Raw genomic sequence first — 57,671 nt, forward strand, 5'->3', positions numbered from 1 at the left:
GTGCTCGATGCTCATGGCGTCAGTCTGCTGGCTCGACCCCGCCGCGCGCCGCCGGACCACCCGCCGGAATGTGGCCTTGGTCAACCCGAACCCTCTCCCCTTCGCCCCTTGACGACGCGGACACTTGCGGCCTGACCTGCAGGCACCGACCTAGGGAGTTCCTGATGGGCGAGTTCGTTCCCGGCCTGGAGGGCGTCGTCGCCTTCGAGACCGCCATCGCCGAGCCCGACCGGGACGGCGGAGCGCTGCGGTATCGCGGGGTCGACCTGGTGGACCTGGCCGGGCGGGTGGACTTCGGCAAGGTCTGGGGCCTGCTGGTGGACAACTCGTTCGCCCCCGGCCTGCCTCCGGCCGAGCCCTTCCCGCTGCCGGTGCACACCGGAGACGTCCGGGTCGACGTGCAGAGTGCCCTGGCCCTGCTGGCGCCCCTGTGGGGTTTTCGGCCGTTGCTCGACATCGACGTCGCCCAGGCTCGCGACGACCTGGCCCGGGCCTCGGTGATGGCGCTGTCGTTCGTGGCGCAGTCGGCCCGGGGTCAGAACACGCCGATGGTGCCGCAGAAGCTGGTCGACGAGGGTAAGAGCATCACCGAGCGGTTCATGATCCGGTGGCGGGGCGAGCCGGACCCCCGGCACGTGGAGGCGGTGGACGCGTACTGGGTCTCGGCCGCCGAGCACGGTATGAACGCCTCCACCTTCACCGCGCGGGTGATCGCCTCGACCGGGGCCGACGTGGCCGCGGCGCTCTCCGGGGCGGTCGGCGCGATGTCCGGACCGCTGCACGGTGGGGCGCCGTCGCGGGTGCTGCACATGCTGGAGGGGGTGGAAAAGCGCGGCGACGCTGCCGCCTACGTGAAGGACGTGCTGGACCGGGGTGAGCGGCTGATGGGCTTCGGCCACCGGGTCTACCGGGCCGAGGATCCGCGGGCCCAGGTGCTGCGGGCTACGGCGGAACGCCTGCAGGCGCCCCGGTTCGAGGTGGCCCGGGCGCTGGAGCAGGCGGCGCTGGCCGAACTGCAGGCCCGGCGGCCGGACCGGGTGCTGGCCACCAACGTCGAGTTCTGGGCGGCGGTGATGCTGGACTTCGCCGAGGTCCCGGCCCGAATGTTCACGCCGATGTTCAGCTGCGCCCGAACCGCCGGGTGGTCCGCGCACATCGTCGAGCAGAAGGCCACCGGGCGGCTGATCCGGCCCTCCGCCCGTTATGTCGGCGAGGGTCCGCGGCCGGTGACGGCGGTCCAGGGGTATTGACGGGCACAGCGGCGGCCTGGCCTGCGACACTGGCCCGCGTGAGTACGCCGACCGCCGCCGAGTCCATCGTCATCCCAGCGGATCTGCTGCCCGCCGACGGCCGTTTCGGCTCCGGCCCCAGCAAGATCCGCCCCGAGCAGATCGCCCACCTGGCCTCGATCGAGCGCACGGTGCTGGGCACCTCGCACCGTCAGGCCCCGGTGAAGAATCTGGTCGGCCAGGTCCGCTCCGGCCTGGCCCAGCTGTTCTCGCTCCCCGAGGGCTACGAGGTCGTCCTGGGCAACGGCGGGTCCAACGCGTTCTGGGACATCGCCGCCTTCAACCTGGTCCGCCACCGGGCCCAGCACGTCACCTTCGGCGAGTTCTCGGCCAAGTTCGCCGCGGTCACCGAGAAGGCCCCCTTCCTGGGCGCCGGCACGGTGATCGAGGCGCCGGCCGGTGACCTGGCCCAGCCGCGCGCCGAGGAGGGCATCGATGCCTACGCCTGGCCGCAGAACGAGACGTCTACCGGCGTGATGGCCCCCGTGCTGCGTGTTCCTGGCGCCTCCGACGATTCCCTGATGCTGATCGACGCCACCTCGGCCGCCGGTGGTCTGCCCGTAGACGTGGCCGAGAGCGACGTGTACTACTTCGCCCCGCAGAAGAGCTTCGCCTCCGACGGCGGGTTGTGGTTCGCCTTCCTGTCGCCCGCCGCGCTGGAGCGCAGCTCCCGGATCGCCGCGTCCGGCCGCTACATCCCGGACTTCCTCGACCTCGAGGCGGCAATCGCCAACTCCCGTAAGGACCAGACCGTCAACACCCCGGCGGTAGCCACGCTGGCGCTGATGGGCTCGCAGATCGACTGGATGCTGGACAACGGTGGGCTGGACTGGGTGACCGCCCGCACCGCCGACTCCAGCGAGCGCGTGTACACCTGGGCCGAGAAGATGCCCTACGCAACGCCGTTCGTGGCTACCCCCAGCGCGCGTAGCCAGGTGGTGTGCACGGTCGACTTCGACGGTGTGGATGCGGCCCAGGTGGCCAAGGTGCTGCGGGCCAACGGAATCGTGGACGTAGAGCCGTACCGCAAGCTCGGCCGCAACCAGCTGCGCATCGCGGTCTACCCCGCGGTCGAGCCGGACGACGTCAGCGCCCTGCTGAGCAGCATCGAGTACGTGGTGGAGCAGCTGGGGTAAGGCCCGGTTTCCAGTACCGACAACCACGGACGCCCTCCTCGCCAGTGCGGGAGGGCGTCCGTTGGTTTGTGGTGGATCCAGACCAACGGACGCTCTCCTCACCCGGTGCGGGAGGGCGTCTGTTCGTTCTGAAGGTTGTTCGGCAGGGCGCTGACCATCCGAGACGCCGGTTTGTAACGGCACGTTGACAGAACCTGCCGAAGCCTTGACCACAAACCCGGCCTTTCCTCTATTCTCTAGTGGCGCGATAGAGTTAATGTATGGTTACCGCGGTCCAGTCACAGAGTTGGAGTTCCCCGAGATGAACGTTCTGCGTGGTCGGCGCCCGAGCCGCCGCACCGTCTCCGTGCTCGCCCTACTGAGCGCCTCGGCGGTCGGGCTGAGCGCCTGCGGCTCGAACACCGGCACCAGCTCGAGCTCCGGGGGCGGGGGCGCGGCCGACGAGGTCAACATCGTCGGCTTCTCGGTGATCAAGTCCGCCTACGACGACCTCGGTGAGCAGTTCGCGAAGACTCCGGACGGCGAGGGCGTCACCTTCAAGAGCTCCTACGGGGCCAGCGGCGCCCAGGCCCGGGCCGTGGTCGCCGGGCAGAAGGCCGATCTGGTCGCCTTCTCGCTCGAGCCGGACATGAGCAACGTGGTCGAGGCCGGCAAGGTGGCCGAGGGCTGGAAGGACGCGGGCAGCACCAAGGGGATCGCCTCCAGTTCGGTCGTGGTCATCGTGACCCGCAAGGACAACCCCAAGAAGATCACCGGCTGGGAGGACATCGCCAAGCCGGGCGTCGGCATCGTCACCGCCGACCCGGGCACCTCCGGCGCGGCCAAGTGGAACCTGCTCGGCGCGTACGCCCAGGCGCTCGGCGAGAACAACGACGAGGCGGCCGCCGAGACCTACCTCAAGAGCTTCATCGGCAACGTGGTGAGCTGGAACGACAGCGGCCGCAACGCCACTGACACGTTCATCAAGGGCACCGGCGACGTGCTGATCTCCTACGAGAACGAGGCGATTGCGGCCCGGGCGGCCGGCGAGGAACTGGACTACATCGTCCCCGACTCCACGCTGCTGATCGAGAACCCGGCCGCGGTCACCACCGCCGCCTCCGAGCCGACCGCCAAGTTCCTGGAGTACGTGGAGAGCACCGAGGGGCAGACCGTGCTGGCCAAGCACGGCTACCGGCCGGTGATCGACGGGGTCGAGGCCACCGATGTGGAAGGCGCCAACGACCCGGCCGCACCGTTCCCGACCGTCTCCAAGCTCACCACGATCGACGAACTGGGTGGCTGGTCCGACGTCAACGAGAAGTTCTTCGGCGACGCCGGCATCGTCACCAAGCTTCGGGGCTGACCTGCGATGACCACCACGCGAACCCCGGCCCCGCCCCGGCGGCGACCCCGGCCGGTGTCCTCGGGCCGGCTCACCTCGGCCTCCGGGCTGGGCCTGGGCGTCGGAGTGCTCTGGCTCTCACTGATCGTGCTGCTGCCGATCGCCTCGATCGTGGTGGTCGCCTTCCAGAGCGGTTTCGGCGAGTTCTGGGACTCCATCACGCATCCCGGCGCGCTGGCCGCGATCCGGCTCAGCGTCGGCGCGGCGCTGCTGGTCACCGTGATCAACGCGGTGATGGGCACGCTGGTGGCCTGGGTGCTGGTGCGGGACTCGTTCTGGGGCAAGCGGATCGTCGAGGTGATCATCGACATCCCTTTCGCCCTGCCGACGATCGTGGCCGGCCTGGTGCTGATCTCGCTGTACGGGCCGCAGAGCCCGTTCGGGATCAACCTGGTCGGCACCCGGACCGGCATCTTCGTGGCGCTGCTGTTCGTCACCCTGCCGTTCGTGGTGCGCTCGGTGCAGCCGGTGCTGATCGAGATGGAACGTGACGTGGAGGAGGCGGCGGCCTCGCTCGGGGCCTCCGGCTTCACCATCTTCCGGCGGATCGTCCTGCCCACCCTCGCCCCGGCGATCCTGGCCGGTTCCGCGCTCGCCTTCGCCCGGGCGCTGGGCGAATTCGGTTCGGTGATCCTGATCTCGGCCAACCTGGCAGGCAAGACCGAGGTCTCCAGTGCGTACATCCTCAAGCTGATCGAGCAGAACGACACCACCGGGGCGGCGGCGGTGGCCACCATCCTGCTGCTGGTCGCGGTGATCGTGCTGGTGCTGCTGGACTCACTGCAGAGATTGGCGGCCCGTCGTGACTGATACTTCGGTCAAATTGGAGACGTCCGCGGGCGGCGACGATTCCCGGCCGCCGGTTCTCGTCCGGTCGCCTCGGCGAAAGCCGCCTTCGGGCAGCCCGGTCACCCGGTGGATCCTGCGGATCCTGGCGGTGGGGTACGTGCTGGGTCTGGTCGCCCTGCCGGTGGGCACGGTGATCGAGCACACCTTCGAGAACGGCCTGGAGCCGGTCCTGGAGTCGCTGCGCAATCCCGACCTGCAGTCGGCGGCCCGCCTCGGGGTGTTCGTCGCGGTGATCAGCGTGGTGATCAACACCGTCTTCGGGGTCGGCATCTCGATCCTGATCGTGCGCTACCGGTTCCCCGGCCGGCGCCTGCTGAACGCGATCATCGACCTGCCGGTCTCGATCTCGCCGATCGTGGTCGGTATCGCGCTGATCTTCGTCTACGGCTCCGGCGGCTGGTTCGGCCCGGCCCTGACCAGCATGGGCATCCAGATCATCTTCGCCACCCCGGCGCTGATCCTGGCCACCGTGATCGTCGCCTTGCCGCTGGTGGTGCGCGAGGTGATCCCGGTGCTCGAGGAGGCCGGCACCGAGCAGGACCAGGCCGCACAGTCGCTGGGCGCCAACGCCTTCCAGCGCTTCGTCCGGATCACCCTGCCGACCATCAAGTGGGCCCTGGCCTACGGCGTGGTGCTCAGCCTGGCCCGCTCGCTCGGCGAGTTCGGCGCCGTCCGCGTGGTCAGCGGCAGCGTGGCCGGGGAGTCGCAGACCCTCACGCTCTTCGTCAACGACAGCTACCAGGAGTTCGGGGCGCAGGCCGAGCAGGACGCGTTCACCGCGGCCTTCCTGCTGATGTGTGTCGCGGTCCTCTTCATCGTCATCATCGCCCTGCTGCGGCCGAAGGAGCAGACCAAGTGAGCATCGCGGTTACCGGCATCAACAAGCGCTTCGGCGACTTCGTCGCCCTGTCCGACGTCGACCTCGAGGTCCCGACCGGTCGCCTGACCGCGCTGCTGGGTCCCTCCGGCGGGGGCAAGTCCACCCTGCTGCGGATCATCGCCGGCCTGGAGTTCCCGGACACCGGCACGGTCGAGATCGAGGGTGTGCACGCCACCTGGCTGCCCCCGCAGAAGCGCAGCGTGGGCTTCGTGTTCCAGCACTACGCCGCGTTCAAGCACCTGTCGGTGTACCGGAACGTGGCCTTCGGCCTGGAGATCCGGAAGAAGCCGAAGGCCGAGATCCGCAAGCGGGTGATGGAACTGCTCGAGCTGGTGCACCTGGAGCAGTTCGCCGACCGCCTGCCCTCGCAGCTGTCCGGTGGGCAGCGCCAGCGGATGGCCCTGGCCCGGGCCCTGGCCGTGCAGCCGGAGGTGCTGCTGCTGGACGAGCCGTTCGGGGCGCTGGACGCCCAGGTCCGCAAGGAGCTGCGGGACTGGCTGCGCAACCTGCACGACGAGATGCACGTGACCACCATCTTCGTCACCCACGACCAGGAGGAGGCCCTGGAGGTCTCCGACGAGATCGTGGTGATCAACGGCGGGAAGATCGAGCAGACCGGATCGCCGGACGACCTGTACGACAAGCCGGCCAACGACTTCGTGATGAAGTTCCTCGGCCCGGTCACCACCCTCGACGGCCGGCTGGTCCGGCCGCACGACATCGAGGTGCTGCGCGCGGCCGAGTCCGACGCGGTCGGGGCCACGGTGACCAAGCTGACCCGGGTCGGCTTCGAGGTGCGGGCCGAGCTGCGCACCGCCGGGGGCCGTTCGGGTGAGGTCAGCGAACCCTGGGTGCAGCTCACCCGCAGCCAGGCCGAGGCCCTCGCGCTGGAGCCCGGCCGCGAGGTCTGGCTGCGCACCAGCAGTGCCCCCCAGACCCTCGCCGTTTCCTAGATTCGCAGGCCCGGCAGGCCCCTCGCGGGCGTGTCGGGCTGGGCCGGGCAGCGCGCGGCCCCCGGTATTGGGACAATGGGGCCGTGCAGATCTCCGCCAAGACCGATTACGCCGTCCGGGCGTTGCTGATGCTCGCCTCGAAATCGCCCGAGCTCGTCAAGGTGGACGTGCTGATCGCTCAGCAGGATCTGCCCCGCAAGTTCGTCGAGGCCATCCTCTCCGAGCTGCGTCGGGCCGGCCTGGTCCGCAGCCAGCGCGGCGCCGACGGCGGCTACGCCCTGGCCCGGCCCGCCGACCAGATCACCATCGGCTCGGTGATCCGGGTGGTCGACGGCCCGCTGGCCGAGGTCCGGGGCCTGCGACCGCACGAGACCGCGTACACCGGAGTGGCCGAACACCTGCCCACGGTGTGGGTGGCCATGCGGCACTCGCTCCGGATGGTGCTGGACGAGACCACCCTGCAGGACGTGCTGACGGGTGAACTTCCGGCCGGGGTCCGCGCCATGGCCGAAGCCCCCGACGCCTGGCTCGCCCGCTAAGGCTTCCTCGCCGGGGCGCTACTTGTGCCGCTACAGCTTGAGCGCCTGCCTTTTGCCTGGCTCGAGCACCTCAACAGCCTGGCCGAGCTTCGGCCTCGGGCGGAGCGCCCTCTCCTCTGCCTCGGCTCAGGGGAGCAGTCCGCAATGTGTGCAACTGGCCCACCCGGTACCAGGTGTACACATTTTCGATGGCTGGGGTACTTTCGCCCCAGCCACAGGCCTCGCTCCCAAGAAATCTTTTCACCATATTCCGCCCATCGCCTGGCCCTTACACCCCCATGCCTTGGTCCAGTAGGCATGCTGCCGTTGAGCAGGTCGCCGGCCTGGTCGCCGCCGCAGTAGCTGCAAACCCGCGATAGCTGCGAACCCGCGGTATCCGCCGACATGCAAGCGCGGGTCTGATGGCCGCTGGTGTTGGAGCCGCCGACCCGCAGGCCACGGGTGAAGTGGTCGCCGGTGTCGTGGTCGCCGGTGTCGTGGTCGCCGGTGTCGTGGTCGCCGGTGTCGTGGTCGCCGGTGTCGCGGTCGCCGGTGTCGTGGCGGCTACTTCTGTAGCGCTCCTTCGGGGGTTGGCGGGTTGAGGGGGCGCAGGATGGTTCGGGGTGGTTCCGTCGCGCCGTCTTGGGTGGCTCGGCTTGCGCCGGGGATGGCTGCTACGCCGAGGCCGGCGTGGACGGTGTAGTCGATGGGGACTCGTTCGACGACGCTGGACGGGGGTAGGGCCTGTTTGCTCAGCTGACTGACCTCTTCGGGGATGGGGGCGGTTCGGTAAGCGGCGCCGATCTCCTCGGACAACTGGGCAGCGCGTTCGGGGGTGGTGCCTGGGCGGCGGAACTCCTCGTAGGCGCGGTGGGTTTCCCGGGTGATCTGCCAGGTGGCCGGGGTGTGGAACTGCACCTCGAAGGCGATGCCGGTGGACGGGTCGGCCCAGGTGGTGTTGATGCCGCGGTAGCGCTTGGAATGCCAGGCGTTGTGGACGCTGAGGTTGGCGTAGCCGCGGCTCTCCAGCAGGGCGGCTACCTGGGCGACGCCGGAGACGTAGGAGCGGTCGGCCAGGACCACGGTGTAGCGGACCGCATCTTGTGCGCGGTCGAGCAGGACCGGGAGCGAACTGCCGGTGTTGGCCTGCTGGGTGGCGACCTTGCGCTTCAGCGATTCCCCGTCTTTCAGGCGGTGGGCCAGGCCGGCGAGTTCGGCTCGGGCGGAGCGGGACACCTCGTGCATGGCGGCGGTGAGGGTGGGCTCGCCGGCCGCGGCAAAGGCGGAGAAGTTGTCTACGGCGGCGCTCGCCTGGGGGCTGAGGCCCAGGCCGTCTTCTCCGTGCCAGGCCGGGGTGGGGCCGTCAGCGTCGGGGGTGGTGCTGCGGCCGATCAGGTTGGAGCGGGCGCTGCGGGCGGCCTCGGCGGTGGCCGCGCGGCGGGCGGCCTCTTCGGCCCGGGCGAGCTGGGCGGCCCGGAGGGCCCGCTGGAGCTGGCCGGGCCGGGCGGCGGCGACCTGGCCGGAGGTGAGACCGCCGCCGGCCAGGCCGGGAATCAGGTGACCGGTGGCCCGGGCCGGATTGGTGCGCCAGGTGTCCAAGTCGACCATCGCCTTGGCCGCCTCGTCGGGCTGCTGCACAACGGCTTTCACGCCCTGGACGGACTCGGCGGCGGTACGGGGCGAGGGCAGCAGAACGTAGCCGGAGACCAGGTGGGCGACTGAGTACAGGGCGTCCTGGGTGGTCTCCTGCATGCCGAGCACGACCTCGGCCCGGACCTCCTCGGCGTTGGCCAGCCAGCGCCGCCAGCGGGCGGGCCGTTGCGGCGCCGTGGCGGCGAGCCCGGCCAGGGTGGAAGCGGTGAGCCGGGCGGCCTCGGCCGCCCGCTGCGCAGCATCACGGGCGAGCACCTCAGCGAGGTCGGGTGGGGCCGAAACAGCGCGCTGCAGGCTGACGATCGCCGGCCGCAGCAGATCGGCGTGCCGGGTGTAGGCGTGCGCGGCCTGGCGGCAGGCGGAACCTACCCGGCGCAGCTCGTCCGGCTCGACCGCGAGCAGCTCGCCGAGGGCAGCCGCGGCCGGAGCCCGCAGCACCTGGGGTGTGGGGAAGCCCCGAGCCGCAACGTCCAGCCCGTCGGCGATGACCAGCAGATGCCGGCTCAGCGACTCGGCGGCCCCCGCGGCCGCCGTGAGCCGGGCCAGCTCTCCCGGAGTGATCGGACCGCCCGAAGCGCTCTCGTGGGCGGCGTAGTACGCCCCGCTCACGACAGAAAGCTCCGGGAGGCCAGGGATTCGGCGTTCTCGCAGGTCTTGGCCACCAGGCTGATCTGGTGGGCCAGCCGCTCGGCATCGGTGACCACCTCACCGAGGGCGTACGACCAGCGCTCCAGGAAGGTGTGGGAGGCAGCGACCAGGCCCGGCTCGCCCAGGGCAGCCATGGTGGCGCGGATGGCCGCCGGATTGGCATGCGTGTTGGACGCCTCGGTGGCCGCGGCCTGGATCCGCGCGGCCAGACCGTGCAGCTCGTCGGTGTCGACGTTCAGCAGTGGGCTCATACCGAGGAACCGTAGACCGGACCACCGACAGTCTTGGAAAGTTATCCACAGCCCGGTTTTCCACAGGCGAGGGCACTCAGTACTTGACGTCGTTCAGATGATGGACGGGGTCGTGGAGGAAGTAGCGGGCGAAGCTGTCAACCGTGAACTTGGCCCCGTCGCTACGCCGGCCCGGCCGTTCCCACTCGGCGTCGGTGACGGCGGCGAAGCGGTGGGCGATCGCGTCCCCGGCGGCCAGTAGCTCGCGGGAGACCAGCACCGGGTCCTGCTCCCAGTAGCGGTCCTGCACGGCCGTGTCGTCCTGGTCCCAGTTCGGGAAGAGCGGGTCGTTCTCGGTCAGCATCATCTGCAGCCGCTGGTCGAAGATCTGGAAGACGTCGCGCACGTGGCAGGCGTACTCCAGCGGGGACCAGGTCCCCTCCTGCGGCCGGCGCCGCACATCGGGCGTGACCAGCACCTCCAGCCAGGAGGCAACGTTGGCCCGGATCAACGACGGCAGGCGCCACATCGACACCGACCCGGCCTCGTAACCACACTCCGGGCAGGTGCGATCGAGTACCCACGTCCAGTCCTTGGTGTCCTTCTCGATCGCCATGCGGACCAAGATAGTGCGCCCCTATCGGATGATTCTTCCCCTACGTGCGCTCCGGGTGCAGATATTTGCTCACGCCCCGGCAGAACCTAGGATCACCGGATGATCGTGGAACCGGCCCGCACCGAGGACACCGCGGACATCTCCCGCCTGCTGGCCGCCTACCTGAGCACCACCGAGCAGGAGAAGGCCGAACACGGTCTGGCCACCGGCGGTCCGCTGCCGCAGCGCTACCAGGACGAGATCGATCATCCGCAAGAGCTTCTCGCCCAAACCCTCGTCGCCCGCAAGGCGAGCGGCGAGCGTCCGTCGGGTGTGGTGGTTCTGAAGACCGACGCCGACCAGGTCGAGATCAAGCGACTCTGGGTGGACCCGGCCGAGCGCGGCACCGGCGCCGGCCGGGCCCTGCTCCAGGCGGCTCAGCAGCAGGCCGGCCCGCGCCGGATCGTCCTGACGGTGTGGGACTGGCGGGCCGCCCCGATCGCCCTCTACCGCTCGCTGGGCTTCGTCGAAACTCCGTCCTGGGACGATCGGGAGCGCCTGCTCTGCCTGACCTTTCAGTCGAGCAGATAGTTCCGCAGGGCAGCCGGAACCGCCGTCAGGCTACTGCGGGACGAGCGCAGGGAATCCGCCTCGGCGGAGGACAGCTCGGGCACGGCCAGCAGCAACTCCTCCAGGTGCCCGCCCGGCAGCCGGGACAGGTACTCCAGCGTGCGCAACTCCAGCGCAGCGGGCGTCAGTTCACCGAGCAACCGCACGCGAGACATCCCGCCGTCTGGATACACATCCATCCGGACCTGATCGACCACGTCCCGGGCCACCCGCAGCCGGTGCACCGAATCGGGCCGGACGGGCTGTCGTGGCAGGAGCTCCAGCCAGTCCTGCGAGCCCGGCACCGACCCGAGGAGCCGCAGCTCACCCGGGGCGTTACCGAGGAAATGGCTGGTGTCGATCACGGCCCGGCGCAGGGAGGCCGCCCCGGCCAGGGCGAAGACCACGTAGTCGTTGCCGTCGTCGCGCCGCCGGGCGTTCTCCCAGCCGCCCTCGGTGGTCAGCGGGTTGCCGGGCAGGATCAGCTTGGCGGCCGAGGAGTAGAACATGTCCGAGACGCCGACCACCGCCCCACCGTTCTCCAGCGCGGCCAGATCGATGGTGCCGGTGAGCTGACGCGGATCGGCCACCGGCAGACCCTGCACGCGCAGCCGGGCCACTCCCCCGTCCGGATAGATCGACAACCGCACATGGGTCCAGCGGTGCTCGCTGGTGACCTCGAAGACGTTGGCCGTGTGCCCCTTCAGCTCGACCTTGGGCAGGATCGTGGTCCAGGCGCTCTCGGGCAGGTCCTGCGCCACCGGATGCCCCTCGGAGGCGGTGGCCTCGATCGAGGCGAAAGGCGGGTAGTTGCCCTTGAAGTGCGCGGTGTCAATGACCACGGACTGCACCACGCCGGGCAGGCCGAGCCGGACGATCGCGTAATCGTGCCCGGCATCGCGGCGCCGGCGGGTCTCCCAGCCGTCGTAGATCTTTCCGTCCGGGCCGAAGGTGTGCACTTCGTGGGCCGAGGGCTCGGGGCGGATCAGATTGCGGCGGTCGGCGAACAACTGGTCGTTGGCGTAGACCACGCGTCCACCCACGGCGCTACTGGCAAGATCCGTCAGCAACTGCTTTTCGGCCATGCAACTACTTCCTTTCCAACTGGGGACGAGCGGCGCACCAATGCGGGCCCGGCCAGAACCGGCGGGGCACCGATGCGTTCAGAGCAACGGACGATCGGGGCACCGCAGCCACGGATCTCAGACATCCCCGCGGCGCAGGAGCCGTCCTCGGGGTGGCGCATCCAGATCCAGAGGCTCACCCGCGAGCCAGGTTTCCCGAACCACTCCGGCCAGCGCCATCCCGTCGTAAGGGGTGATCGGGTGCCGGTGCTCGAGGTCGGAGGCGGCCACCACCGCGGCCTCGTCCGGCGCGAAGACGCACAGATCGGCGTCGTAGCCCAGCGCGATCCGGCCCTTGCGGCTGAGCCCGGCCAGGTTGGCGGTGCGCGCGGACATCCACTCGGACACGTCGGTCAGCGAGAAACCGTGCGTGCGGGCCTGGCTCCAGACCGCCCGCAGCCCGAGCTGGACCGACGAGATCCCGCCCCAGGCAACGCCGAAGTCCCCGATGTCGAACCGCTTCAGCTCGGGCGTGCACGGCGAATGGTCGGTGACCACGCAGTCGATCACGCCCTCGCGCAGGCCTTCCCAGAGCAGCTCACGGTTGGCGCTCTCGCGGATCGGCGGGCAGCACTTGAACTGGGTGGCCCCGTCGGGAATCGCCTCGGAGGTGAAACTCAGGTAGTGCGGGCAGGTCTCGACCGTGACCAGCACCCCGTCGCGTTTGGCCGAGGCCAGCATGGGCAGGGCGTCCGAGCTGGACAGGTGCAGGATGTGCACGCGGGCCCGGGTGTAGCGGGCGGCCTCGATCACCTCGGCGATCGCCATGTTCTCGGCCCCGCGCGGCCGGGAGGCCAGGAACCGCCGGTACCGCTCGCCCTCCGGCGCCGGAGCCCGGTCGATCGACTGCGAGTTCTCCGCGTGCACGATCATCAGGGCACCGAAATCCTGCAGCACGCCCAGGTACTGCTCCAGCTCGGCCGAGGCCAGCGGCTGGAACTCGTCCACCCCGGAATGCAGCAGGAAGCACTTGAACCCGAACACCCCGGCGTCGTGCAGCGGCCGCAGCTCCTCCAGGTTGCCGGGCACCGCCCCGCCCCAGAACCCGGTGTCCACGTAGACCGCGCCCGAGGCCGCCTTCCGCTTGATCTCCAGCCCCTCGACCGTGGTGGTGGGCGGGATGGAGTTCAGCGGCATGTCGATCAGCGTGGTCACACCGCCGGCCGCGGCCGCGCGGGTGGCCGAGGCGAAGCCTTCCCATTCGGTGCGCCCCGGCTCGTTGATGTGCACGTGGGTGTCCACCAGGCCGGGCATAAGCACCACGTCCTCGCCGAGCTCGATCACCCGCCCGGCCTCCAGCCCGGCGTCCAGCGGCTCGATCGCCACGATCCGGCCGTCCCGGATCCCGATCGAGCGCGCCGACTCCCCCACCGTGGTGATCACCCGAGGCGCCCGGAAAACCGTGTCCAGCATGCTCTTGCACCCCAATCAACAATCAGCGACGAGCCAGCACCAGCAATCCGGCCCGGTCCAGCCCGCAGGCCGCGAACACCTCTTCGTCGGAACAGGCACCACAGTCCACCGCCCGCAGCACGGCGTTGGCCAGGGCCTGCGCGGTGGCCGGTTCGTCCATCACCCCGGAAGCCGCCTTGGCGTTGTAGGCCTTCAGCCGTGCCGCGCTGGGCCCGAGCTGGGCCCGGTAGAACTGGTAGGTGGCGGCGTACCGGCTGACCAGATGGCCCGGATGCAGGTCCCAGCCCTGGTACAGCGCTCGCTCCAGCGCCCGGGAAACCAGCCGGGCGTGCAGCCGCCAGGCATCGGCCACGTCAGAACCGAAGGGGATGACGTTGGTGGAACCGTCGCTGACCCGGACTCCGGTCTGCGCGGCGGCCAGTTGCATCACGGCCTTGGCGTGATCGGCCAGCGGATGCTCCAGCGACTGATAGCCCGCGACCACTCCGGCAGCTGCACTGAAATCGTAAGTACCGTAGTGCAGTCCCTCGATCCGGCCCCGGCCCGCGTGCACCAGCTGAGCCACCACCGCTGCGCCCTGGGGACCGTAAACCGCCTGCGGTACCTCGATCTGAAGCTCCAGCCGCAGCGCCCCCGACGCCAGGCCGAGCTCCGCTTCCAGATGCTGCAGCACCCGCACCCCGGTCTGAACCTCGGCCACGTGAGCCACCTTCGGCAGGGTGACCACGAACCGTTCCGGCAGCCCGCCGTGTTCGACCGCCGAGGACAGCAGGAGCCCAAGGGTGTTCAGCCCTCGCCATCGAGTGGCCGCCTGCAGCCCCTTGATCCGGGTACCCGCCAGCAGCGGCGCATCCGGACGGCGGGCCAGCTCAGCCAGCGCGGCCCCGGCCGCCTTGGCGGTTTCGTCCTCCTCCGGATCCGGACGCAAGCCGTACCCGTCCTCGAAGTCGATCCGCACGTCCTCAAGCGGCTGGGAGGCGAGTTTCGTTGCCAACCGCGGGTAGACGTCCACAATATGGTCTGGAGCCAGCCCGGCCGCCGAAGCCAGCGCAGCCGGAGTGGGTGCGTGTTCCGCGAGCAACGCGAGGGCCTGTTCACCCCACTGCGTGCAGGTGGCCGCGCTGAACTGGTCGGCCGGCACGTAGACCGTGTGCACCGGCTGACGAGATCCGGCCTCGCCCGGGTACCACTGCGCCTGCGCATCGGCAGGCGCCATCCGCGCGTCGACATCCGATCGGAAAGCTTCGTCGAACATCTTCGCCCCCTTAGATGAAGCCCGGCACGAACTCCCAGGCGAGCCCGGCGTCCGGTGCTTCTTCGCGCAGCACCTGCCCCTCGATCAGACCGTAGGGCCGATCACCGGCGATGAACACCTCGTTCGGATTGTCCAGGTCGAAAGGTGTGAGATCGGCCAGATAATGGTGCTTGTTCGGCATGGACAGGCGGATCTCGGCCACCTCGGCGAACTTCTCCAGCACGGCCTGGCCCATCGCGTACAGGGTCTGCTGCAGGGCGAGACTGTGCACCGACGCGAAGGTTTCCAGAAGCAGCGTGCGCACTTCCGGATAGACAGCGTCAAAGTCCAGGTCGGCAGACGCATATCGCCAACGCGCGGTGACCGAGGTGGCCAGGATCCGGTCGGTGGTCTCCGGCAGTGTGGTGTACTCGTCGCGCGGAAACCCGTGGAACTCCGAGCCGGTCGACTTCAGCACCACTAGATCGGTCAGCCCGGAGACCACCCAGGCCTGGTCACCGTCCACCGTGACCGTGGTGGTCCGCCGCTCACCGCCGGGCCGGGCGAACGCGTGATCGTGCTCCTGCCCGCCCACTTCGATCCGCTGCCAGGGCAATTGGTCGATCTCGATCTGGGCACCCTGCACCGGCGGCTGCGACTGCACGAAATGCCGGGCCAGGCGCAGCCCGAAGTCCTCCGGCGAGCCCACCCCGTACTTCCGGGCGAACGCGTACACCGTGTTCTTCTGGGTGTCGGTGGCCAGCACCGAGGCGTTGTCGCCGGCGAGGTAGGTGGCCTCGAAACGCCCGCGCAGGTGGGTACTGACGTTCAGATCGGTCAGGACGTGGCGCGGCGACGAGCGGTCCACGTGCACCAGCCGGACCTCGGCCTTGCCGTACTGATTGGCGCCCAGAACGATACCCATGCGGTGCGTCAGCTCCCTCGGTAGGTCGAGTACGCGTAGGCCGAGAGCAGGAGCGGGACGTGAAAGTGCCCGTCCCCCTCGGCGATCGTGAAGGCGATCGACACCTGCGGGTAGAAGCACTCCCGGCCCTGCTGCTCGAACCATTCTCCGGTTCCGAACGTCAGGCGGAAGATGCCAGGCATGACGATCACGTCACTACCCCAGTCGCGGACCCGCCCGTCGGCATCGGTGACGGCGCTCGCCAGCCAGCCGTTGGGCCCTTCCAGGACCACGGCGACCCCGACCGCCGGACGCCCGGTGCCCGAGTCGAGCACATGGGTCGAGAGGGTGGCCATCAGGAAACCTTTCCCGGCGAAAGCTCTTCCAGCCAGCCGGTGAGCCGCAGCTGGGCGATCTGGGCCAGTTGCTCGCGCACCACCTCGGCCTCGGTCTGCGGGTCGTTGACCAGCCGTTCGTCCAGCGCGGCAAGGATCTCCGGCCCGCTGCGACCGGCCGCGCGGATCAGGAAGACCTGGTCGAACTTCTTTTCGTAGGCCAGGTTTCCGGCGTGTAACGCGGCGGTAAGTTCTGCGTCCGCGGAGTCCACCCCGGCCTGTTCGGAGCGGGAGTGCGCGGCCTCCCGCCCGTTTCCGCCCGCCCGTTCACCGATCCGCGGATGCTTGCTCAGCGCCAGCCGCAAATCGTCCTCGCCGAGCACCAGACCGAAGCGGTAGGCCGTGGCGAGCAGGCTCTCAGCATCCGGATAGGGCCGTCCGGCCAGCACCGCGGTGGCCCAGCCGGGAGCGTTCATGCAGGTCAGCAGGCGTTGCAGGGCAGGTTCGGCGGGCAGGGCGTTGAACTGGGCGACACCGTTGGCAGAGGGCACCGGTCTCCTCGGTTGTCTCGGCTGCGCTCACACCCTACTCAACCTCAGCGGCGGCGTCTGCGGCGAGAACGATTCGGGCGCAACATGATCGCGGCGGCAATCAGGACGATGAGGGCAACCACGGCGGCGCCGGAGCCGACGATGAGCTGCAGTCGGGTGTCGCTGCCGGCCAGTTCCCTCAGTTGCTCGGCGGCCTTGCTGCTTACGGACGTCGGGGTCGGCGAAGCGCTGGACGGTTCGGCTTCCTCGGTGGCCACCTCGGGGATGCGCACCCGCAGGATCGGCGAGTTCTCACCTTCCGAGCCGATCAGGGCATAGGCGCCGTCGTCCACCACCGCGAGCGATTCGCCCTGCTCCTGCTTGGGCAGGGACTTGGAGGCCAGAGTTTCCAGGCGTTCGTTCTCGACCGTGCTGGGGGCCGCGATCACCGAGAGGTTGCCGTAGCCGCGCAGGAGAAGATTGCCGTCGGGCAGGAAGGCGCCGTCGGTGACCATGGGGGCGCGCATGGTGGCCACCTTGGTCATCTCGGTGACCTTGGACTCGCCGGTTGCCTGGTTGCCGGGCCAGACCTTTTTGGGGACGGAGTACAACTCGGACCCGAACAGCGTCTTCGAGACCACGTACAGCTGGCCGCTCTTAGGGTCGGCCAGCAGGGCCTCGGCGTCGCGCGGGCCGTCGGGGTAGGTCAGATTCAGCACCCGGACCGGCTCGACGGTGACGTCGGCCAGATTCTGCGGCTCCCGGATGATCGCGATCCGCACCGACGGATGCACCGCCAGGTTGTCGCCGATGTCGCCCACCGCGATCAGTGCTTCCCCCGGCGCCGGGCTGTTCTTCGGACCCCGCAGGCTGGTGATCGCCTCCCAGTCCCGGGACTGTTCCCCCGAGATGACGACGGTTGCCGCGGTCGACCCGTTCTTCGCTATCCCGTAGATCTGCGCGCTGTGTCCGGAGTCGTTGTGGGTCCAGAGCACGTTCTTGTGCAGCAGGCTGGGCGCCAGGCCGGAACTCTCGGTGATCCGCGAATCCTTGATCACCCGGTCCTGCTTGGTCTTCGCCTGTGCCGGCCCCCCGGTCAGCAGCACCAGGACAAGCGCCAGCAGCACGGCCGCCGACCTCATGCTCACGCCAGGACTGCTTCCACCTCGGGGGCCAGTCGATCTGCCAGGGCGGGCTTCACCTGCCAGGAGGCAACCATTTCGGTGTACTCGGCCACCCGCCGCGCAGTGGGGGCCGTGCCGGTGTGGACGGCGCGGATCAGGGCGTTGCGGGGGGTGTGCTTGGAGTCGATGAACTCGACCACCTCGACCCGGTAGCCGAGCAGGCGCAGCAGGTCGGCGCGGATGCTGTCGGTGAGCACGTCGGCGAAACGCTCGCGCAGAATGGCGTGCCTGGTCAGCCCGGCGAACGGAATGCCGTCGGCCGCCTGCAACTGCCGCTGTACGTCGTTGTGACAGCAGGGGGCAGCCAGCACCCCCTTTGCCCGCCAGCGGACTGCCAAGGCGAGCGAATCGTCCGTTGCTGTGTCGCAGGCGTGCAGGGCAAGCACGATGTCTACCCCGGTGAATTCCGGATCCACGGCGGCCTCTTCGATCGACGCCGCCTTGAACCGCAGCCCCTCAAGCCCGGCCTCCGCGGCCACCCGGGCGTTGCGCTCGGCCATCTCGGGCCGGATGTCTACCCCCAGCGTCTGCACGTCCGGGTCGATCTCGGCGGACAGGTACCGATGCGCGGCCATGGTCAGATAGGCATTGCCGCACCCCAGGTCGACCACCCGCAGCGGCCGGCCCTCGGGCTTCACCTTGCGGGCGATCGGGGCCAACTGCCGCAGAAACGCATCCACCTGCCGCCGCTTCGCCCCGTCCGCCCCGAGCACGCGGAACAACGGGTCGGCCGGATCGATCAGGTGGTTCTTGGCCTTGTCGTGGCCGGCGTCCACCGCCTCCACGCTCTGCTGCGACGTGTGCACCTGGGCCTCCCCCCGCTTGGTCACCCGCAGCTGCACCACCTGGTCCCGGGTCTCCACGTGCCAGTTGCCGAACGGCTGGCCCAGCAACGCGTCCACCGCCGCCCCAGCCTCCTGGGGGGCATAGTTCCGGGTGACCGGGATCCGCCCGTCCGTCGCCGTGACCTGCAACTGCCGCCCGGACCGCAGCTCCACCGGCCGCAGCTCGGCCCGCGCCGGATCCGGATGCTCACTACGCCGATGCCCCGACGCCACCGCCCGCACCAGCCCCTCGGTGTCCAGGAGCAGCGGGCGCAAGCGGTCAAGGGCAGGGGTGAGCGGTTCCGGCACCTGCCGATTGTCGCAGGGCGCGCTGCGGTTCTTTCCTCGCACCGGGCACCTACATTCTCGCCGCCGCCCTCACCGCGAAGAGCAACGTGCCGGAGGTCAGGGCCGCAATGCAGGTGCTCCTGCTGAAGGGCCAGCGCAAGCTCCACTGGCGCGACGAACAGGACAAGCGACGGCTGATGATCAGCGAGACCGTGGCCGCTCTCCCGATCGAGGCGCTGGTGGTGGTCCGGCACAGCGACCCCGGTGAATCGATGGAACGCCGGCGGCGAAAGTGCATGGAGCACCTGTTGCAGGAACTCGACGGCTGCGACGAGTTGATTCTGGAGTCACGAGGCCCAGCCGACGACCGGCGGGACCGGACCCACCTCGATGCCCTGCGCCGTTCGCATGCCGTGGCATGCAGTGACTCTTCGCGAAGTGGGTTGACCTGCGCAAACGTCGCGAGCTCCAGGCCCTGTCGTCCGGCAGGAAATCCTGGAGCTCACTTCCAGATCTCACCGCAATGGATCTGGCTCTACCCCGCAGCCTAGCGCACGGCGCAGGCCACAGTCAGGCTCACTAAGGTGGCCGGGTGTCTGAGAACCAGGCCGGATCACCCTGGTGGTTGCGGGGTCCGGCGCATGCGCGTGATGTCTCCGAGGAGCAGGTGCACACCGATCCCGCGGCCCGGCGGCGGCTGAAGCTGGAGATCGGGATCGTGCTCGGGCTCTCGCTCGGGATGTCGGCGATCTACTCCGTGGTCAGCATCATCGCCAAGCTCACCCGGGAGGGCGGGCTGTCGGCGCAGACCTCCACGCTGAACGCCTCGCGCAGTGTGCGGCCCTACCTGGATCTGACCTACCAACTGCTGGACATCTTCTCCACGTTGATCCCGGTGCTCCTGGTGCTGTGGCTGCTGGCCGGAGACACCACGCGCTGGGCGGCCCGGTTGGGCCTCGATCGCACCCAACGGTGGCGGGACGTGGCGTACGGGGCCGGGCTGGCGGCGCTGATCGGGCTGCCCGGGCTGGTGCTGTACGTGGTCGGGCGGAACCTGGACATCACCACCACGATCGTGGCCTCCGGGCTGGACACGCACTGGTGGACGGTGCCGGTGCTGGTGCTCCAGGCGGTGAAGAACGCGGTGCTCGAAGAGGTCATCGTGGTCGGCTACCTGATGAACCGGCTGCGCCGGCTGGACTGGCCCTGGGCCCGGGTGATCGCGGCCAGCGCCCTGCTGCGCGGTTCGTACCACCTGTACCAGGGATTCGGGCCGTTCATCGGCAACGCGATCATGGGCGTGGTGTTCGCCGAGTGGTACCGGCGCGGCGGGCGGGTGTGGGCGCTGATCGTGGCGCACACGATCCTCGACATCGTGAGCTTCGTCGGTTATCAGTACCTCGACCACCTGCCCGGCTGGCTGGGGATCTCGTAAACACCAAGGTGCCCACCACGTCTCAAATTAAAGGACGTTGTGGGCACCTTGGTTTTGTCGGTACCGAGCTCAGGCGGCTGAGTTCTCGATGGTCTCCTTCACCGCGCTCTGGCGGGTAGCGCTCGTCCGAGCCACCGCGCTCGCCTCCGGAGTACGGCCGGCCGTGGCGGTGACCGTACCGAGCGGCCTTTCGGCGGCACGCTGCACGGCCTCCCGCACCGCGACCGAGCGGCTCATCCAGATCATCCCCACCGCCGCCGCGATCAGGGTGCCCACACCACCGATCAGAATCGTGTAGCGGGCGCCGAACTCCTCCCCGATCCAGCCGATGATCGGCGAGCCGACCGGGGTTCCGCCCATCAGGATGGCCATGTACAGCGCCATCACCCGGCCCCGCATGGACGGGTCGGTGGCCAGCTGGACGGTGGCGTTGGCCGCGGTCAGCATGGTCAGCGCGGCCAGGCCGACCGGGATCAGCATCAGCGCGAAGGTTTCGTAGGTGGGCATCACCGCGGACAGGATCGAGGTGATCCCGAAGGCCGCGGCGGCGCCGAGCACCAGCTTCAGCGTGGGCCGTTCGCGGCGGGCGGCCAGCAGGGCGCCGCCCAGCGAGCCGATCGCCATCACCGAGCCGAGCAGGCCGAACTCGCCGGCGCCCTTGTCGAAGGTCAGCCGGGCCATCAGGGCGATGGTGATCTGCGAGTTCAGGCCGACCATGGCCACCGCGCCGACCACGGTCATCACCAGGGCGATCTCCGGGTGGCTGCGGACGTAGGCCAGACCGGCGCGGGCGGAACGGTTGCCCCGGGCCGGGCGCTGCTGGGCGCTGAGCTCGTCGCGGTTCATCCGGGTCAGCGAGAACACCACGGCGATGAAGCTCAGGCCGTTGATCAGGAACACCGGGCCGGTGCCGATCCAGGCGATGAGCAGGCCGGCCAGACCCGGGCCGAGCAGCCGCCCGGCGTTGAACGAGGCGGAGTTCAGGCCGACCGCGTTGGGCAGGTACTCCACCGGCACCAGCTCGGAGACGAAGGCCTGACGGGCCGGGCCGTCCACCGCGGCGACGATGCCCAGGCCGGCGGCCAGGACGTAGACCATCCAGAGCTGGACCAGGCCGGTGACGATCAGCAGACCGAGGGTCAGGCCGAGCACGGCGGAAAGGATCTGGGTGGTGATCAGGACCTTGCGGCGGTCGAACCGGTCGGTCACCGCACCGGCCCAGGGGGCGAGCAGGAGTACGGGAGCGAACTGCAGCGCGGTGGTGATCCCCACCGCCACGCCGGAGTTGCTGGTCAGCTGGGTGAGGACCAGCCAGTCCTGGGCTACTCGCTGCATCCAGGTGCCGGTGTTCGACACGATGGCCCCGGAGGCCCAGAGCCGGTAGTTGCGGATGCTGAGTGCCCTGAACATTGGACTCACGAGTCGGCGATCCTCCTCAAGATCTGTGCCGCCTGAGCGAGAACGGCTCGCTCGTCCGGGTCCAGTTCGGCCAGCCGGCGAGCCAGCCAGGCGTCACGCTGCCGGCGGGTCGCGATGACGGCGGCGGAGCCGGACTCGGTGATCCGGACGATGATCCGTCGGCCGTCGCCCGGGTCGGCGGCGCGGTCGACCAGACCACGCTCCGCCAGGGCGGCCAGGGTGCGCGTCATCGACGGCGGCTGCACCCGCTCGAAATCGGCCAGTGCGCGCGGGGTCAGCGGACCGGAACGGTCCAGGACGGCGAGCACCGACATCTGGCTGTCCGTGAGCTCGGAGTCGGACTTCTGCTGCCGGAGCCGGCGGGTCGCCTTCATCAGCGCCACACGCAGCTCGGTCTCCTCGATCACGGGCACAGTCTAAGCCAACTGCTTAGGCAGGCTAACTATTCCCCCAGCCCTAGAGGGCCGGGAGGTGCCCCCACGCAAGGCCGCAACCGTCTACCCGGATTCGCCCGTTCGGGCGAAGGCACGCAAGATCATCGAGCCGAACCGCGGGTAATCCCCGCAGGTCCGACAGGGTAGTTAGGTAACCTCGAAAGAGTGGAGGAGAGGGAAGTGCCCTACCAGGTCACCCAGGGAGGCCCGGGCGAGCGACTGCCGGTGGCCGTCGGCACCGGCGTCTGGGCGTTGCTCTTCGTGCTGGGGCTGATCATCCGACCGGAACTGGAGTCCACCGGCCGCGAGTGGTGGGTGTGGACCGCGTTGTCCGGGGTGGTGCTCGGCGGCGTCGGCTACACGTATCTGCTGATCCGGCGGCCGAAACCGAAGCCGGGCGAGATCATCCCGCCCCGCACGCACACCGGCGACGTGGACGACGTCACTCGCAACAGCGGGGAGCCGACCGGACTGCCCAAGATCAGACGCAAGGCACCAACCATGGACGCGGGGCGTCAGGTTCCGCGGGCGATTCCGGAACCGCAGTCGGCCGGGGAGAACCGGTCGCAGGCTCAGCCGAAGATCTGATCGATCAGGGCGTCCGGGCCGAGGTCGGGTTCGGCGATCACCGTGGCCAGCACGTCGCGCAGTTCCCAGCGGCGCGCCGACCAGGCCAGCGCCCGGGCCAGGCCGTGGACGGTCGCGGCGTGCAGTTCGGTACCGCTCACCCACCAGTCCACCTCGACGCCGTCGACCACCAGCGACTCGTACTCGTACCAGCTCGCCGGGGCCTCCGGCAGCAGGGCCCGCACTGCCTCGCTGACCGGCTGCTCGGCCCCGCCGTCGCGCTCGATCTCGCCCCCGGCCAGTTCTGAGGCCACGCTCGCACCCAGCAGCTCGGCCAGGGCCGCCGCCTGCTCGGGGGCCACCGGCACCTGCACGCCAAGATCGTGGCGCTGGAGGTACATCGGGGAATCGACGATCACTGCCTCCGACACCGGCACCACCACGGTGCCGTTCAGCGCTTCGGGGGCCAGACCACGCACGTCCTGCGGGCGTTCCAGGTCTTCCACCGCCGGGCTGCCGGCCAGCTCGGCGATCCGCTCCAGCAACGGCAGCAGCATCGCCGCGGTCAGCTCGACCTCGGGATCGGCCAGCCGGTCGAGGACGTCGTGCAGGCCTTGGGCATCCAGGTCGTCCACCGAGGCGACGACGCCGACTGCGCGGGCCGCCACCGGGTCCAGCCCGGCCAGCCATTCCGGTGCGGGGGTGAGCAGGGCCTGCAGCGCGGGATCGGCGTCCGGCGCGGCCAGCACCTCACCGTCGGACAGCTCCGCGCGCAGCCACCAGGCGGTGTACGAGGAGATGTCGAAGCCCCGGCCACCCGAGACCACGCGAACCGGCCGGATCAGGGCCGGGCGCAGCAGCGGGTCCACGGCGATCGCCGCGACCACGTCGGGCAGGGCCTCGGAGCGCACCAGGTCCAGGTCCCGCACCGCGACCAGCTCGGAAATCATTCCGCCGGGCAGCATCTCGGGATTGCCGGCCTGCACCCAGGCGGCATAGTCCTCCCAGCCGTCGAGCTCGGCCGCGGGTGTGCCCTCTTCCTCGTCCAGGCCGAGCAGGTCGGGCTCGAGCGAGACCTCGGACGCCAGGAAGGCACCCGGACCGCTCAGCACTCCGACGGCCTTCAGCGTGCTCTCACCCCAGCGCTCGGCCCACCACTCGGGCAGGATGCCCACGTCTTCGGGGTCGAACCACTCCGCCGCCGGGCTGCCCTCGATGGCCAGGGCCGAGGCCTCAGTGGGCTCACCGTCTTCGTCGCTCAGCTCGAGCTCGCCCAGCCAGGGCAACTGCCCGGGCTCCAGCTCGCCCGCCGCCACGGCCACCGCGACCAGGGCCAGCACGGCGTCGCGCAGCTCGTCGGGGGAACGCTCCAGCTCTCCGAAACCGCCGGGCTCGTCGCCGATCTCGCGGATCGCGGTGCGGACCACCGGCAGCTCCACCAGCGCCCGCGGACCGGCCACGGTGACACCCAGGCGCTCCAGCAGCGGGTGTACGGCCTCGGGGTGCACCACCTTGGCGCCCAGAACCGCGAGCGCCTCCGGCACCGAGATCGGCGCTCCGGCATCGACATCGGTCTCGGGCGAGGCCAGGAGCAGCCCCCGGGCACCGCGGGCCACCGAACCGTCGGCCAGCGGTACGGGCAGGAAAGCCAGTGCTTCGCGGATGGTTTCGTCGATGGTCAGGCCGGCCAGGGCGACGTAGGCACCGCGCCAGCGCGCCGGGTCGGGCAGCGCGGGCAGGGCCTCGACCGCGTCGGACAGCCACATCCGGCGCACACCAAGAGTTTCCAGCACCGGCCAGGACGGGCGCGGGGCGTGCACCAGGCCGACCAGCCATGCGGCGAAGACGTTCACCACGGCACGATCGGCACCCACCGGTCCGGCCAGGGCCAGGGCTTCGGTGGGGCGCAACAGTTTTTGGGAGTCTTCGGCCGCGCGCAGCAGGGGCTTTTCCGGCAGCAGGGCCAGCACGGCCTCGCGCAGGGCGCCATCGACCGGACCGGAGGGGAGGCCGGTGACGATGAGCGGCCAGGCCTCGCCGCCTTCGGCCACGACCTCGGTGAGCAGCTCGGCGTAGGCCTCGGCGGCGTGCTGCACCAGCAGATCGGTGACCGGGCCGAGCACCACGTGCCGCCGGGTCACGTCCATCGGCACGGTGGCAATGAGAACCGCCGGCCAGGGCAGAGACTCGTCGCTGGGCGTGGGCGCGTTCAGCACCGCCGGCTGCGGCAGCTCGCCCTCGCCCGAAGGCAGCGCCCAGGTCAGCGACCAGCTGGTGTTGGCCTGTTCCTCGACCGGGCGGTCGGCCAGCAGCGGCGCCGGGATCTCGCCCTCGCGCCGCAGGATGTGCCAGCGCCGGTCGACTTCGTCCAGCACGCGCGGGTTTTCGCCCGGCAGCTCGATGACGATCTGGTCCAGGCCGGGCAGGGCCAGAAGCAGTACGTCGCTGACCTCGGCCAGTTGCTGCCGGACCCGGGCCGCGGCGTCCGGGCCGGTGAGCGGGAGCAGAACCGCGGTGTCGTAGCCCTCCGGCGGCTCACCTTCGGCCTCGAACGGCAGACGCAGCACCGGCACCTTGCCGTCGCGGCGCTGCAGTTCGTCGGCCAGACCTTCGACGCCGGTCTCGCGGATCAGCTCATGTGTGTCACCGGCCGAGAAGCGCACTCCCCCGGTACGACTGAGCACCGCGGGCTCGTCGGTCACGGCCAGCACCGCGGCGAAACCCACGCCGAATCGGCCGACCGTGCCGCCCTCCCGCTTGGCCGAGGCGCGCAGGGTGCACAGGGCCTGTACCCCGTCGGCGTCCAGCGGGGCCCCGGTGTTGGCCGCAACCAGCACCGGAGCGCCTTCGACCGGTTCGGTCAGCCGCAGCAGCAAGCGCCCGGAGACGCCGGCCCGAGCCGCGGCATCGGCCGCGTTCTGCGCCAGCTCCACCACCAGGCGGTCGCGGTAGCCGCCGAGGACGAGTTCTTCCTCGGCGTTGGCGTCCTCGCGGAAGCGGGTCGGGGAGTCCGACCACGCCGCCAGTACCCGGCGCCGGATCTCTCCAGCGCCGAACCGGTCCTCAGTCACAGTTACGGCTTCTCGCCCTCCGGCTTCCCGTCCTGCGCCGGGTCGCCCTCTACCTGCTGGGTCTGGCTCTCACCGGCCTGCTGGGCGGCCTGCTCCACCACCGGGAGCGCGACCGGCTCCGGCTCGGCCGCAGCCTCGGCCGAGTCGATGGCCAGGTCGGTGTGCCGCGGTCGTTCCGGCGGCACCTCGTCACCAGCGCCCGCACCGGCCTCGCCGATCTGGACCTCGGTCTGCACCGCGGCTTCCTCGGCAGCACCGGGCTCGGCCGCAGTGGGCGAGCTGTCGGTGCCCACCTGAACCTGCGCGGCCTCAGCGACGTCGACGCCCGCGAGCTCGCCGTCCTGGTTGACCGGCTCCCGGCCCAGAGCACCGTCCGACTCCAGCACCGAAGCACCCGGCGCCGCGGAGTCGACGCTCTTCTCCTCCGGAACCTCGAGCGAGGCGATGTTCTCGCCCTCCGCCTTGACCGAACGACCCTGCGCAGCCTCGGTGGACTCGCCCGGGCTGTCTTCCGAATCGCCCTGAGCCTGAGCGGCTTGCGAGCTGAGGGCAGGCGGCGGGGTCTGCTCCTCCTCGGGCTGCGACTGCACGAACTGCCCGGCCGGAGCGGCCTCGGCCACCTCGATCGGCACTTCCTCGGCCGCCGGGGTGTCCGGCGCAACCTCGGTCGGAGCAACCGCTTGAGTACCGACCGCGGCCTCCGGAGCAGCCGACGACGGCTGCTCAACCGGGGCCTCAGCAGCGTCCTCGGTGAGCGGACGAACGATGATCACGTCTTCCGGCGACTGCACCGGCTCGGGATCCACGCTGGGCTCGACCTCGACCGCAACCGGCTCGGACGGCTCCACCGAGACCACGTCAGAACTGATGCCACCGGCGGTCATGCTCCGCGGTGCCGACACCTGACCGGCCCCCGAGGCCGAACCGGCCTCGTCGACGGGACCAGAGACGTCCTCAATTGCCGTCGAAGCCGAACCGTCCGCCGCAACCGGGCCAGGAACGTCCCCGATCTCAGCCGAAGCCGGACCAGCGACGTCCTCGATCCCTGCAGCCGGGGCCGGCTCGTCCAGGCTGGACCCGGTCTCGATCCCCGGCGTCGGATCGGCCTCAGCCAGATCGATCCGGTCGACCACCGTCTCGTCCAGAATGTGCTCGCCCAGCGGCTCCGGGGCCGGCATCTCCAGATCCGTCTCGCTGTGCGCACCGCAACCGAAGTCCGCCGTGACCACCGAGCCGTCGGCCGGCGACCACTCGTTGGCGCACGCGCCGAAGTGCTGACGCATCACCCCGGACAGCGGGATGAAGTACGCGCACGACACGCACGACGCCGAAGCCTGCACCGCCACCTCGGCCGTGGGACCGTGCGGTCCGCGGTGCCAGCGGTCGGCCGCGCCGGAGACGCCCTCGCGCCCCAGCACCCGCTCGCGACCCAGCCCGAGTTCCCAGAAGAGCTGCTGGTCGGCGTCGTCCTCGTCGGTCACCGTGTAACCCGGGACCAGGTTCGGGTCCTCCAGCTTGTACGGCAGCTCGTCGCCCGCGCCCAGGTCACCCGGGGCCAGCCGGTCCGACCACGGCACCCAGTCCGGCGCCATGATCGACTCGGCCCCGGGCAGCAGCACCGTGTCGCAGACCGTCACCCGATCGGACCCGGGCACGTGGGCCAGCGTGACCGCCCAGCGCCAGCCCCGGTACCCCTTGGCCGTGCAGTCGAAGGCGTGCATGGTCAGCCCGGACTCCTCGGCCGACACCGAAAGGTGCCGCCCGACCGTCCCCGGCTGGGCGACCTCCTCGGCCGCCTCCCGCGCCAGGTCGACCGCGGCGGCGGCCAGCGGGTCCGGTTCCGTGGGCCGCGCCGCCACCGGCGGCGCCTGCTCAGGAACTGCCGGGGCCTCGACCTCGCGCACCGATCCGGTCACCTGCTGGTCCGTCATCTGCTCCACTCCTGCTCGACCCCGGGCCGCCGGTTCCCCCTCGGTCCGCGCCGCGGCACCGGCCTGCGCGGCCGGCGGCGGCGCCGACCTCGCGGTGGCAGCCCCAGCAAGTCTCCCCCATCCGCGCAGGGTGTCGAGCAGGCGCGGGCGGCGCGCCGGGCGGCCGATCACGCCTCGAGGTCGTCCGCGACGGCGCGCAGCACGGTGGCCACCTTGCTCGCCGAGGAACGGTCGGGGTAGCGGCCGCGGCGCAGGCCGTTGCCCACGTTGTCCAGCAGCTTGATCAGGTCTTCCACGATCACGGTCATGTCCTCGGCCGGCTTGCGCATCGCCCGGGCCACCGAGGGCTGCGACTCGACCAGGCGCACCGACAGGGCCTGCAGGCCACGACGGCCCTCGGCGACCCCGAACTCGATCTTGGCCCCCGGCTTGAGCGTGGTCGTGCCGTCCGGCAGCGCCGAGGCGTGCACGAACACCTCGCCGCCGTCATCGTTGCTGGCGAAGCCGAAACCACGCTCGGCGTCGAACCACTTGACCCTGCCAGTCGGCACGTCTGTATCCCCTGTCACGTGACGGTTGCCGCGGAAGGTTTATCCGCGGCAACCGCTCTTGCTCACGATCTGTCGTTTCATCAAGGTTAGCCGTCAGTTGCCGACGTGCGAACGGCTTAAACCGGCCAGATGGGCCGAAAGCCACCCGGGAAATCCGAGAAGGTCGTCCAGGACCACGTCCGCCCCGGCCGCGGTGAGCTCGGCTGCGGACTGTGGACCAGTGCTCACGCCAACGCTGGTGGCCCCGGCGAAACGGGCGGCGGCCACGTCGCCGATGTGGTCACCGACATACACCCCGGCCCCCTCAACCTCCAGCAACTCGCCCTTGGCGGTACCGAAACGGCCCCCGGCGATCAGATCGGGCCGGTACTTGTCCTCGAGCAGGCCCAGGGCGCCCAGAACGATGTGAACGGCGGGCTCGGACTTGGCGGAGATCACCAGCACCCGGCCGCCGGCCTCGCGGATCGCCGCGAACGCCTCGTGCACTCCGGGCAGCAGCGTGTTCCGGTGGAGGCCGGTCGTGGGGTAGAGCGCGCGATAGGTGGTGGCGATCAGTTCGACGTCCACGCCGGGCATCAGCTCGGCGATGATCCCCTCGAGTGGGTACCCCATCAACGGCCAGGCCCGCTCGCGGTTCACCAGTACGTCGCTGCGGCCGCCGGTGACCTGTTGATGTGCCTGGGCCAGGGTGGCGACGATGCCGTCGGCCGAGTCCACCAGGGTCATGTCCAGGTCGAAGCCGACCACCAGCTCATGCGTTGGCACGGCGCCAAGCTTAGGGGGAACAAGACAGACAAAAGGACGACGAGGAGCCCTCCCAAGGCTCCCCGCCGTCCGCCTGCCGGGGGTAGATCAGCGCAGCGACTCGTGCAGGCTGCGGTACCGCTTGAAGGCGTTACGCAGGTCTTCGGTGGAGCCGCCGGCGAGCTTTGCGCGGAGCCCGGCCAGGTCCCGCTCGATCAGCGTGGCCGCCTCCGAAACTGTCGCCTCAGGGTCATCCACGAAGTTCGCCTGAAGCTCCCGCCACTCCGTGTCGGTGGTGACGTCGGTACGCCCGTCAACCGCGTCCGGCGCAGCATCCGAGCGACGCCGGCCGCTGGTAATCGAGGTCACCGGTGCCGGAGCGGTCCTGTCCGCTTCGTCGAGCGTCCCCGCTGCTCCCGCGCTCTTGGTTGCTTCAGTCGCCTTACGGTCGGCGTCAGCGTGCACGTAGTCCTCCCGCACCGAGGGGTCGCGGCTTTCAGCCGGCCGGTAGATGTCGTCTTCAGAGGTGGGCAGGGGTGTCACCGCGGTCAGGGGCGAAGAACTTGAGGACGCGGGTGGTGAACCGGCGGGGGTAGGCCCGTCGGCGTCTGTGGTCCCGGATTCAGAACCAACGGACGGGGTGGCTGGCCGAGCTTCAGAAACTCCCCGGGGTGGGGTGGTTTCGTCGGTGAAGGACGGGCCGGTCGCCTTGCCGTCGATTGCGTCGCCGTCGGTGGTGGTGCCAGCGGTGGTGGCGCGGCCGATCGGCGTGGTCTCCGTCGCCGGGGTTTCTGGGGTAGAGGGTGCGGTGTCCGAAGCGGTTGCCGACGGCCCGGTCACCGAATCCGTGGCGGCCTGACGCGACGCCGGGGTGGTGGCCGAATCGACTGTCGCGGCTGGGGTGGACTCGCGGGACGGGTCCGTGGCCGAGGTGTCCGCACCGAGCGGGATGGCCGAACCGGAAGCGGAGGACGTGGTGGGGATCGGCCGCGAAGCCTGATCACTCAGGTCCGAGCCGGAGCCGGACACCGTGGGACCGGCCCAGGACGGACGTTCCTCATCACCGCCCCAGGCGCCGCCAGACGCAGTTCCTCCCGAAGCGCTGCCGGCCGCGGTAGGTCCGGCCCATGAGGTGCGGTCCTCGCGGCCCCGGCCTGCGCTTCCGGCCTGGCCTACAGAGCTTGCCGCGGAGGGCCCGGGCCAGGTCGGCCGGGCCGAAGGCTCTGCCTGGAATCCACGGCCGGCCACAGTCCGGTCGACCGGATCGGCGCCGGCCGGACCACCGGTGGCCGGCCTTCCGACCGAACCTCGATCGTCGTCCAGGTCTCGGTCGGGCTCCAGGTTCGACGCGCCCGGCTCGCTCACCGGCCCGCCGGCCTTGTCAGCGCCCGGCCGTGGCGTTTCGGTGTCGGAAGCCTCCCGCTCTGCCCGCCGGGTGGCAGCCGTGGCCTCGTCCGAAGAACCCTCGGCCGACTGGTCCGCACTACCGCCGGTCAGCGCGTCCTTCAGCCGGTCGGTCCACTTCTCGGGTTTCTCGTCCTTGGGGTCGCTTCCGCCGTCGCTGCTGGTGGTCATCGGGTCTCCTGCGGGTGCCGGGGGTCAGCGGGCTTGGTCACCGGCTCGACCGCCTCCGGTTTGCCGTCGCGACCCCCCTGCGCGACCGGTGCGTCCACACGTTCCTCATTGGTGCCCCGCGCATCCGGGACCCGCGCGCCGGAGGGGCCCACCGCGTCCTTAGGCAGCGGCTGAGTCTCCCGACGGCCACCCTCACCCGCGCTCGGGGCCGGCTCCACGTGCTTGCCGGCCGGCATCGGCCGGGTCGAGGAGACCGGCTCCGGAGAATCGGTCAGCACGTGGAAAAGCTTGCGGTAGTGCATGAAAGCCACGCGCAGGTCCTCGGTGTCCAGCTTGCCCGAGGCGCGGTGCCGCTCGTGCGACTCGTGCGCGCTGCGGTAGTGCTGAACCACCGCCGGATGGTCGACCATCACCATGTCCGAGCGGGTGGCGAAGTCGTCCATCGGGTAGCCGCGTTCCTTCATCACCTGGGTGATCAGGGTCTCGGCGTCGTCCACGGCCGAGGGCGGCTCGTCCACGAAGCGGGCCTGGGCGGCCGACCAGCGGGTGCCGAAGCGGGCCTTCTCCTCGTTGGTCAGCTCGCGGATCTGCAGCTTCTCGCGCCGGTCGACCAGGGCCGCCAGCTTGCGCTCGGCCTTGCCGCGGTTGTCCGAACCCTCGAGGTAGCGCTCGTACTCCGGGCCGAACCGGTCCTTCAGCTCGGCTCGTCGCTGCTGGAGCTCCGCGTTCCGGCGCGCCTTCTGGAACGCGAACAGCCCGATCAGCAGCAACGCCACCAAGACGATGATGACGATCGCCGTAGTCATGCGTCCTCCTTCTCAACACGCCCGGACCGCCTCCGGGCGCATTCCTTGATCGAGCATCCCCACAGATCGGGCAAACCGCTTCCCGAGATGCCAGCGGGTGCGGTGATCCGCCTCGCGCAGAACGAGAACCCGCTGTGGACCCGTAACGTTGTCGCGTGCCCCCGACACCTGTCCGCAGCCTGGCCGACGAACTGCGTAGCTGGGACGACGAGCGGCTGGTCGCGTTGCTGGAGCAGCGTCCCGACCTGACCGTGCCGCCGCCGGCCGATCTGGGCGGGCTGGCCACCGCGGCGGTGACCCGGCTGTCGGTGCAGCGAGCGGTGGACGGTCTGAACGCGCGCACGCTGCAGGTGCTCGAAGTCATGGCGGTGAGCCCCGAGCCGGTCTCCTCCGGCGAGCTCAGCCGACGGTGGGGTGCCTCGGTGAGTGGGCCGCTGGCGCAACTGCGCGGTCTGGGCCTGGTCTGGGGTGGGGCCCGCTCGTTGCACCTGGTCCGGGCCGCGCGCGAGAGCCTGGGGCCGCATCCGGCCGGGCTCGGGCCGCCGCTGGCCGAGGCGCTGGGCCGGCGCTCGCCGCAGCGTCTGGCCGAGGTGATGGAGGATCTGGGGCTGGCTCCTTCCGGCGATCCGGACACCGCTCTGGCCCGGCTGGCCGAGCATCTGGGTGATCCGGACCGGGTGAAGGCGCTGCTGGAGCAGGCCCCGGGTTCGGCCCCGCAGGTTCTGGAGCGGCTGGTCTGGGGCCCGCCGGTGGGCCAGGTCCCGGATGCCGACCGGCCGGTGCGAGCCGGCACCGCGGGTTCGCCGGTGGAATGGCTGCTGGCGCACGGGCTGCTGGCGGTGGCCGATCCGGGGCATGTGGTGCTGCCCCGCGAGATCGGTCTGGCGCTGCGCGGGGGCAAGGTGCATCGCCGTCCGGAACAGTCCCCGCCGCCGCTGGAACTGCGCGAGCGCAAGGCCAAGCACGTGGACGACACCGCTGCCCTGGCTGCGGCCGAGGCCGTGCGGCTGGTGGAGGAACTGGGCAGTCGCTGGGGTACCGATCCGCCGGCGTTGCTGCGGGCCGGCGGGCTGAGCGTTCGCGATCTGCGGCGCACGGCCGGTCATCTGGACGTGGACGAGAACGCCGCCGGGCTGATCGTGGAGATCGCCCTGGCCGCCGGGCTGGTGGCGGACGACGGTGAGGCCGACCCGTCCTGGCTGCCGACCGCCGAGTTCGACGCCTGGCTGGCCGGCAGCGTCGGCGAGCGCTGGATCAAACTCGCTCTGGCCTGGTGGGACTCGCCGCGGGCGGCCGGGCTGATCGGTACCCGCGGGCCGAAGGAAGGGCCGATCGCCGCGCTCGGGCCGGGGGTGGAACGGCCCCAGGCCCGGATCGTGCGGCAGCGGGTGCTCGGTGATCTGGCCGAGTCCACCCGGCGGCACGCCGAGGGCATGACCTCCGTGCTCACCGATCCGGCCGGTTCCGGGCTGGTGGATCGTCTGGCTTGGCAGGCGCCGCGCCGGGCTTCGGCCGGGCAGCCCGAGCTGGTGCGCTGGGCGCTGAACGAGGCGGCCTGGCTGGGAATCACCGGGATGGCTGCGCTTTCGTCGTTCGGGCGGCTGCTGGTCGAGGCCGCGGAGACCGCCCCGGGGTACGGCAGTGGCGCCGAGCCTGCGCGGCGGACGGTAGGGGCCAAGCCCGCCGCCGATCTGCTGGACGAGACTTTGCCCGCGCCGGTCGACCATGTGCTGCTGCAGGCCGACCTGACCGTGGTGGCGCCGGGCCGGCTGCCCGCCCCGATCGAGCGCGAGCTGACGCTGATGGCCGAGGTGGAGAGCCGGGGCGGGGCTTCGGTGTTCCGGTTCACCACGGCCTCGGTGCGGCGGGCGCTGGATGCCGGGCGGACCGGTGAGGATCTGACCCGCTGGCTGGCCGAGCACAGCCGCACGCCGGTGCCGCAGCCGCTGGAGTACCTGATCAGCGACAGCGCCCGGCGTTACGGCCGGCTGCGGGTCGGGGTTGCCTCGGCCTACCTGCGGGCCGACGACGAAGCCCTGCTCAGCGAGGTTCTGGCCGATCGGCGAGCGGCCGGGCTGCGGCTGCGGCGGCTGGCTCCGACCGTGCTGGCGGCGGCGGCTCCCCCGGACGTCGTGCTGTCGGCCTTGCGGGAGATGGGGCTGGCTCCGGCGGCCGAGTCGCCCGACGGTGATCTGCTGGTGCACGCCGTGCCGCCCCGCCGTTCGCGTTCGGGCGGGTCTCCGGTGGCCCGTCGTCAGCCGCCGCCCACCGCCACCCACGAGGCGCTGCTGAACGCTGTCCGGGCGATGCGGGCGGTGGAGGAGAACGTGCGCCGGCCGGTGGTGGCCGGGGCCGAGCCTCCCCCGCTGGTCCCGATGGACCCGGCCGGAGCGATAGCCGTGCTCCGCGACGCTGCCGCCACCCGACGTCCGTTGTGGATCGGCTACCTGGAGGACGCGGGTAAGCCGGTTCGGCAGCTGATCGAGCCGCTGGCGGTGGAGGGCGGCCGGATCCGGGCGCTGGAGCTGGCCAGCGGACGGGTGCGGGGCTACTCGGTGCATCGGGTGATCGCGGTGGCCGGGACGGATGAAACAGCCTCCGGAACTGGTTGACCCCCAGGTTGCCGAACGATGAGGGAGACTTCCATCCGTGACTGACGGACCACTGATCGTCCAGAGCGACAAGACCCTGCTGCTGGAGATCGACCACGAGCAGGCCGCCGCCTGCCGCCGGGCGATCGCGCCGTTCGCCGAGCTGGAACGCGCGCCGGAGCACGTGCACACCTACCGGCTCACCCCGCTGGGCCTGTGGAACGCCCGGGCCGCCGGTCACGACGCCGAGCAGGTGGTGGACGTGCTGCTGGAGTACTCGCGCTACCCGGTGCCGCACGCCCTGCTGGTGGACGTGGCCGAGACGATGGCCCGGTACGGACGGCTGCAGCTGGTCAAGGACGGCGAGAACCTGGTGCTGCGCGGCCTGGACGGGCCGGTGCTGGAGGAGGTACTACGCAGCAAGAAGGTGGCCCCGCTGGTCGGCGCCCGGCTGGACGAGACCGACGTCCTGGTGCACCCGAGTGAGCGCGGCAACCTCAAGCAGGTGCTGCTGAAGCTGGGCTGGCCGGCCGAGGACCTGGCCGGTTACGTCAACGGCGAGAAGCACCCGATCGAGCTGGCCCCGGACGGCTGGGAGCTGCGGCCCTACCAGGCGGACGCGGTGGAGGGCTTCTGGCACGGCGGTTCCGGGGTGGTGGTGCTGCCCTGTGGTGCCGGCAAGACCCTGGTCGGGGCGGCCGCGATGGCGAAATCCGGTACCACCACGCTGATCCTGGTCACCAACACGGTCTCGGCCCGGCAGTGGCGCGACGAGCTGATCGCCCGCACCACGCTGACCGAAGAGGAGATCGGCGAGTACTCCGGCGCCCGCAAGGACATTCGCCCGGTCACCATCGCCACCTACCAGGTGATGACCACCAAGCGGAAGGGCGCCTACGCGCACCTGGACGTGTTCGACGCCCGGGACTGGGGCCTGATCGTCTACGACGAGGTGCACCTGCTGCCCGCCCCGGTGTTCCGGATGACCGCCTCGCTGCAGGCCCGCCGCCGGCTCGGGCTGACCGCCACGCTGGTGCGCGAGGACGGCCGGGAGGGCGACGTTTTCAGCCTGATCGGGCCCAAGCGCTACGACGCACCGTGGAAGGACATCGAGGCGCAGGGCTACATCGCCCCGGCCGACTGCGTGGAGGTGCGGGTCACCCTGCCCGAGCGCGAGCGGCTGACCTACGCCACCGCCGAGCCCGAGGAGCGCTACCGACTCTGCGCCACCAGCGACTCCAAGACCAAGGTGGTCGAGCGGCTGGTGCGCCGGCACCAGGGTGAGCAGATCCTGATCATCGGGCAGTACCTGGACCAGCTCGACGACATCGGCAACCGGCTGGACGCACCGGTTCTCAAGGGTGAGACGTCGGTGGCTGAACGCCAGCGGCTGTTCGACGCCTTCCGCAGCGGGGAGATCACCACCCTCGTGGTCAGCAAGGTCGCGAACTTCTCGATCGACCTGCCCGAGGCCAGCGTGGCGATCCAGGTGTCCGGCTCGTTCGGCTCCCGCCAGGAGGAGGCCCAGCGCCTGGGCCGGCTGCTGCGGCCCAAGAAGGACGGCAAGTCGGCCCGGTTCTACGCGGTGATCTCGCGGGACACCCTGGACCAGGAGTTCGCCGCCCACCGGCAGCGCTTCCTGGCCGAACAGGGCTATGCCTACCGGATCCTCGACGCCGAGGAGATCGAGGCCTGAGCGGCCGCGCGCCAGGGTCGAAAGTCCTTGGCGCGCTCCCGTTCGGCCGATTTCACCGGTGGTTGTAACAACTTTCTCATTTTTACTGCTTCGCCCCGGACGGCTCAGTAGAGTCGAACCTGATTCGACAGGTAGTGACCGCCGGTGGACGGCCGGTCAGATTCCTCTGGCCGGGGGTAGGGGTGACGCAACAGTCCATCGGGGCCCGTCCGCAGCGCCTGCACAGCTCGGACGAGCGGGGCGAGAGGTTGGTGCTGGAGGCGGCCCGGCAGGTCTTGCGGCGGGGCCTACTCGAGGGCCGGTCGGCCTTCTCCCCGGAGCAGGCGATCTGGACCGCCCGCAACGCCGACGAGGTGGTCCAGGTCACCGAGGCGGCGCTCAGCGGTGGCACCAAGAACTTCGCTGCCCGGTTCGCCGAGAAGATCCGCCGGGCCTCGCCCGGGGCGATCCAGCTCGCGGCCGAGTGCCAGTATCTGATCCAGCTGCCGGCCGCGGACATCAAGCCCACCACCAAGCGCGAGCGGGTGGAGGAGTTGCTGGCGCTGCTGCCCACCCCGGTGACGATCCCCGCCGATCTGGTGCGGGCCTGCGACGGCGGCGTGTTCAACGTCGGTATGGGCTTCAAGATGCAGGGCTGGCGACAGCAGCGCTCGCTGTCGCTCTTCGTCCAGAAGTGGAAGCGCCTGCCCGCGGCCGCCAGTGGCCAGGCGGCGTCGGACCCCTGGCACTTCAAGTCCGTGGTCGATCACGGCGACGGCGCCCAGGCGATGCGCAATCTGTTGCTCTACCTGGCTTTTCCCGACACGTTCGAGCCGATCGTCAGCCAGAAGCACAAGCTCGACATCCGCGACGCGTTCGTCGAAGGAGTCCCGGCTCCCGACGTGGACCGGGACCTGCTGGCCATCCGGGACCGGCTGGAGGCGCAGGCCGGCCGGGTGATCTCGTTCTACGAACCCGAGTTCGCGGTGCACTGGCGCAAGTCGGCGAGCGAGGCCGAGCCGCCGAGCTCGGCCCAGCAGCGGGCCTGGCTGATCCGGGCCGCTCGCGGCCGGGTCGGCGAGCTGGACAGCTGGCTCGCTCAGGGTCACTGCAGCGTGGACGCAGGCAAGCTGACCCCGGTTTTCCCCGGGATGTCCCGGGCCGAGATCGAGGCCCAGGTGGAGGCGGACTACGCCTTCACCAGCTACAGCGAGCGGCTGGACCGGGTGGAGGAGTTCCACGGCTTCCTGAACCGGATGTCGCCGGACGACATCGTCGTCACCACCCGTAACCTCGAGCTCTACCTGGGCCGGGTGACCGGTCCGGCCGAGTACTCCGAGCCGCCTGAGGGACCGGTCCGTCTGCGTCGGCCGGTGGAGTGGGTGAACCCGCAGAACCCGGCCGACGTGACCGGCCTGTCGCGTTCGCTCCAGGCCCGGCTGCGTACCCAGCAGGACGTCATCGAGCTCACCCAGGACCTGGCCGAGGTGCTTCCGCTGCTGGAGACCGAGGTCGAGGTGGATCCGGGGGTGCAGGAACCACCCACCGCGATCCTGAACACCGCAGCCGAACCGCTGGCCGACCGGCTGCTGCTGCCCCGGCCCTGGCTGCGCGAGCTGATCGAGGTGCTGGCCGAGCGCCGGCAGATCGTGCTCTACGGTCCGCCCGGCACCGGGAAGACCTATCTGGCCAAGGAACTCGCGCCCTACCTGACCGGTGACCCGCAGAACGTGAAGCTGGTGCAGTTCCACCCGGCCTACAGCTACGAGGACTTCTTCGAGGGCTTCCGGCCCCGGGCCGGCGCGGGCGGCACGATGACGTTCGACCTGCGGCCGGGCCCGCTACGCCGGCTGGTTGACCAGGCCCGGCGCGACCCGGGCCGGCCGTACGTGCTGATCATCGACGAGCTGAACCGGGCCAACCTGGCCTCGGTGTTCGGCGAGCTGTACTTCCTGCTGGAGCACCGGGACGAGGCGGTCGAACTGCTCTACTCGGCGGGCGAGAGCTTCACCCTGCCCGAGAACGTGTACCTGATCGGCACGATGAACACCGCGGACCGTTCGGTGGCCCTGGTCGATGCCGCGATGCGGCGGCGCTTCGCGTTCTTCGGCCTGCATCCGCAGGAGGAGCCGGTGCAGGGACTGCTGCGGCGCTGGCTACAGGACAAGGGGCTGCCCGGGACCGCCGCCGACCTGCTGCACACCCTGAACCAGCGCATCGACGACTACGAGGCCGCGATCGGGCCCTCGTACTTCATGCGGACCGAACTGTACCGAGGGGACGACCTCGCCGGGCTGGAACGGGTCTGGAGCACCTCGATCATCCCGCTGCTGGAGGAGTACCACTACGGGCAGCTGAGCCCGGTGGAGGTCCGGGAGCAGTTCTCGCTGAAGCAGATGCTGTCGTCGCCGTGAAAGCGGACCTGAGCCTGACCGAGTACGGAAGCGCCAGCCCGGTGGTGCAACTCGACGCCGAGGCCGTGCCGGTGCTGAGCCGGCTGGTCACCGTCACCGCGGTCCGGGGCGGCTACCGGCTGCGTCCCGGCGCCAAGATCGGGATGGTCCGGCACGGCGACCTGACCGTCCGGGTCGAGCCCAAGCTCCCGATCGGCCATGTGCTGTTCCTGCTCGGCTACGCGGCCCGGCCGGTGGGCTGGAGCACTGAGGTAGTCGGGACGCAGGAGGTGGCCGGGTTCGTGCCCGCTGTGGCCGACGCCTTCGCCCGGATCGCCGAGGACACCGTGCGCCAGGGTCTGCTCCAGGGCTACCGGCGGGTGAGCGCCGCGCACTCGGTGGCCAAGGGAAAACTGCTGACCAGCAAGCAGCTTCGGACCCGGTACGGCGCAGCCCTGCCGGTGGAGATCAGTTACGACCGGTTCGGGGCCGACATCGCCGAGAACCAGGTGCTGAAGGCGGCCGCCGAACAGGTGCTGCGCTGGCCGGGTCTGGCGAGCAGCTCCCGGGCCCGGCTCAGCCGGCTGCTGCGCACTCTGGGCGAGGTCACCGCGGACCGCGCTGCGCTCTGGCGCCCGAGCCGGCTCAACCGTCACTACCACCAGGCGCTGGAACTGGCCGGGCTGATCCTGGCCGATGCGGCCTCCGGCCTCGCGGCCGGGCGCACCCCGGCCTTCGGATTCGTGGCGCAGATGGACGTGATCTACGAGAACTTCCTGGCCGCGGCCCTCGGCCAGGCGCTGACCGGCCGGGTGCCGGGCCAGGCCCGGGCCAAGCATGAGGGCCACCTGGATGTCGGGCGGAAACTGCGCTACCAGCTGGATTTCACCTGGCTGGTGGACGGCCGGCCGCGGCTGATCGTCGACGCCAAGTACAAGTTCGGGGCGCAGGCCCACCGCGCCGACATCTACCAGATGGTGGGCTACTGCTCGGCTCTGGCGGTACCGGTGGCCCACCTGGTCTACGCCGACGGCACCGGCAGTTCGGTAATCACCCAGCACGAGCTCACCGGCAGCGGTATCCGGGTGGAACGCCACGCCCTCGACCTCAGTCTGCCCCCGCAACAACTTCTCGCCGCCGTGGACGCACTGGCCGTGCATCTGACGGCTGATCTGCCCGTTCCCCTCACCTCTGGAGTACAGCGCAATGTCGGAGCCCGGCCTCACCCCGCGTGACCACCTGATCCTGTTCACCCTGAGCGCGCTCGACCAGGAGGTGGTCACCAACGCCGACCTGAAGGCGGCCGTGGGATTCACCATCGACAAGCCCAATCGGGACCGGCTGGTGAAGGCCGGGTTGCTCACGGCGCAGACGGTCAAGCGGGTCTATCACTACGAGCTCAGCGACAAGGGCTGGGCCCGGTGCTCCGAAGAACTGTCCACGACGGCGCCCCCGCGTAGTGATGCCGGCACCCGGGTGCTCTACCTGCAACTGAACCGGCTGGGCCGGTTCCTGCGGTCCGCCGATCTGACCTTCGCCGGGCTCAGCGACACGAAACTCTCGGTAGAAGACCAGATCCGGGCCGCCTACCGCGAACTGGCCCCGACACCGGGTGAATGGATCTCACTCCTCGAACTGCGCGAGCGGCTGGCCACCATCCCCCGTGCCACGGTGGACCCGGTGCTGCTGTCCATGCTGCACGACCCGAGTGTGGACATCGCCCCCGACGCCGACCAGGCCGGCCAGAGCAAAGCCGAACGAGCGGCCGCCCTCATCATCGGTGGAAAGGCCAAGCACCTGATCAGCATCCGGGAGATCTGATGGCCACGACACCGATGACCGACCAGGAACGTCAGGCCCTCACCGCGCTCCGGCTGAACTGGGTGGTCAGCCCGCAGCACGCCTGGAACGCGGCGGTGAACTACGTCCCGGCGATCCACAATGTGGCTGCCGGACAGATCCTTCGGGGTATTGAGGACGCTCGTGGTTCCCGGCAGAACAGCCCGCTGGGTCTGGTGGTCGAGGGCGAGGGTGGCACCGGCAAGACCCACATGCTGAGCTGGGTGCGGGAGCAGGTTCAGGGGCAGGACGGCTTCTTCTTCCTAGTCGAGCAGACCACCGGGGCCACCTTCTGGGACAACGTGGTGCAGGCGCTGCTCGACGGGCTGTGGCGGGCCTACCCGGGCTCCGAACTCACCCAGTTGCAGACCCTGCTGACCGGGCTGGAACAGAGGACCGGCCCGATCGCCCGCAACTTCCGGCACGCGGTGCAGGGCCGGCGGGTCACCCCGACCATCCTGAACATGTTCACCAGCAAGCTCAGCTCCTCGCTCAGGCTGCGTCCAGCCCTGGTCGAAACCGCGCGGGCGCTGACCCTCTACGCCTCGGAAAGGGCCGAGGAACAGGACATCGCCAAGGCCTACTTCCTGCCCACCGACGAGCTCGACGCCGAGGTCCGGGCCGCGTGGGGGCTGCAGATCAAGCAACCGGCCCACACCGTCGCCGGGCTGATCTTCGAACTGCTGGCCTTGGTCGGGCACAGCGTGATCTCCTTCGACCAGATCGACGGACCGCTGACTGACCTGCAGGGAGACGACGAGCGCAAGGCGTCGGCCGCCGCCATCGCCACCGGGCTGATGGATCTGCAGAGCCGGGCCCAGCGCTCCCTGGTCATGGTCGTCTGCCTTCCCGTCACCTGGCGCCGGATGACCGAAGAGATCGGCCAGACCACGGTGGGCGACCGCTTCCGCCGCAGCACGCTCTCGGTGATCCGCACCCCCGAGATCGCCCGGGCCATCGCGGTGGCCCACGTCGAACCCTGCCTGAAAAGCGCCGGCTACGAACCCGCCTCACCCATCTGGCCGATCGCCGAAACCGCCTTCGACTCGGCCGTGCACCTCACTCCCCGGCAGCTGCTGCAGAAGATCGACCAGCACGCGCAGGACTGCCTGCTCACCGACACCTTCAGCGAGATGCAGAACTTCAAGGGATCCCCGGCCCTCAAACCAGCGCCCCGCAAACCGAAACCCAGCCCGCTCGACCAGCGTTTCGCCGAGCTCAAGGCCGCCGCCAAGGTGGAACGCGCACTCACCCGCCAGTACGAGGACGTGGCCGTCCCGGCTCTGCTGCGCTCCGGCATCGCCGCCTGGTTCACCGAGAACGGCTTTTCCGGAGCCGAGTACAGTCTGACCACCCCGCCCAGCACCAAACCGCTGACCCACGCCGGGTTCAAGCGTGTCATCGACCTCGACAACGACCTGCAGGAGCACTACAGCTTCCGCGCGATCAGCCCCGACCACGCCCCGCTCGGCGCCCTCTCCCGGCTGCGCAACGCCATGACCGCCGCCGGCCTGGGCAACAGCGGTTCCCGCAACCAGCTGATCATTCTGCGCCAGGGCTCCTGGTCGGCCGGCCCGAAAACGCAGGAGGCCGTGCAGCAGTTCCAGGCCGCCGGTGGTCGGCAGCTGACCGTTTCGCTGGAAGACCTGCAGGTGCTCGATGCTTTGGGTGTGATGCTCAAGGAACAGCATCCGGAGCTCCCGGCCTGGCTCGCCCAGCGCCGCCCGGCCAGCAACACCTCGCTGTTCGGCACCGCATTGAAGACCCTTATGCCCAAGAGCAAGACGAAAACCGTAAGGCCGAGCGACGACACCGCCCCGATCCCGGTGATCACCCCGCCCCCGGCGGCCCTCGACCCCTCCGGCATCTCGTTCGGCCGGGTCAAGGAAGACGACAGCCCGATCAGCATCGACCTCGAATCGCTGCGTAAGCACATGGCCGTCTTCGCCGGGTCCGGCTCCGGAAAGACCGTCCTGCTCCGGCGGGTCATCGAGGAGTGCGCCATTGCGGGTGTCTCCGCGATCGTCCTCGATCCGAACAACGACCTGGCCCGCCTCGGCGACGCCTGGCCGGAACCACCCGCGGCCTGGCAGCCGGGCGATCAGGAACGTTCGCAGGAGTACCTCGCCAACACCGACGTGGTGGTCTGGACCCCGCTGCGGGAGAACGGCCGCCCGCTGACCTTCCAGCCGCTGCCCGACTTCACCAGCGTGATGGACGACGCGGACGAGTTCCGGCTGGCCATCGACGTCGCGGTCTCGACCCTCGCCCCGCGGGTCCGGGCCACCGCCTCGACGGCCAAGGCCGAACGTCAGAAAGCCGTTCTGCGACAGGCCCTGGAGCAGTTCGCCAAGGACGGCGGCGGATCGCTGGAGGCCTTCATCGATCTGCTCGCCGAGTTGCCGCCGTACATCAGCACCATCAACAAGGCCGCCGACCTGGCCTACGACATGGCCCAGAGCCTGACCGCGGCAATGGTCAACGACCCGCTCTTCGGGGGCGGCGGCACGCCCGTCGATCCGCAGGTGCTGCTCACGCCGGCGGCCGGCAAGCGGGCCCGGATCTCCGTGATCAGCTTCATCGGCCTGCCCGACGACGAGCAGCGCCAGGGTTTCATCAGCCAACTGCAGATGGCCCTGTTCGCCTGGTTCAAGCGCAACCCGGCCGGCGACCGTCCGCTGGGTGGTCTGCTGGTGATGGACGAGGCCCAGACCGTGGCCCCCTCCGGCACCCTGACCCCGTCCACCAACAGCACGCTGATCCTGGCTTCACAGGCCCGGAAGTACGGTCTGGGACTAATTTTCGCCACGCAGGCACCCAAGGGTCTGCACAACCGGATCCCCGGCAACGCCACCACCCAGCTGTTCGGCCTGCTGAACAGCCCCAGCCAGATCGAGGCGGCCCGTGGCCTGGCCCGGGACAAGGGCGGGGAGGTGCCGGACATCGGGCGCCTGAAGTCGGGCCAGTTCTACCTGGCCGCCGAGGGCACCTCGTTCCGGCTCACCCAGACCTTCCTGTGCCTGAGCCACCACCCCCGCAGCCCGCTCACCCCGGACGAAGTGCTCGAGCGTTCCCGGAAAAAGGCCGGCTGAAAAACTATTCGGTCCGGGCGGGCCAGGTGACCCGCCCGGACTTCAGGTCGGCCACCAGCTCTTCCACGTACTGCAGCTCGGCCTGCAGCAACCGTTCCTGATACACCGTCTCGACCAGGAAGACCGGCGCCAGAAACGTCTTCCCGTAGTCGATGTCGCCCCGCACCGCCTGGATCCGCTCACGCAGCCGAGTGAGCCGCACACCCAGCACCGAAACCGCCTCCTCGACATCGAGGCTCGGAAGGAACGACAGCGCCGCCGGGAACTGCGGGAACTCCTCCACCGGCTCGGCCAGCATGTCGCGCAGCCAGTCCAGCAGCAGCTCGCGCCCGGCCGCGGTGATCCGGTAGGTGGTTCGCTCGGGCCGGTTCTCGGCCCGCTCCACCCCCTCCACCTCGACCAGACCGTCGCGCAGCAGGCGCTGGATGGTCTGGTAGACGCTGTTGCGCTGGCTGACGTTGATCACGTCGTCCTTGTGCCGCTCCTTGATCAGCTGCTGCATCCGGTAGGCGTGCATCGGAGCCTCGGACAGCATCGAGAGCACGGCCACCGCGAGAACGGAACGACGAGGAGCAGGCACTGCCCAAGGATATCCCTGGTCATTTTCTAGTCATAATGTGTATGGTCATTTTATGACTAAGACAGCGGTGATCATCGGTGGGGGCATCGCGGGCACGGTGACCGCGATCGCGCTGCACGAAGTAGGTATCCGGCCGGTCGTCCACGAGGCGTACGGAGCGAACTCGGACGGCATCGGGGCCTTCCTGACGATCCAGGACAACGGGCTGGCTGCGCTGGCCCCGCTGGGCCTGGACCAGGTAGTGGGCGCGCTGGGCATGCCCACCAAGCGCATGCATCTGGGCAGCGGGCGAACCGGAAAAGAGCTGGGCAGCACCGGCATGCGAGCACGGACCCTGTCCCGCTCCGACCTGTACCAGACATTGCGGTCCGAGGCCGAGCGGCGGGGCATCGAGATTCGTTACGGTAAAAGGCTTACGGACGCTTCACGTACCGATTCCGGAGTACGCGCAGCTTTCGAGGACGGTTCCTTCAGCGAGGCAGACCTGCTGATCGGGGCGGACGGGCTGCGCTCGCGCACCCGGGTCCTGCTCGACCCCAGGGCGCCGCAGGCGCGCTTCGTCGGGCTGCTGAACACCGGGGGCTACGCGCCTTCGCTGAAACTTGGTGGGGCAGTGGGCGATGCCCATTTCATTTTCGGCAAACGCTGCTTCTTCGCCTGGCTGACCGCGCCGGACGGCGGCACCTGGTGGTTCGCCAATCCGCCGGCCAAGATCGATCCCGGACGAGAAGCGCTCGCCCGGATCTCCCCGGACGCCTGGCGCCAGGAGCTGAAGGACCTGTTCGCCGAAGACCTCAGCCCGGCACTCGCAGCCATCGACGCGACCGACGAATTGTTCGCTCCGTGGACGACTTACGACTTTCCCAGGGTCCCGGTCTGGCACGACGACCGGATGGTGATCATCGGCGACGCGGCCCACGCCACCTCGCCCTCGGCCGGCCAGGGGGCTTCGATGGCCATTGAGGACGCGGTGGTCCTGGCCCGCTGTCTGCGTGACCTTCCCTCGATTGAGGACGCTTTCGTCGCCTACGAGCGGATCCGCCGGTCCCGGGTGGAGAAGGTGGTGGCGGCCGGGCGGCGTAACGGCTCCGGAAAGGCCGCCGGGCCGTTCGCTGCGATCCTCCGGGACGCGATGATGCCCTACGTGGTGAAGCACTGGGCCAGCGAGGCCGCGCTGGCTTGGATGACCGACTACCGGATCGACTGGGCGGAGCCGGTCACGCGCTGAGCGCTGCGTAACGGCCTTCGCGGGCGAGCAGGCTTTCGTGGGTACCGGTCTCGACGATCCGGCCGTGGTCGAGCACCGCGATCTGGTCGGCGTCGCGCACCGTGGACAGGCGGTGCGCGATGGTGATCGTGGTGCGGCCCTTGGCCAGTTCGTCGAAGGCCTGCTGCACGGCCCGCTCGGTGGCGGTGTCGAGGGCGCTGGTGGCTTCGTCCAGCACCAGCACCTTCGGATCGCGCAGCAGGGTGCGGGCGATGGCCAGGCGCTGCTTCTCACCGCCGGAGAACCGGTGGCCGCGGGAGCCGACCATGGTGTCGTAACCGCCCGGCAGAGAGGCGATCAGATCGTGCACCTGGGCCGCCCGGGCCGCCGCCTCGATCTGCTCGTCGGTGGCGTCCGGCCGGGCGTAGCGCAGGTTCTCCCGCACGGTGGTGTGCAGCAGGTACGTCTCCTGGCTGACCACCCCGACGATCCGGGCCAGGTCGGCCGTCCGGAACCGGCGCAGGTCGACGCCGTCGATGGTGATCCGGCCGGCCGTCGGATCGGCCAGCCGGGCCACCAGCGAACCGAGAGTGCTCTTGCCCGAACCGGTCTCGCCGACCACGGCCAGGGTCTGCCCGGCCGGGATGCTCAGGTCGATCCCCGCGAGCGCGGCCGTGTCGTTGCCGGTGTAGGTGAAGGTGACATCCTCGATCCGGACGTCGCCCCGGATCCTGGACGGGTCCACGTCCACCGGTTCTTCAGGCTCCTCGATCTCGACGGGGAGATCGAGGTACTCGAAGATCCGGGCGAACAGCGCCAGCGACGAGGTGATCGACACCCCGACGTTGAGCAGGCTGGTCAGCGGCCGGAACAGACCCTGCTGCAGGGCGGTGAAGGCGACCAGGGTGCCGATCGTCATGCCGCCCGCGGTGGCCGGCAGACCGGCGCTGAGGTAGATCGCGGCCGGGATGGCGGCGAAGATGATGCTCATCGAGGCCATCCGCCAGCGGCCGGCCAGGTCGGAGCGCAGCTGCAGCTCGATCAGCCGCTGCGAGGTGCCGGCGAACCGCTCGACCAGGGCCTGACTGGCGCCCAGAGTCTTGCTCAGCTGGACCCCGCTGATCGAAAGGCCTTCTTCGATGGTCACGTTCAGATCGGCCAGGGCGCGCTGGCGCTGCGCGGTGATCGCCCGGCGCAGCGCGGCGACCTTCCGGCTGAGGTAGATCGCGGGCGGCATCACGACCAGCGAGATCAGCGACAGCTTCCAGGACAGCGCGATCATCGCGACGGCGGTGGCGATCGCGGTGGTGAGGTTGGCAGCGATCGAGGTGGCGGTGGTGGTGACCACGCTCTGCATGCCGCCGATGTCGTTGGTGATCCGGGACTGCACCTCGCCGGTGCGGGTCCGGGTGAAGAAGGCGACGGACTGGCGCTGCAGGTGGGCGAACACGTCGGTGCGCAGCCGGTGCATCACCTCCTGACCGATCCGGGTGCTGATCCAGGTCTGCACCACGCCGAGCACGCTGGTCACCGCGGCGACCGCGACCATGCCGGCGACCAGGACGGACAGCAGCGGGACGTTCTGCTCCGGGATCGCCACGTCGATCACCTCGCGCAGCAGGAACGGGGTGGCCATCCCGACCGCGGACGAGGCGACGATGATGCCGACGACCAGGAACAACGGACGTCGGTGGGCGGCGAAGAGCGCTCCGACCCGGCGCAGCGAGACCTCCTGGGCCTGGGTGCGCTCGGCCGCCCGCTCGGCGGGTGTGGGTTCGGGTGGTTTCGGTGGCCTTGGCAAGGGCGTACCTCCGCGGTCGAAAGATAGTGAGGTTACCTCACTATGAGGCTCCAACCGTACTCTCGGCTAGGGTATTCCGGTGGGTGCGCAGGAGGACGAAGAGACGCTGGCCGAGGCGTTCTGGGCGGTGTCCCGCCGGCTGCGGCACCGCAGTCACGAGAGCATCAGCCCGCTGGGCATCACCCCGGCCCAGGCCCGGGCGATCGGCGTGCTGCGGCGGCACGGCAGCATGCGGATCAGCACCCTGTCCGAGCACCTGCGGATCGCACCCCGCTCCGGCACCGAAGTGGTCGACGCCCTCCAGGAACGAGCTCTGGTGCAGCGCTCCCCCGACCCGGACGACCGCCGGGCCGTCCTGGTCACCCTCAGTCCTCAGGGCGAGGAAGTGGCCGAGGCCGTGCGGCGGGCCCGGGCGGCCGAGGCCGATCTGTTCTTCGACCGGCTGGACGAGGCCGACCGCACCGAACTGGCCCGGATCATCAGCCTGCTGCGTCGCCCGTAGGCGAGCCCGGCGTCCACAATTGCGCTCTGGGTTGTCCGGCGGGCTTACAGGAATCTCCCAGAGAACGGGTGCACTCTCTTCTGCGTGGCTGAGAAGACCTATGAGGCGAAACTGCTGGTCGTCGACGACGAGCCGAATATCCGCGAGCTCCTGACCACCAGCCTGCGCTTCGCCGGGTTCGACGTCGTGGGGGCCGGTGACGGCGCCCAGGCGCTGGCCCTGGCCGAGCAGCACCGGCCCGACCTGGTGGTGCTCGACGTGATGATGCCGGACATGGACGGCTTCACCGTCACCCGCAAGCTGCGCGAGCGCGGCCGGGACATCCCGGTGGTCTTCCTCACCGCCCGTGACGAGACCGGCGACAAGGTCACCGGCCTGACCGTCGGCGGGGACGACTACGTCACCAAGCCGTTCAGCCTCGAAGAGGTGGTCGCCCGGATCCGCGCCGTGCTGCGCCGCACCGGCGTGGCCACCGACGCCGAGAGCGGCCGGCTGGTCTTCCACGACCTGGAGCTGGACGAGGACTCGCACGAGGTGCGCCGGGCCGGGCGGCTGATCGAGCTGTCCCCCACCGAGTTCAAGCTGTTGCGCTACCTGATGCTCAACCCCAACCGGGTACTGTCGAAAGCGCAGATCCTGGACCACGTCTGGGCCTACGACTTCAACGGTGAGGCGGGGATCGTCGAGTCGTACATCTCGTACCTGCGCCGCAAGATCGACGACGTCGAGCCCCCACTGATCCACACCAAGCGCGGTGTCGGCTACGTGCTGCGCCTTCCCCCGCAGAGCTGATCGGTCATGACTACTACCTTTCCTTCCGAGGCTCCCGCCACCCCGGCGCCCCGCGCCCCCGGTCTCGTCGAGCGCACCCGGCTGCGCTGGGAGGCCATCCCGCTGCGCGCCCGGCTGGTCGGGATCATGGTCGTGCTGCTGGCCGCGGGCCTGGCGCTGACCGGTTTCGCCAGCCAGTACGTGCTCAAGGACTATCTGGTGGGCAAGGTCGACAAGCAGCTGGAGCAGAGTCTGCAGCCGGTCGGCGCCTCCGCGGTCAACAACGACCTGCGCCGGGTCAGCGACCGGGCGCAGAGCTGGGGCCTGGCCGAGTTCGCGATCAAGGTCTGTTACGACGGCGGCGGGATCGGCGACGACGTCTCGCCCCAGTCGTCCGCCCCGGCCCTCGTGGAGATGACCTCCGACCAGGCCAACTCCACCGAGGCCGAGGTGTTCAGCGTCTCCTCCGAGGACGGCGCGGTCACCTGGCGGGCGGTCGCCTCCGGCTGGAAGAACGACCTCACCGGCCAGACCGGCAGCGTGCAGATCGCGCTGCCGCTGGACGACGTGGACGACGCGGTGAACCGGCTGCGGATCCTGATCGTGATCTTCGGCCTGCTGGTCACCGCGATGTTCGCGAGCCTGGGCTGGCTGGCCATCCGGCGCTCGTTCAAGCCGCTCACCGAGGTCGAGGAGACCGCCGCCGCGATCGCCGCGGGCGACCTGTCCCGCCGGGTGCCCGAGCATCCGGCCAGTACCGAGGTGGGCCGGCTGACCACGTCGCTGAACGGGATGCTGGCCCAGATCGAGAGCGCCTTCCGCTCCCGGGAGGCCTCCGAGCAGCGCACCCGGCGCTTCGCCGCGGACGCCTCGCACGAGCTGCGCACGCCGCTGGCCTCGATCCGCGGTTTCGCCGAGTTGTACCGGCAGGGCGCGGTTTCCGAGCCGGAGGACGTGGCCCGGACGATGAGCCGGATCGAGGACGAGTCGCGCCGGATGGGCACGCTGGTCGAGGACCTGCTGTTGCTGGCCCGCCTGGACGAGCAGCGCCCGGCCCGCAGCGAGCCGGTGGACCTGGCCGTGCTGGCCGGTGACGCGGTGCACGACGCTCGCGGCCTGGCGCCTGACCGTCAGGTGCGGCTGGTCGGGCTCAGCGACAAGCAGGGGCCCGAGCCCGCGGTGGTCACCGGTGACGACAACCGGCTGCGCCAGGTGGTGGCCAACCTGCTGGCCAACGCGGTGCGGCACACCCCGTCCGGCTCGCCGATCGAAGTGGCGGTGGGCAAGTGGGAGAACGTGGCCGTGCTCGAGGTGCGCGACCACGGTGAGGGCCTCACCCCGGAGCATGCGGCCAAGGTGTTCGAGCGCTTCTACCGGGTGGACGCCTCCCGGGCCCGGCATCAGGGCGGTGGCTCCGGCCTGGGCCTGTCGATCGTGGCGGCGGTGATCAGTTCGCATCACGGCCGGGTCGGGGTGACCAGCACGGCCGGCGGCGGGGCCACCTTCCGGGTCGAGCTGCCGCTGGCCACCACTGCGGTCGCCTCCGAGGTCGAGGCCCTGGACCTGGACACACCCGACGAGCCGGACGTCCCGGATGCGGACGGAACGGGCACGGCACCCAGTGCCAAGCCGTCTAGCTGAGACGACCGTCCATCACTTATAGTCACCGGCCGCCCGAATGGTTGATTCACGGGCGGCCGAGTGCACTACGGCATCGTCGGCCCGTCCGCAACCGCATCGAGCACGCATCCCGCTGTCTGGACAGCAAATTGACACCTGTGCGTGACACCGCCCACAGGATGAATTCGTCAGGTTGCCCCCTGCGGGCTGGCCTGCGTAGATATAGTTGTCCGTACAGGGGAGTTCCGGGTTTCGGCCGGGCATTTTCGGCGGTGACGCGACGTTCCCCTGATCGAAACCAGGTAGTCACGCAACTGCGCGACCCTGGTCCGGTAGAAGCGACAGCCTTCGACCCTTTGTGAAGGAGGGCAGATGAACCACACCGCGACCACCCCGGACGGTGACGACACCGAGGCTCCCAAGAGCTTCTCGGTCGCCAACCCCCGTCGCACCCGGCTCGACGCCGACGGCCGGCCGATCCAGGCCCCCGCCGCCATGTCGGCCGCTGAGTGAGCTGACGCTTAGAACGCTTGCGTTCGAACAACGATGCCCCGGTCTCTGGACCGGGGCATCCTGCGTTTTGCGGTTCTCAGCTTTCTCACAGACGCGGTGCAGCCAACGCCGAGGGGCGGGGGGTCAACTAGTACTCGTCAGCAAGCTGGCCACGAGGGTGAGAACGATGACGCAGACCACGAACAACCACGACGAGAACTCCTACTCCTGGGCCCGTCGCCCGGGTGAGGACTCGTCCGGCACCAACCCGGCCGCGGGTGCGCAGACTTCCGCCCCGGCCGGCCCGACCAGCAACAACAACGCCGGGTACCCCTACGGTGCGCAGGGTCAGCCCGCCGCTCCGTACGGGCAGCAGCCGGCGCAGTACGGACAGCCGCAGTACGGGCAGCAGCCGGTCAGCGGCGCTTTCGGAGGAGCTTTCAACAGCAACTCCGCCGCCTCGGGCGGTACGCAGACCCTGCCCGCCTACCCGGCGACCGACCAGAACCAGACCGGCCCCCTGCCGCAGAGCGGCTTCGGCGCCGGCGGTCAGCCGCCGCAGCCGCCCAAGCAGCGGCGTGGGCTGGGGCAGCCCGGCTGGCGCGGAACGATCGCGACCGGTCTCGGTGCGGCCCTGATCGCCAGCCTGCTCACCGCCGGCGTGGTGATCGCCACCCAGGACGACAGCCCGGCCACCGGCGCGCTCTCCAGCACCTCGCAGAGCGACGAGCCCGCCGCCGAGGCCCCGGTCACCAGCAGCAACTCGCAGAACCCGGACTGGAAGGCCGTGGCCTCCGCGGTCGAGCCCAGCGTGGTCTCGGTGCAGATGACCAGCGGCCAGTCCGGGGGTGAGGGCTCCGGCGTCATCCTGGACGCCGACGGCCGGATCGTCACCAACAACCACGTGGTCTCCGGTGCCCAGGAGATCATGGTGGTGCTGAACGACGGGCGGAAGTACAGCGCCAAGATCGTCGGCACCGACGCGGCCACCGACCTGGCCGTGATCCAGCTGGAGAACCCGCCCAGCGACCTGAAGCCGGCCAGTCTGGGCACCACCGCCTCGGTCGGGGTGGGTGACTCGGTGATGGCCGTCGGCAACCCGCTGGGGCTGGCCGGCACGGTCACCACCGGCATCGTCAGCGCGCTGGACCGGCCGGTGACCACCTCCGCCTCGGAGTCGCAGAGCTCCGCCGGTGACAGCGGTACCCCGGTGGTCACCAACGCGATCCAGACCGACGCCGCGGTGAACCCCGGCAACAGCGGTGGCGCCCTGGTGAACGCGCAGGGCCAGCTGATCGGGATCAACTCCTCGATCGCGACGCTGAGCCAGAGCAGCGGTTTCGGCCAGCAGAGCAGCAGCCAGTCCGGCAGCATCGGCCTGGGCTTCGCGATCCCGGTCGACCAGGTCAAGGACATCACCAACCAGCTGATCGAGAACGGCAGCGCCCAGCACCCCTGGCTGGGTATCACGCTCGGCGACACCACCGTGGCGGTGGACAACGCCCAGCGCGACGGTTCCTCGGTCGAGTCCGTGGTGGCCGACTCCCCCGCCGCCGAGGCCGGGCTGAAGCAGGGCGACACCGTGATCGCGATCGACGGGGAGTACGTCAACGGCGCCGAGTCGCTGATGGCCCAGGTCCGCGAGCGCAGCGCGGGAACCGAAGTGACCCTCGCGATCGTCAGAGATGGTAAGAGCCAGGACGTGAAGGTCACCCTGGGCACTCGCCCGGACAGCGCGAACTGATCTCCACAACCGACCGTCCGCCCTCGATCCCCCACCCGGGGGCGGATGGTTCCGGCGGCCGTCCCCCCACGGCCGCCCCAGCGAAAGGGCTGATCCGAGCAGCCTTTTCCGCCGGGCCCCGGTGATGCTGAGCATCGCCGGGGCCCGGCGTTTTTGCCTGGCGGCCGGAATAACCCACAGAGTTATCCACAAGGGCCTCAACCTGTGGACAACTTTCCGGTGGTTCTCGCCCGGGGTGCCATGGTTTTCCCACACCACCTGAACCGGTGGTTGTGCACTTGCTCCCGTCGTCGCCGCTGGTGGCCCGGCGGCGGGGGCCGGTGCACCTCAGCATCGTGATGTGGGGGAGGCCGGCATGCCCAGGTTCGAGGTCGACAGCGCTCAGGTGGTCCAGGCGAGTGCGGCCGTGCAGGGGTCGGCGCAGCAGATCGGCACCGAGGTCGACCGGATGATGCGGCATCTCGTGCAGCTGCAGGCAGGATGGAGCGGCTCCGCGGCCACCTCGTTCCAGTCGGTGATCAACGAGTGGCGGGTTACTCAGGAGCGAGTGCGCCTGACCCTGGAGGACATCCAGGCCGCGCTGGCCCAGGCCGGGCGGCAGTACCAGGAGGTCGAGGACTCAGCGGTGCGGATGTTCACGGCCTGATCGCGGCCCTGATCGCGGCCCTGATCGCGGCCCTGATCGCGGCCCTGATCGCGGCCCTGATCGCGGCCCTGATCGCGGCCCTGATCGCGGCCCTGATCGCGGCCCTGATCGCGGCCCTGATCGCGGCCGGCTCCTGGATGGAGCCCGGCCGCCCCAAAACGCAGCCGCCGCGAGCCTTCCCCTTTGAGGAGCTCGCGGCGGTTGCTGTCGGCCGGACGATGGCCTGCCGGGTCAGTCAAGACGGGACCTCTCGACTGCCCCAGCAGGCCGTTCAAGTCCGGCCTCGGGGAGAATGAGTCAGTGCGCGGACGACGGCAGGGGGTTCGGAACCTCCCAGACCATGGCCAGCTTGCGGCCGCCCTTGCCGTCCGGCAGCTTCACCCAGTGGGCCACCGGACGCAGGGGCGATGCCCCGAACCACTCCGGGTGCCCCTGCAGCGACGTGCCGGTCGCTGCGGAAGTCGATTCCGTAGACGACGCGGCAGAAACTGAATCAAGACCGTAGAGACGCTTCATGGCTCTCTATCCACCTCTCGTTCATCTTCTGTTCACCTTCAGGTTAGCACTTGGTCAAGTGCAGCGGTACTGGAGGTGCGGCTGCGGCACTTCGGGGACCCGGGATGCAGTCCGTGACGAGCGCTGCTGCTTTTGTCATCAGAGCACGTCAACTGGCATTTGAGCAGTCCGCCACCCGGGCGAGGAGCACCGCCGGAACTGCCGGAAAGTGATCAGCGAGGAACCGGTCACACTCCCCCGGAAGACCGCCCCAACCGTCCGCAAGCCCCAGAAAGCCATCCCTCGACCTGCGCCTTTACCCAGCACCCAGCCATCTCGCCACATCCAGTCGCCCGGGGCGGGTGGGCGCCCCAAGCGTTGCGACGCGCACGGACCCAGCCACCCAAGCCATCTCGGTCGCCTCGACCATCTCGCTCCCCCAACAACCCGGCACCTCAGCACCTCGGCTCCCCAGCCACCTCAGCCGCCTCGACCACTTCAGCCGCTTCAGCCTTCTCGACCATCTCGGTCTCCTGAGCAACCCAGCCACCTCAGGCTCCAGGCTCCCGGCTCCCGGCAGCCACCTCGACCACTTCAGCCACCTCGACCTTCTCGACCATCTCGGTCTCCCGAGCAACCCAGCCACCTCAGGCTCCTGGCTCCCGGCAGCCACCTCGACCACTTCAGCCTTCCCAACCATCTCGGTCTCCCGAGCAACCCAGCCACCTCAGGCTCCCGGCTCCTTGCAGCCACCTCGACCACCTCGAGCACCAATCGCCTCGACCTCCCAGACCTCCTTGGTCGCCCGGGTGCTCCAGTCGGTCTCGGTTTCCCCGCCCCACCATCTGGTGCCGCTGGTGGATCACCCAGCGGACAAGAACTGGGCATCGGGTTTTGTGTACACATGGCACCGCTGGTACTCGATGTACGCAATGTCGGTGACTGCTTACGGGCTGGTCGGTGGCGAAGGCGAGCATGACGACCATCCGCGTCCCGAGCTTCGCGAGGCAGCCGGGTGGCGGTCCGGCCGAAGCCCGGGATTGACCGCGAACCGACACATGCACCACTTGTTGTTTAGGCTGTCGAGGTGGGAACGGTGATGCTCGGGCTGCCGAGGACGCGAGGCGAAGGGCGTGCTCCGGCTGTCGAGGGGCGCCCGGACGACGGCCGGCTGATCGACACGTACGGCCGGGTCGCCACCGATCTGCGGGTCAGCCTGACCGACCGGTGCTCCCTGCGCTGCGGCTACTGCATGCCTCCCGAGGGCCTGGACTGGCTGCCGCACGAGCAGGTGCTGAGCGACGAGGAACTGATCCGGCTGATCTCGCTGGCGGTGAACGAGCTCGGGGTCGAAGAGGTGCGCTTCACCGGCGGCGAGCCGCTGCTGCGCAAGGGCCTGGAGCGGATCATCGAGGCCACCACGCAGCTCACCACCCAGACCGGGCGCACCCCGGTCACCGCGCTGACCACCAACGGCGTGGGGCTGGACAAGCGGGCGCGGGGGCTGGCGCGGGCCGGGCTGGCCCGGATCAACGTCTCGCTGGACACCCTGGACCCGGAGCGCTTCCACCAGATCACCCGGCGCGATCGGCATCGGGACGTGCTGGCCGGGCTGGAGGCTGCGGTCGCGGCGGGCATGCAGCCGGTCAAGGTGAATGCGGTGCTGCTGCCCGGGATGAACGAGGACGAGGCCGTGCCTCTGGTCCGCTGGGCTCTGGGCCAGGGCTACCAGCTGCGGTTCATCGAGCAGATGCCGCTGGACGCGCAGGGCGCCTGGCAGCGTGGGCAGATGGTCACGGCCGAGGACATCCAGCGCGCCCTGGCCGAGGAGTTCGAGCTGGTCCCGACCGATCCGCGCGCTCGCGGAGCCTCACCGGCCCAGACCTGGACCGCGCGCTCGAAGGACGGGCTGGAGGGCACGGTGGGCATCATCGCCTCGGTGACCCGGCCGTTCTGCGGCGACTGCGACCGCACCCGGCTCACCGCCGACGGGCAGATCCGCAACTGCCTGTTCGCCCGCGGCGAGACCGACCTGCGGGCGGTGCTGCGCGAGGGCGGCGACGACGCCGAGCTGGCCCGGATCTGGCGGGCGGCGATGTGGGGCAAGGCGGCCGGGCACGGGATCAACGACACCTCGTTCATCCAGCCGGACCGCCCGATGAGCGCGATCGGAGGCTGAGAACCCATGAGCAACATGATCACCATCCGTTACTTTGCCGGAGCCCGGGCCGCCTCCGGAGTCGAGTCCGAGCAGCTCGCGGTGACCGGGCCGATGCCGCTGGCCGAGGTCGCCGGCGTGCTCGGCGAGCGCCACGGACAGGCCCTGGAACGGGTGCTGCAGGCCTCGTCGTTCCTGATCGACGAGGTCTCCGGAGACCGCGGCCGGGTGGTGCCGGTGGGCGCCGTGGTCGACGTTCTCCCACCATTTGCCGGGGGTTGAGGACTCAGGAAGCTCCCAGCCGACCGTTGCCCTCCCGTGACCGTTCCGACGGGTGACAGTGTCCCGGCTGTCGTAGTCTGAGTTCGGGCCGGCTGATGCCGGGCCCATCGCAGGTCCCCCGTTGTCGGCTCTTCCAGCTGTGGGTGACCACGGCTCAGCCGACGCGGCAATGTCGCCGTGCGTGACCAAAGTTGATCGATCCGGCGGATCGGTCCACCACGTCGAAGCAGGAGACATCGTTCGGTGACGCAGACGACGGGCAGGGAGCCCGACGGGACCCTCCCGAGCGGATTGCAGCGTGCGGCGATCGAGACCGCCGCCCCGGAACGCGCCACTCGCCCCGGTGTTCTCGAGACCTTCGAGCAGCGCGCCCACGACCTACTCAGCCGGCGCTGGGCGGCCGAGGGCCTGGTCGCGGTGGTCTGCGCGGTGGTCTTCTCCTGGTGGGTCAACCGGCCCAGCCCTTGGTGGGACGAGGCCGTCACCCGGGACGTGATCTCCCGCCCGACCAGCGAGATCCTCGATCTGACGGCCCACGTCGACCTGGTCCACGCGGCCTACTACCTGCTGGTGCACGGCCTGGTCGGGCCCACCGAGTCGTTCGTCGCGATCCGTCTGCTCTCGGTGGTCGCGGCCACCGCCACCGGCGTGCTGCTGGTGCGCCTGGGCCGCGAGCTGGGCTCCGGCCGGGTCGGTCTGGCGGCCGGCCTGCTCTGGGTGATCGCCCCGCTGGCCAGCCGCTACGCCCAGGAAGCGCGGCCCTACGCGATGGTCGCGCTGCTGGCCACCGCCGCCACGCTGGCCCTGGTCCGGGTCTGCCGCAAGCCCTGGCTGCGCACTCGCTGGGCGGTGTACATCGCCTGCCTGGCCGGGCTCGGCCTGCTCAACGTGATCGGCCTGACCATCCTGGCCTCACACCTGTGCTACGTGCTGGCCACCTCGGCGCCGCGGGTTCGGCTGCGCTGGTACCTGGCCGCCGGCTCGGCCGTCACCCTGCTCAGCCCGCTGCTGTACTTCTCCAGCACGCAGAGCGGTCAGGTGGCCTGGCTGCCGGTGCCCGCACTGGAGCGGCTCAGTGGCTTCTTCGAGGCCCAGTACGAGACCACCTGGCTGGTCGTCGGCCTGCTGGTGCTGGCCTTCGCCGGGCTCGGCCGGGGCACCCACAACCCGGCGCTGGCCCTGGGCCTGACCTGGGCCGTGCTGCCGCCGGTGATCCTCTGGACGATCTCCCAGGTGCACCCGCTGTACGACTGGCGCTACGTGTTCTTCACCGTGCCCGGCACCGCGCTGGCGCTGGCCTCGCTGGCCACCCTGCTGCGGGTCCGGCTGCTGCTGGTGATGCTGCTGGCGCTGGCGATCGGCGGCTACCACCTGCAGACGGTGTACCGCTGGGAGAAGACCGGGCACCACGAGAACCTGCGCGGCGTGGCCCAGGCGATCGAGGAAGGCGCCCAGCCGGACGACGCGGTGATCTTCCTGCCGGCCTCGCGGCGAGTGGTGAAACTGGCCTACCCCGAGGCGTTCGGTCAGGTGGACGACGTGGCCCTGGCCAAGAACGGCGAACAGTCGGACACCCTGTTCGGCGTCGAGGACTCGGTCGAGGACATCAAGAAGGCGCTGCGCAAGCGCACCCGGGTCTGGGTGGTCACCAGTAACGTCCGGCTGGGCGAGACCGCGGTGGAGCCTGAGCAGGACAAGGAACGCCTGCTGTACGACAGCTTCCGGGTCACCGGGGTGGAGGACCTGGGCAACTACCAGGTCCAGCTCTACGAACGCAGCCCCAAGGAAGCGGCCGGGATCGTCGCGACCGGCGCAGCCAGCTCCTAGGAACTAGGGGCAGGCCACCCATTCGTCGGTGCCGTCGCTGAGCACCTGGCGCTTCCAGATCGGCAGCTGCGCCTTCACCTCGTCGACCAGGCGCATGGCGGTCAGAAAGGCCTCCTGGCGGTGGGCGCCGGCGACCGCGACGGTCAGCGCGGCATCCCCGATGGCCAGCGTGCCGATGCGGTGCGAAACGGCAACCGCCTCAGCATCGCTGTCCGCCGTAACCTCGGCCACCACGCGCTCAATCACGGCCTGCGCGGTGGGGTGACTGACGTACTCCAGCCCCAGCACTTCGCGCCCCCCGTCGTGGTTGCGCACTACCCCGGAAAAGGTGACCACGGCGCCCGAGGACGAGCCGGCGACCAGCGCAGCCTGAGCCTCGAGGTCGAGGGGCTGATCGGTCACCAGCGCCTGGAGAACTCGCCGGGCAGGCGGGTCGATCCGGCTGGAGTCCGGCACGTGGGGCGAGGTCTGGATCGGCACCGGACCAGGGTAAACAGGTGTTGCCGACGCTGGCGCACCAGTCCGTAGGTACGCCCTCCTGGGGGCTAAGGATCCGCAATTGAGGACGGTGTGCGCGCCGAACGCTGTGGGGTCAGGTTACGTCGGGGCCGGGTGAGTCGATGTCGGCCCCCGAGGCCAGGTCACCGCACTCGACCAGGATCAGGTCGTCGCGGCCCCTGAGGTAGTTCCGGGCGCCCATGTCTCCGGTCGCCGTGGCGAGGATCCCCGGCCAGTGGTCGCGACCGAGCAGGACAGGGTGGCCGGGTTGGCCGACGTAGGTGGCGTGGGCCAGTACCGAACGGACGCGTGCGGGGGCGGCTACCGAATCGGCGGGGAACGAGG

53 protein-coding genes (2 of these 53 cut by a window edge) are annotated in these 57,671 nt (G+C 70.1%); 28 read left to right on the forward strand and 25 right to left on the reverse strand.

Annotated features, from left to right (window positions below):
• A protein-coding gene (pdxH, locus tag LR394_RS16735; protein WP_231442902.1) for a pyridoxamine 5'-phosphate oxidase crosses the window boundary here: on the reverse strand, positions 1 to 15 show its 5' end (the start). 714 nt of this gene lie to the left of the window's left edge; 15 of the gene's 729 nt are visible here — the first part of the coding sequence; it begins with the start codon at positions 13 to 15; its stop codon lies off the left edge, out of view.
• Between the two features lie 149 nt (positions 16 to 164).
• Between pdxH and LR394_RS16740 the strand changes: the two genes are divergently transcribed.
• The 8 genes from LR394_RS16740 to LR394_RS16775 all read left to right on the forward strand — a co-directional run bounded on the left by LR394_RS16740 (position 165) and on the right by LR394_RS16775 (position 7,611).
• A complete protein-coding gene (locus LR394_RS16740) occupies positions 165 to 1,250 on the forward strand; it encodes a citrate synthase 2 (protein ID WP_231442905.1) in 1,086 nt (361 codons plus the stop codon).
• A gap of 38 nt (positions 1,251 to 1,288) precedes the next feature.
• On the forward strand, positions 1,289 to 2,425 hold the full coding sequence (gene serC, locus LR394_RS16745) for a phosphoserine transaminase (RefSeq protein ID WP_231442906.1): 1,137 nt from the start codon (positions 1,289 to 1,291) through the stop codon (positions 2,423 to 2,425).
• 301 nt (positions 2,426 to 2,726) lie between these two features.
• On the forward strand, positions 2,727 to 3,770 hold the full coding sequence (locus LR394_RS16750) for a sulfate ABC transporter substrate-binding protein (RefSeq protein WP_231442908.1): 1,044 nt from the start codon (positions 2,727 to 2,729) through the stop codon (positions 3,768 to 3,770).
• A 6-nt stretch (positions 3,771 to 3,776) separates the two neighbouring features.
• Complete coding sequence (cysT, locus tag LR394_RS16755) at positions 3,777 to 4,619, forward strand: sulfate ABC transporter permease subunit CysT (RefSeq protein WP_231442909.1); 843 nt, start codon at positions 3,777 to 3,779, stop codon at positions 4,617 to 4,619.
• Positions 4,612 to 5,517, forward strand: a complete 906-nt coding sequence (locus tag LR394_RS16760) for a sulfate ABC transporter permease (RefSeq protein ID WP_231442910.1) — start codon at positions 4,612 to 4,614, stop codon at positions 5,515 to 5,517. Before cysT ends, LR394_RS16760 begins: the two co-directional genes overlap by 8 nt.
• Positions 5,514 to 6,491, forward strand: a complete 978-nt coding sequence (locus LR394_RS16765) for a sulfate/molybdate ABC transporter ATP-binding protein (RefSeq protein WP_231442911.1) — start codon at positions 5,514 to 5,516, stop codon at positions 6,489 to 6,491. Before LR394_RS16760 ends, LR394_RS16765 begins: the two co-directional genes overlap by 4 nt.
• 83 nt (positions 6,492 to 6,574) lie before the next feature.
• Positions 6,575 to 7,030 (forward strand): RrF2 family transcriptional regulator, encoded by a 456-nt coding sequence (locus LR394_RS16770; protein WP_052527132.1) that lies wholly within the window; start codon positions 6,575 to 6,577, stop codon positions 7,028 to 7,030.
• A 401-nt stretch (positions 7,031 to 7,431) separates the two neighbouring features.
• The gene (locus LR394_RS16775; RefSeq protein WP_231442912.1) at positions 7,432 to 7,611 is read left to right on the forward strand and encodes a hypothetical protein; all 180 of its coding nucleotides are present in this window, start codon (positions 7,432 to 7,434) and stop codon (positions 7,609 to 7,611) included.
• Here the strand turns inward: LR394_RS16775 and LR394_RS16780 are convergent.
• The 3 genes from LR394_RS16780 to LR394_RS16790 all read right to left on the reverse strand — a co-directional run bounded on the left by LR394_RS16780 (position 7,574) and on the right by LR394_RS16790 (position 10,156).
• Entirely contained in the window at positions 7,574 to 9,271 is a 1,698-nt protein-coding gene (locus LR394_RS16780; RefSeq protein ID WP_231442913.1) for a hypothetical protein, read from the reverse strand. The genes LR394_RS16775 and LR394_RS16780 overlap by 38 nt on opposite strands.
• Positions 9,268 to 9,561, reverse strand: a complete 294-nt coding sequence (locus tag LR394_RS16785; protein ID WP_231442914.1) for a hypothetical protein — start codon at positions 9,559 to 9,561, stop codon at positions 9,268 to 9,270. The genes LR394_RS16780 and LR394_RS16785 overlap by 4 nt, the downstream gene beginning before the upstream one ends.
• Before the next feature lie 76 nt (positions 9,562 to 9,637).
• Entirely contained in the window at positions 9,638 to 10,156 is a 519-nt protein-coding gene (locus LR394_RS16790; protein WP_231442916.1) for a DinB family protein, read from the reverse strand.
• A 99-nt stretch (positions 10,157 to 10,255) separates the two neighbouring features.
• Between LR394_RS16790 and LR394_RS16795 the strand changes: the two genes are divergently transcribed.
• Positions 10,256 to 10,726 (forward strand): GNAT family N-acetyltransferase, encoded by a 471-nt coding sequence (locus LR394_RS16795; protein WP_231442918.1) that lies wholly within the window; start codon positions 10,256 to 10,258, stop codon positions 10,724 to 10,726.
• On the opposite strand, the gene alc is transcribed toward LR394_RS16795, so the two are convergent.
• The 8 genes from alc to LR394_RS16835 all read right to left on the reverse strand — a co-directional run bounded on the left by alc (position 10,711) and on the right by LR394_RS16835 (position 18,601).
• Entirely contained in the window at positions 10,711 to 11,829 is a 1,119-nt protein-coding gene (gene alc, locus LR394_RS16800; protein ID WP_231442920.1) for an allantoicase, read from the reverse strand. The genes LR394_RS16795 and alc overlap by 16 nt on opposite strands.
• Before the next feature lie 117 nt (positions 11,830 to 11,946).
• Positions 11,947 to 13,278 carry an allantoinase AllB gene (allB, locus tag LR394_RS16805; RefSeq protein WP_407937066.1) on the reverse strand — a complete coding sequence of 444 codons (1,332 nt, stop codon included), beginning with the start codon at positions 13,276 to 13,278 and terminating at the stop codon, positions 11,947 to 11,949.
• A 25-nt stretch (positions 13,279 to 13,303) separates the two neighbouring features.
• On the reverse strand, positions 13,304 to 14,536 hold the full coding sequence (locus LR394_RS16810) for a DUF6986 family protein (protein WP_231442925.1): 1,233 nt from the start codon (positions 14,534 to 14,536) through the stop codon (positions 13,304 to 13,306).
• A 10-nt stretch (positions 14,537 to 14,546) separates the two neighbouring features.
• Complete coding sequence (gene pucL / locus LR394_RS16815) at positions 14,547 to 15,440, reverse strand: factor-independent urate hydroxylase (RefSeq protein ID WP_231442927.1); 894 nt, start codon at positions 15,438 to 15,440, stop codon at positions 14,547 to 14,549.
• A gap of 8 nt (positions 15,441 to 15,448) precedes the next feature.
• A complete protein-coding gene (gene uraH / locus LR394_RS16820) occupies positions 15,449 to 15,775 on the reverse strand; it encodes a hydroxyisourate hydrolase (protein WP_231442929.1) in 327 nt (108 codons plus the stop codon).
• Positions 15,775 to 16,305, reverse strand: coding sequence for a 2-oxo-4-hydroxy-4-carboxy-5-ureidoimidazoline decarboxylase (gene uraD / locus LR394_RS16825; protein ID WP_231442932.1), 531 nt, complete (start codon positions 16,303 to 16,305; stop codon positions 15,775 to 15,777). The genes uraH and uraD overlap by 1 nt, the downstream gene beginning before the upstream one ends.
• 44 nt (positions 16,306 to 16,349) lie before the next feature.
• Positions 16,350 to 17,432 carry a hypothetical protein gene (locus LR394_RS16830; RefSeq protein ID WP_231442934.1) on the reverse strand — a complete coding sequence of 361 codons (1,083 nt, stop codon included), beginning with the start codon at positions 17,430 to 17,432 and terminating at the stop codon, positions 16,350 to 16,352.
• Positions 17,429 to 18,601, reverse strand: coding sequence for a class I SAM-dependent methyltransferase (locus LR394_RS16835; RefSeq protein WP_231442936.1), 1,173 nt, complete (start codon positions 18,599 to 18,601; stop codon positions 17,429 to 17,431). Before LR394_RS16835 ends, LR394_RS16830 begins: the two co-directional genes overlap by 4 nt.
• An 86-nt stretch (positions 18,602 to 18,687) precedes the next feature.
• On the opposite strand from LR394_RS16835, the gene LR394_RS16840 reads away from it, so the two are divergent.
• Together LR394_RS16840 and LR394_RS16845 are read left to right on the forward strand one after the other, a co-directional pair.
• Positions 18,688 to 19,131: a hypothetical protein gene (locus tag LR394_RS16840; RefSeq protein ID WP_231442938.1), complete on the forward strand. Its 444-nt coding sequence runs from the start codon at positions 18,688 to 18,690 to the stop codon at positions 19,129 to 19,131.
• A gap of 116 nt (positions 19,132 to 19,247) precedes the next feature.
• A complete protein-coding gene (locus tag LR394_RS16845) occupies positions 19,248 to 20,015 on the forward strand; it encodes a CPBP family intramembrane glutamic endopeptidase (protein WP_407937067.1) in 768 nt (255 codons plus the stop codon).
• A gap of 69 nt (positions 20,016 to 20,084) precedes the next feature.
• Here the strand turns inward: LR394_RS16845 and LR394_RS16850 are convergent, their stop codons facing one another.
• Both LR394_RS16850 and LR394_RS16855 read right to left on the reverse strand, forming a co-directional pair.
• Entirely contained in the window at positions 20,085 to 21,425 is a 1,341-nt protein-coding gene (locus tag LR394_RS16850) for an MFS transporter (RefSeq protein WP_231443207.1), read from the reverse strand.
• A 5-nt stretch (positions 21,426 to 21,430) separates the two neighbouring features.
• Complete coding sequence (locus LR394_RS16855) at positions 21,431 to 21,841, reverse strand: MarR family winged helix-turn-helix transcriptional regulator (protein ID WP_231442942.1); 411 nt, start codon at positions 21,839 to 21,841, stop codon at positions 21,431 to 21,433.
• A 192-nt stretch (positions 21,842 to 22,033) separates the two neighbouring features.
• Here LR394_RS16855 and LR394_RS16860 point away from each other — a divergent pair, with 192 nt between their 5' ends.
• Positions 22,034 to 22,456, forward strand: a complete 423-nt coding sequence (locus LR394_RS16860; protein ID WP_231442944.1) for a DUF2530 domain-containing protein — start codon at positions 22,034 to 22,036, stop codon at positions 22,454 to 22,456.
• Here the strand turns inward: LR394_RS16860 and LR394_RS16865 are convergent.
• The 6 genes from LR394_RS16865 to LR394_RS16890 form a co-directional block, all read right to left on the reverse strand.
• A complete protein-coding gene (locus LR394_RS16865) occupies positions 22,441 to 25,506 on the reverse strand; it encodes a sacsin N-terminal ATP-binding-like domain-containing protein (RefSeq protein ID WP_231442946.1) in 3,066 nt (1,021 codons plus the stop codon). The two genes, LR394_RS16860 and LR394_RS16865, sit on opposite strands and share 16 nt — an antisense overlap.
• Before the next feature lie 2 nt (positions 25,507 to 25,508).
• Positions 25,509 to 27,437: a DUF3027 domain-containing protein gene (locus LR394_RS16870; protein WP_231442948.1), complete on the reverse strand. Its 1,929-nt coding sequence runs from the start codon at positions 27,435 to 27,437 to the stop codon at positions 25,509 to 25,511.
• A 167-nt stretch (positions 27,438 to 27,604) separates the two neighbouring features.
• The gene (locus tag LR394_RS43665; RefSeq protein ID WP_285617199.1) at positions 27,605 to 27,988 is read right to left on the reverse strand and encodes a cold-shock protein; all 384 of its coding nucleotides are present in this window, start codon (positions 27,986 to 27,988) and stop codon (positions 27,605 to 27,607) included.
• Between the two features lie 93 nt (positions 27,989 to 28,081).
• Entirely contained in the window at positions 28,082 to 28,753 is a 672-nt protein-coding gene (locus LR394_RS16880; protein ID WP_231442950.1) for an HAD family hydrolase, read from the reverse strand.
• A gap of 87 nt (positions 28,754 to 28,840) precedes the next feature.
• The gene (locus LR394_RS16885; protein WP_231442952.1) at positions 28,841 to 30,307 is read right to left on the reverse strand and encodes a hypothetical protein; all 1,467 of its coding nucleotides are present in this window, start codon (positions 30,305 to 30,307) and stop codon (positions 28,841 to 28,843) included.
• Complete coding sequence (locus LR394_RS16890) at positions 30,304 to 31,113, reverse strand: hypothetical protein (protein WP_231442954.1); 810 nt, start codon at positions 31,111 to 31,113, stop codon at positions 30,304 to 30,306. Before LR394_RS16890 ends, LR394_RS16885 begins: the two co-directional genes overlap by 4 nt.
• A 155-nt stretch (positions 31,114 to 31,268) precedes the next feature.
• Here LR394_RS16890 and LR394_RS43000 point away from each other — a divergent pair, with 155 nt between their 5' ends.
• The 6 genes from LR394_RS43000 (at position 31,269) to LR394_RS16920 (ending at position 42,703) form a co-directional block, all read left to right on the forward strand.
• Positions 31,269 to 33,725 (forward strand): helicase-associated domain-containing protein, encoded by a 2,457-nt coding sequence (locus LR394_RS43000; RefSeq protein WP_231442956.1) that lies wholly within the window; start codon positions 31,269 to 31,271, stop codon positions 33,723 to 33,725.
• Between the two features lie 37 nt (positions 33,726 to 33,762).
• Positions 33,763 to 35,400, forward strand: a complete 1,638-nt coding sequence (locus LR394_RS16900) for a DNA repair helicase XPB (RefSeq protein ID WP_231442959.1) — start codon at positions 33,763 to 33,765, stop codon at positions 35,398 to 35,400.
• Positions 35,401 to 35,582: 182 nt separating this feature from the next.
• On the forward strand, positions 35,583 to 37,793 hold the full coding sequence (locus tag LR394_RS43005) for an McrB family protein (RefSeq protein WP_231442961.1): 2,211 nt from the start codon (positions 35,583 to 35,585) through the stop codon (positions 37,791 to 37,793).
• Positions 37,790 to 39,007, forward strand: coding sequence for an McrC family protein (locus LR394_RS16910; RefSeq protein ID WP_231442963.1), 1,218 nt, complete (start codon positions 37,790 to 37,792; stop codon positions 39,005 to 39,007). Before LR394_RS43005 ends, LR394_RS16910 begins: the two co-directional genes overlap by 4 nt.
• A complete protein-coding gene (locus LR394_RS16915) occupies positions 38,979 to 39,593 on the forward strand; it encodes a hypothetical protein (RefSeq protein ID WP_231442965.1) in 615 nt (204 codons plus the stop codon). Before LR394_RS16910 ends, LR394_RS16915 begins: the two co-directional genes overlap by 29 nt.
• On the forward strand, positions 39,593 to 42,703 hold the full coding sequence (locus LR394_RS16920; protein WP_231442967.1) for an ATP-binding protein: 3,111 nt from the start codon (positions 39,593 to 39,595) through the stop codon (positions 42,701 to 42,703). Before LR394_RS16915 ends, LR394_RS16920 begins: the two co-directional genes overlap by 1 nt.
• A 4-nt stretch (positions 42,704 to 42,707) precedes the next feature.
• On the opposite strand, the gene LR394_RS16925 is transcribed toward LR394_RS16920, so the two are convergent.
• Complete coding sequence (locus LR394_RS16925; RefSeq protein ID WP_231442969.1) at positions 42,708 to 43,283, reverse strand: PadR family transcriptional regulator; 576 nt, start codon at positions 43,281 to 43,283, stop codon at positions 42,708 to 42,710.
• A 52-nt stretch (positions 43,284 to 43,335) separates the two neighbouring features.
• Between LR394_RS16925 and LR394_RS16930 the strand changes: the two genes are divergently transcribed.
• Positions 43,336 to 44,511 carry an FAD-dependent oxidoreductase gene (locus LR394_RS16930; RefSeq protein ID WP_231442971.1) on the forward strand — a complete coding sequence of 392 codons (1,176 nt, stop codon included), beginning with the start codon at positions 43,336 to 43,338 and terminating at the stop codon, positions 44,509 to 44,511.
• Here LR394_RS16930 and LR394_RS16935 read toward each other — a convergent pair.
• Positions 44,501 to 46,291, reverse strand: a complete 1,791-nt coding sequence (locus LR394_RS16935; protein ID WP_269329290.1) for an ABC transporter ATP-binding protein — start codon at positions 46,289 to 46,291, stop codon at positions 44,501 to 44,503. The genes LR394_RS16930 and LR394_RS16935 overlap by 11 nt on opposite strands.
• Positions 46,292 to 46,370: 79 nt before the next feature.
• Here LR394_RS16935 and LR394_RS16940 point away from each other — a divergent pair, with 79 nt between their 5' ends.
• From LR394_RS16940 to LR394_RS16965, 6 genes are all read left to right on the forward strand, one after another.
• On the forward strand, positions 46,371 to 46,793 hold the full coding sequence (locus tag LR394_RS16940; protein WP_231442973.1) for a MarR family winged helix-turn-helix transcriptional regulator: 423 nt from the start codon (positions 46,371 to 46,373) through the stop codon (positions 46,791 to 46,793).
• Positions 46,794 to 46,877: 84 nt separating this feature from the next.
• Positions 46,878 to 47,585: a response regulator transcription factor gene (locus LR394_RS16945; protein WP_231442975.1), complete on the forward strand. Its 708-nt coding sequence runs from the start codon at positions 46,878 to 46,880 to the stop codon at positions 47,583 to 47,585.
• Positions 47,586 to 47,591: 6 nt separating this feature from the next.
• Entirely contained in the window at positions 47,592 to 49,205 is a 1,614-nt protein-coding gene (locus LR394_RS16950) for a sensor histidine kinase (protein WP_231442977.1), read from the forward strand.
• Positions 49,206 to 49,556: 351 nt separating this feature from the next.
• Positions 49,557 to 49,697, forward strand: coding sequence for a hypothetical protein (locus LR394_RS16955; protein WP_231442979.1), 141 nt, complete (start codon positions 49,557 to 49,559; stop codon positions 49,695 to 49,697).
• A gap of 166 nt (positions 49,698 to 49,863) precedes the next feature.
• The gene (locus LR394_RS16960) at positions 49,864 to 51,420 is read left to right on the forward strand and encodes a S1C family serine protease (protein WP_231442981.1); all 1,557 of its coding nucleotides are present in this window, start codon (positions 49,864 to 49,866) and stop codon (positions 51,418 to 51,420) included.
• Between the two features lie 355 nt (positions 51,421 to 51,775).
• Entirely contained in the window at positions 51,776 to 52,066 is a 291-nt protein-coding gene (locus LR394_RS16965) for a WXG100 family type VII secretion target (RefSeq protein WP_231442983.1), read from the forward strand.
• A 297-nt stretch (positions 52,067 to 52,363) separates the two neighbouring features.
• On the opposite strand, the gene LR394_RS16970 is transcribed toward LR394_RS16965, so the two are convergent.
• Positions 52,364 to 52,582 carry a hypothetical protein gene (locus tag LR394_RS16970; RefSeq protein WP_231442984.1) on the reverse strand — a complete coding sequence of 73 codons (219 nt, stop codon included), beginning with the start codon at positions 52,580 to 52,582 and terminating at the stop codon, positions 52,364 to 52,366.
• 1,066 nt (positions 52,583 to 53,648) lie between these two features.
• Here LR394_RS16970 and moaA point away from each other — a divergent pair.
• The 3 genes from moaA (at position 53,649) to LR394_RS16985 (ending at position 56,828) form a co-directional block, all read left to right on the forward strand.
• The gene (gene moaA, locus LR394_RS16975) at positions 53,649 to 54,740 is read left to right on the forward strand and encodes a GTP 3',8-cyclase MoaA (protein ID WP_231442986.1); all 1,092 of its coding nucleotides are present in this window, start codon (positions 53,649 to 53,651) and stop codon (positions 54,738 to 54,740) included.
• A gap of 6 nt (positions 54,741 to 54,746) precedes the next feature.
• A complete protein-coding gene (locus tag LR394_RS16980; protein ID WP_231442988.1) occupies positions 54,747 to 55,001 on the forward strand; it encodes a MoaD/ThiS family protein in 255 nt (84 codons plus the stop codon).
• A gap of 243 nt (positions 55,002 to 55,244) precedes the next feature.
• Positions 55,245 to 56,828 (forward strand): glycosyltransferase family 39 protein, encoded by a 1,584-nt coding sequence (locus LR394_RS16985; RefSeq protein WP_231442990.1) that lies wholly within the window; start codon positions 55,245 to 55,247, stop codon positions 56,826 to 56,828.
• A gap of 3 nt (positions 56,829 to 56,831) precedes the next feature.
• On the opposite strand, the gene LR394_RS16990 is transcribed toward LR394_RS16985, so the two are convergent.
• Both LR394_RS16990 and LR394_RS16995 read right to left on the reverse strand, forming a co-directional pair.
• The gene (locus LR394_RS16990; RefSeq protein ID WP_407937068.1) at positions 56,832 to 57,302 is read right to left on the reverse strand and encodes a molybdenum cofactor biosynthesis protein MoaE; all 471 of its coding nucleotides are present in this window, start codon (positions 57,300 to 57,302) and stop codon (positions 56,832 to 56,834) included.
• A gap of 118 nt (positions 57,303 to 57,420) precedes the next feature.
• On the reverse strand, positions 57,421 to 57,671 hold the 3' end of the coding sequence (locus tag LR394_RS16995) for a nucleotidyltransferase family protein (protein WP_231442994.1). Its footprint extends 337 nt past the window's final position; only the last 251 of its 588 coding nucleotides appear in the window; the start codon falls outside the window, past its right edge; its stop codon occupies positions 57,421 to 57,423.

The sequence above is a fragment of the Kineosporia babensis genome (assembly GCF_021129305.1).
GTDB classification, from domain to species: domain Bacteria; phylum Actinomycetota; class Actinomycetes; order Actinomycetales; family Kineosporiaceae; genus Kineosporia; species Kineosporia babensis.

Bases quoted from the DNA above. Each gene is read 5' to 3' on its own strand.
- LR394_RS16980 (WP_231442988.1), top strand. From the start codon at position 54,747: ATGAGCAACATGATCACCATCCGTTACTTTGCCGGAGCCCGGGCCGCC.
- LR394_RS16790 (WP_231442916.1), bottom strand. From the start codon at position 10,156: ATGGCGATCGAGAAGGACACCAAGGACTGGACGTGGGTACTCGATCGC.
- LR394_RS16930 (WP_231442971.1), top strand. From the start codon at position 43,336: ATGACTAAGACAGCGGTGATCATCGGTGGGGGCATCGCGGGCACGGTG.
- LR394_RS16740 (WP_231442905.1), top strand. From the start codon at position 165: ATGGGCGAGTTCGTTCCCGGCCTGGAGGGCGTCGTCGCCTTCGAGACC.
- alc (WP_231442920.1), bottom strand. From the start codon at position 11,829: ATGGCCGAAAAGCAGTTGCTGACGGATCTTGCCAGTAGCGCCGTGGGT.
- LR394_RS16750 (WP_231442908.1), top strand. From the start codon at position 2,727: ATGAACGTTCTGCGTGGTCGGCGCCCGAGCCGCCGCACCGTCTCCGTG.
- LR394_RS16810 (WP_231442925.1), bottom strand. From the start codon at position 14,536: ATGTTCGACGAAGCTTTCCGATCGGATGTCGACGCGCGGATGGCGCCT.
- LR394_RS16850 (WP_231443207.1), bottom strand. From the start codon at position 21,425: ATGTTCAGGGCACTCAGCATCCGCAACTACCGGCTCTGGGCCTCCGGG.
- LR394_RS16970 (WP_231442984.1), bottom strand. From the start codon at position 52,582: ATGAAGCGTCTCTACGGTCTTGATTCAGTTTCTGCCGCGTCGTCTACG.
- LR394_RS16885 (WP_231442952.1), bottom strand. From the start codon at position 30,307: ATGACCACCAGCAGCGACGGCGGAAGCGACCCCAAGGACGAGAAACCC.
- LR394_RS16795 (WP_231442918.1), top strand. From the start codon at position 10,256: ATGATCGTGGAACCGGCCCGCACCGAGGACACCGCGGACATCTCCCGC.
- LR394_RS16775 (WP_231442912.1), top strand. From the start codon at position 7,432: ATGGCCGCTGGTGTTGGAGCCGCCGACCCGCAGGCCACGGGTGAAGTG.
- LR394_RS16955 (WP_231442979.1), top strand. From the start codon at position 49,557: ATGAACCACACCGCGACCACCCCGGACGGTGACGACACCGAGGCTCCC.
- LR394_RS16960 (WP_231442981.1), top strand. From the start codon at position 49,864: ATGACGCAGACCACGAACAACCACGACGAGAACTCCTACTCCTGGGCC.
- LR394_RS16920 (WP_231442967.1), top strand. From the start codon at position 39,593: ATGGCCACGACACCGATGACCGACCAGGAACGTCAGGCCCTCACCGCG.
- uraH (WP_231442929.1), bottom strand. From the start codon at position 15,775: ATGGCCACCCTCTCGACCCATGTGCTCGACTCGGGCACCGGGCGTCCG.
- pucL (WP_231442927.1), bottom strand. From the start codon at position 15,440: ATGGGTATCGTTCTGGGCGCCAATCAGTACGGCAAGGCCGAGGTCCGG.
- LR394_RS16950 (WP_231442977.1), top strand. From the start codon at position 47,592: ATGACTACTACCTTTCCTTCCGAGGCTCCCGCCACCCCGGCGCCCCGC.
- cysT (WP_231442909.1), top strand. From the start codon at position 3,777: ATGACCACCACGCGAACCCCGGCCCCGCCCCGGCGGCGACCCCGGCCG.
- LR394_RS16785 (WP_231442914.1), bottom strand. From the start codon at position 9,561: ATGAGCCCACTGCTGAACGTCGACACCGACGAGCTGCACGGTCTGGCC.
- LR394_RS16890 (WP_231442954.1), bottom strand. From the start codon at position 31,113: ATGACTACGGCGATCGTCATCATCGTCTTGGTGGCGTTGCTGCTGATC.
- LR394_RS16965 (WP_231442983.1), top strand. From the start codon at position 51,776: ATGCCCAGGTTCGAGGTCGACAGCGCTCAGGTGGTCCAGGCGAGTGCG.
- LR394_RS16870 (WP_231442948.1), bottom strand. From the start codon at position 27,437: ATGACGGACCAGCAGGTGACCGGATCGGTGCGCGAGGTCGAGGCCCCG.
- LR394_RS16915 (WP_231442965.1), top strand. From the start codon at position 38,979: ATGTCGGAGCCCGGCCTCACCCCGCGTGACCACCTGATCCTGTTCACC.